The sequence below is a fragment of the Staphylococcus sp. NWU MK-U1 genome, from assembly GCF_033283505.1.
GTDB classification, from domain to species: Bacteria; Bacillota; Bacilli; order Staphylococcales; family Staphylococcaceae; genus Staphylococcus; species Staphylococcus haemolyticus.
This window is the reverse complement of record NZ_JAVSMG010000007.1, coordinates 57,672-106,632: the sequence shown is the minus strand read 5'-3', so window position 1 is coordinate 106,632 and position 48,961 is coordinate 57,672. Positions and strand designations below refer to the sequence as shown.

Below are 48,961 nucleotides of genomic sequence, written 5' to 3'. Positions count from 1 at the left end.
AACTCTCCATAAAAATTTATGATGTTTGATTAGCTCATAATACTAAATAGTGTTTGTAACATTTAAGTTACTGTTTTTTTGGAATTAACGTTGACATATTGTCATTCAGTTTTCAATGTTCATTTAAAGCAATTACATTTATTAATTATATCAATAATCTTTATATTATGTCAAGAACTTTTTTAAATTTTATTTTATTCAAAAATTCTTCTGTTCAAAACTTAATTGATTATTTCAACAAATAATATCTTATATTGTCTTGCAAAGTTTTTCAATAGTCAAAATTACACTTTCTTAACATTAATTTAATGAAATTAATTTCTGAAACAAGAAAGTTTACATTCGTTTTTGACGACTTTTATATAATAGCAAGTTTGCAAAGGAACGTCAATCATTTTCGCATCATAATAATGGCTAAATTTTCACCTCTAATGTATTGTTTTGAATTAAGAGTATAATTTACATAATTTTTATCATTATTTTGTCGATGGATTTATTATAAATACTAGTGTATATGATTTTCGCGCTTAATAAATCATTTAAGGTGTGTTTATTTATCGCTTATAGCTAGTTTTAATAAAAGAAGCAATGGTTTAGTACCATTGCTTCTTTTACTTCTATTCTACTATTCTTCTTTATCTTTGCATTCTTTACAAATACCATATATTTCCATACGGTGATGTGTTACGTCGAACTCTGTGATGTGCTGTGCAAGTTGTTCAACTTCATCAAGTTGAGGATAATGAAAGTCTACAATCTTGCCACATTTCTCACAGATAACGTGATAATGATTATGAGTATTAAAATCAAATCGACTTGATGCATCTCCATATGTTAACTCTTTAACTATGCCAATACTTTTAAACACTCTTAAATTATTATATATAGTCGCAACACTAATATTTGGAAAATCAGGTGAAAGTGCTTGATAAATTTCATCCGCAGTTGGATGTGAATGAGATGCAATGAGATAACGAATGATGGCTTGACGTTGTGGTGTGATTCTTACACCAGCTCTTCTTAGGGCTGCAATTGACTCTTCTAACTCATGATCAATAGACTCTAATTCTGCACTCATTTGATTCACCACTTTCTACTTAATAATAATTATTACTTGATATTAATATAACCGTTTCGAAAGTGTGATGTCAATAAGTACGAACGATTTCCATTAATAACCTTTATATAAATCGACTCTATTCTCAATTACATCATTTTTATTGAGAAAATCATCCAAATTCCTCTCAAATAGTTTTGTAGCATCACTTTTTATATTTTTGTCATTTCCTGTTATATGTGCTGTAATCGTCACATTATCTAATTTATATAATTCATTGTTTGCATCTAATGGTTCATTTTCAAATACATCTAAATATGCATGGCGAATTAAGTTATGACTTAATACTTTTATGAGTATTTTCTCCTCAACAATTGTTCCTCTACCTACATTAATAAATAAACATTTATCATTCATAATTTTGAAATGTCTCTCTGACAATAAATGATATGTTTCTTGAGTTTCAGGTAATGTATTAATAATAATATCAGCTTTATTTAAATGTGATTCTAAATCTTCTATTGTATAAATATTATCGAAACCATCTTTATGATGACCGGATTTACTTATACCGATTATTTCCAATTCAAACGGTTTGAGTAATTTGACGGTTTGTTGAGCTAACGATCCTGTTCCTAGTATTAATACTTTTTCATCGCTCAATCGTTTACCAGTTAGTTTAGAATCATAAACTTTATTTACTTGATTAACATATGATGTACGCATTTTCTTATAGTCATCAAGTATGAAGGATAAAACAAATTCTGAAACTTGTTTAGCCTGTATTCCCCTAGTATTAGTTAAAATAATATTTCTTTCTTTAATAACTTCTAATGGTAGATTATTAACACCTGTAGCATACCAGGAGATCCATTTTAAGTTTGGACAGGCATTAATAAAGTTCTTATCAACGCCACTATCATAGCCAATCAATATCTCTAATTCATCTTTAAGTTCTGTCGGTATATCTACTGCATTCTTGAAAAAGTAAAATTCTAAATCCGGGTAGTTGTTTATAAGTGAAGCTTCTATTTCTCCTAATCGCTTTAAACTAACTATTTTCATTGATTTCACCCCAAAATTTGATTTAGTTCTTCAATTTGTGTTTTTACTTTAACCTTTTCAATGACATCGATGATAACGCCATCCTCATCAATAATAAATGTTGTGCGAACAATACCCATAGATTCTTTACCAAATGATTTTTTCAATTGATAGACACCTATTGCTTTAGATAATTGAAAATCCTCATCAACTAATAAATCAAAATTAAGATTATGTTTTGCAATAAAATTTTGATGTTTTTTCTTAGTATCACCACTGACTCCATATATTTGAACATTCAAGCCATTAAATTGTTCTAAGTTGTCTCTAAAGTCACATGCTTCTGTTGTACAAGTTGGAGTGTTATCACGTGGATAAAAATAAATAATTGTTTTACTTCCTTTTATTGTCTCATTGGTAATCCATTCACCATTCTGATTTTCTAATTTAAAATTTGGAAATTTTTGACCTTTTTTGAGCATTATATCACCTATTTCTTAATTATATTAATTATATGATACGATAGTAAGGAATAATATTAAAATAAGAGAGGTTGAAATAAGATGAAATTCACTGAGAGTGAACGTCTACAACAATTGTCAAATGAATATATTTTGGGTGGCGTTAATTCACCATCACGCTCTTATAAAGCGGTTGGTGGAGGTGCTCCTGTTGTAATGCGCGAAGGACACGGCGCATACTTGTATGATGTTGATGGCAATAAATTTATTGATTATTTACAAGCATATGGTCCTATTATCACAGGTCATGCTCATCCTCATATAACTAAAGCTATTCAAGATCAAGCAGCTAAAGGTGTACTCTATGGCACGCCAACAGAATTAGAAATTGAATTTAGTAAAAAATTACGAGAAGCTATTCCGTCACTAGAAAAAATACGATTCGTAAACTCTGGAACTGAAGCAGTTATGACAACGATTCGTGTTGCGAGAGCTTATACAAAGAGAAATAAAATTATTAAATTTGCAGGTTCCTATCACGGTCATTCTGATTTAGTATTAGTAGCTGCTGGTAGTGGTCCATCACAATTAGGATCTCCTGACTCTGCAGGTGTTCCAGAAAGTGTCGCTAAAGAAGTAATTACAGTACCGTTTAATGATATTGAATCATATAAAGAAGCTATGGAGCATTGGGGAGACGAAGTAGCTGCTGTGCTAGTTGAGCCAATTGTTGGTAATTTTGGTATGGTTGAACCACAACCAGGTTTCTTAGAAAAAGTTAATGAAATTACTCACGATTATGGTGCGTTGGTGATTTATGATGAAGTTATTACTGCATTCCGCTTCCATTATGGTGCAGCCCAAGATCTATTAAATGTATATCCAGACTTAACTGCATTCGGAAAAATAATTGGGGGCGGCCTTCCAATTGGTGGCTATGGTGGCCGACAAGATATCATGGAACACGTTGCCCCATTAGGTCCGGCTTACCAAGCTGGAACGATGGCAGGTAATCCACTTTCTATGAGAGCAGGTATCGCATTACTAGAAGTACTAGAACAAAAAGGTGTCTATGAAAGATTAGATCAATTAGGAAAACGACTTGAAGATGGTCTATTAGAGCTAATTGATAAATATAATATTACAGCAACTATTAATAGAGTATATGGCTCTTTAACACTTTACTTCACAGATGAAAAAATCACACATTATGAGCAAGTTGAGAATTCAGATGGAGAGGCATTTGCTAAGTTCTTTAAATTAATGTTGAACCAAGGTATTAATTTAGCTCCATCAAAATTTGAAGCATGGTTCTTAACTACAGAGCATACTGAAGAAGACATTGATGAAACACTCAAAGCTGCTGATTATGCGTTTAGCCAAATGAAATAGCAAATTTATAACCTACAATAAAGGAACGTAAATTATAACGTTGCCCTTATTGTAGGTTTTTTTAATCAAAACAAAAACTTGTATCTATTCAGTCTTCAAGTGTATACTAGTTTAAAATATTATTATAAAAATATATTTAAAGGAGCGTTATAGTTGAGGCTAGGAGCTCGTATACTTAAGACTGGTATTGCAATTATTCTTGCTTTGTTTATAGCGTCTTTCTTACCTGATAATGTCGGTTTAAAATCTGTAGCAGGAATTAGTGCGATTGTTGCTATGCAACCTAATATCTACCGTTCTATTAAAACTATTTCAGAACAAGCTACAGGTAATGTCATTGGTGCTTTATTAGCAGTCATAATGGTAACAATATTTGGGAAAAATATCGTTATTATGGGTGTTACTGTCATTCTATTAATTGCTATCTTATATAAATTAAATTTAGCTCACGTTGCTACATTAGCTGGCGTAACAGCGCTTATTATAATGGGACAACATACTGGGTCATTCTATGTCACTGCAGCATTTAGGTTTATACTAGTGATGATTGGTGTTGTCAGCGCTTCTGTAGTTAACTTAATATTTTTACCACCCAAATTTGAAACTAAGATATATCACAACTCAGTGAATATTGCTTCTGATATTTTCATTTGGTTTAAACTCGTATTAAATGACGCATCCGATTATCATCAGATAAAAGAAGATGGAGAACAAATTGAATCACGTATATCAAAACTTGAACAGATTTTTAATTACTATAATGAAGAAAAAGCATTAACTAGAAAGGCTGCCTTCCAACAAAATAGAAAGAAAATTTTATTTAAAGAAGTTGTAGGCACTACAAGACAAGCTTATGAAGTACTAAATCGTATGGCTAGATATCAGAATGATCTTCACAATCTAAATTACAATTTAATTTTCCAGATTAAATTAGAATTAGATTCATTAACAGCCTACCACGAACAAATTTTAAAAAGCTTGTCGAAAAAAGCTCGTTACAATGTGGAACATTTTGATAATCAAATCATGAATCCTCAAAAGAAAGACCTAATGGATGCTTTTCAACAGCAGTTAATTCAAAACCCTTATCAAGTAGAATATTCATATTCAAATATCATGCAAATTATTGCTACAATAGAAGAATATCGTTATTATTTAGAACATCTAGATCGATTAAGATTAAGCTTCTTCACTTATCACCGCAATGACACTGATATAGATATTGCTGATGAGGATTTTGATTTATAACAAAAAATGGGGTTACGAAGCTTGTAAAATTTTCTTTATGAAATTCTCTTTGCTGACCCCCGACCACTCCGGCAAGGTTGACTAGAATTAAAAAGGATTGTTACAAGTGCATTTTTAGCCAGTCAACTACTGCCAATATATATTTGGAGCCTGAGGCATTGAATTATGCCACAGGCTCATTTTTTTACTATAAATTTTGTATGCTATATAAATGCTCATAAGCACCTTGTTTTTCAATCAACTCTTTATGCGTTCCTGTTTCTACTATTTCACCATTTTGCATTACAATTATTTTATCTGCATGTGTAATTGTTGATAGTCTATGTGCAACAATGAGTGTAGTTCTGTCTTTACTTAATACATCTAATGCTTCCTGTATAATTGCTTCACTTTCTAAATCTAATGCTGATGTGGCTTCATCTAAAATTAAAATTGGTGGATTATTTAAAAAGATTCTTGCAATTGAAAGACGTTGTTTTTGACCACCAGATAATTTAACGCCTCGCTCCCCTACTTCGGTATCATAGCCATCATGAAGATTCATTATAAATTCATGCGCGTTTGCCATTTTAGCCGCTTCAATAACTTCTTCCTCAGTAGCATCTGGGCGACCTAGTAAGATATTTTCTCTCACTGTATCTGAGAAAAGAATATTATCTTGTTGGACTAGACCAATTTGATTTCTTAAACTACCAGTAAGAAAGTCTCTAACATTATGATCATCAATTAATATTTCACCTTCAGACACATCATAGAAGCGAGGTATCAAGTTAATTAAGGTTGACTTACCACCACCACTCATACCAACAAAAGCTACAGTATCCCCTTTATTAATATTAAGATTTATATCTTTTAGTATAGTTGATTCATCTTCATTGTATTTAAAACTTACATTCTTCAACTCAATATGCCCTTGTTTAATTTCAATAGGTTGAGCGCCAATACCATTTTTTATATCGTAATCTTCATCCATCAATTGGAATACCCTATCCATAGATGCAAAACTTTGAGTTAGTGTTGTAAAGGAAGAAACCAATCTTCTCAGTGGTCCGAATAATTGTTCCAAGTATCCTACAAATGCAGCAAGTGTACCAACAGTGATTGAACCATTAATGGCTAAATAGGCACCGAAGCCAATTACGATTATTGGTCCTAAATCTGTCACAGTATTAATTGCTGCAAATGAGTAGGCATTCCATGACGTATGTTGAAATGCTCGATTTAAGAAATGTTGGTTTTTATGATCAAAGTTTTTAGCTTCATTATCTTCTATCGCAAAACTTTTAATTACAGACATACCTTGTACACGTTCATGTAAAAAGCCCTGTACTTCAGCTAAAGCTTGCGAACGTTTACGAGTTAATTTTCTTAAACGACCGAAGAAGAAATACACTGTCAAAATATAGAATGGAAAGATGAATATAGCTGCGAAAGTTAACTTAACATCTAGGAAAAACATGATAGATAGTGCAATGACAATTGTTATACAATCTAACCATATGTTCATTAAACCGGTTAAAATAAAATCTTTAGTTTGTTCTACATCATTTATCACTCTTGAAATAACTTGCCCTACCTGATTGTTCGCATAAAATCTAGCACTTAAAGCTTGCAAATGATTATATAATTGTTTTCGAATATCATATAAAATCTTGTTACTCGTCCATTGTGCAAGATATTGACGTAAGTATTCGATTGGTGGTCTCACAATTAAGAATATAAATAAAGCTATGCCGATAGCTACACTTAGATGTTGAAATTTTTCATTCGTAGAAAGTGCACTATTATTAATAACGCCATCAATTGCATATTTGATAAGTAAAGGAATTAACATAGGAATGCCGAATTTTATAATCCCGATAATTATCGTCGCTATTATACGATATTTGTAAGGTTTAACAAATTCTAAATAGCGTCGTATCATACTAGTCCCCCCTATAATTTTCAATTCAATTTTTTAGAAAATTAATAGAGGTTGAAACTTTCAATTGCAAACAATCTCCTTTTGCAACTTTAAGTAAATTCAACCTCTGCTTATTATTACTCAAGTACTATAAAACATATATGTAGCAATTACATCTTTTATGCTTAGTAATTTCGAATTTTTTTGTAACGCTCTTTCCAAACTTTTATAAAATCAGGGGCGAACGGACCTTTCTTTTGTTCTATCCACTGCTGTAAAATATCTACATTACGGCGTAAAATAACATCGATATCGTGTGGATAATTCATCTGATTCATATGTTGTTCATACTCATCTTCATCTAGCAAATGATATTTACCATTAGGATAAACTTTAATGTCTAAATCATAATCGATATATTTCAAAGCTTCTTCATCACAAACGAATGGTGATGAAAGATTACAATAGTAATAAATGCCATCTTCTCTAAACATACAAATAACGTTAAACCAGAATTCTGAGTGAAAATAAACGATTGCCGGTTCTCGAGTAATCCACGTGCGACCATCACTTTCAGTAACTAAAGTATGATCATTTCCACCGATAATAACATGATCTGTTCCTTTTAAAATCGTCGTTTCAGACCATACTCTATGAATATTACCATCGTGTTTGTAACTTTGAATTTTTATATTTTCGCCTTCTTTAGGTATGGATTCTTTTACCATACTCCACACCACCCTTTTAGTAATTTTCGCACTTTAGATTATATCATAATTTTAATTAAGTCTTTAAAGATGCGTTACTATTTTTAATATAGCCTTCAAAAATCACCTATAAATTTATGTTTTTAACCATTTATATATTTATATATTTTATCCATTGATACAGGTAATGTATATTCATCACGGCGATTTAAATTCATCCACTCAAGTTTATAGTCTTCCATCATTTTTTTAGAAAGAGATACTGTCTCAATTACACTATATACTCTAATATCCCAAGTCATATGAGTGAATTGATGTTTTAGCTTAAACACTATTTCCTCAGCTATCGATAGTGACATTCCTAATTTATTCTCTAATTGTTCCAATGCATTTGGTGCTTCAAACATAGGAAATTGCCACATACCATTTAACAATCGCTCTTGTCGTTGCTCAATTAAATACTCCCCTTTTGCATTTCTAACTAAAAACACATGTTGCTGAATCGTTTTCTTCTTTATGTTTTTAGTTTTTACTGGTAAATCTAGCACAGTCCCTTCTTTGAAAGCACTGCAGTTGTCTTGAACAGGACAGAATAAGCACAACGGATTCTTAGGTGTGCAAACTAATGCTCCTAATTCCATCATTGCTTGATTGAAAGTACCAGATTGATGATAAACATAGGGCTGTAATTCTTTTTCATATGCCTTTCGTGTTGATTGCAATTTAATATCTCGTTGATCATTATTTAATCTAGACCATACTCGAAAGACATTACCATCAACGGTTGCTAAAGGTTTATTAAACGCTATACTTAATACAGCTGCTTGTGTATATGGACCAACGCCTTTAAGTTTTCCAAATTGATCTGGTGTTGAAGGAACGACGCCATTGTATTCAGATGCCACTTCTTTTACAGCAGTATGAAAGTTACGTGCACGGCTATAATAACCTAAACCTTCCCAATATTTAAGCACTTCATCTTCATTTGCCTGACTCAAGTCTTCTATAGTCGGAAAACGGCTAATAAACTTATGATAGTAGTCAATAACGGTTTTAACTTGTGTTTGTTGAAGCATAACCTCACTTAACCAAATATAATATGGATTAGAAGTCTCACGCCAAGGCATTTCTCTTTGATTTTCATTAAACCACTGTATTAATCTTTTTTTAAATGTAGATTCATTTAACATACTTAAATCCTTTCCAATCTCATTATTTATTTCATCTAATCGGTTTATAGCAAACTAATAGTATTTTAATAAGTTTCTTAATTTCGTTATTTCAATTTTTAGATTATAATATATATTAAATTAACATGAAAAGAGTGAATGTTATGGATACAGCCACGCATATAGCAATAGGTGTTGGATTAACTGCTCTAGCTAGTCAAGATCCAGCTATGGCAAATACTATGGCAGCTACTGCTACAACCTTAATTGCCGGATCGTTAATTCCAGATGGTGACACCGTTTTAAAATTGAAAAATAACGCCACATATATTTCACACCATCGTGGTATCACTCATTCTATACCATTTACAATTTTGTGGCCTATACTGATCACATTTATTATTTATGTTTTATTCCCAGGAGTAGATACAACGCATATATGGTTATGGGCACAGTTAGCAGTGTTTTTACATGTGTTTGTTGATATATTTAATTCTTATGGTACTCAAGCTTTGCGTCCACTCACAAACAAGTGGATTCAATTAAGTGTTATTAATACATTCGATCCAATCATATTTATTATACTTTGTGTAGGGATTGTCGTTTGGTTATTCGGTGTACATCCATTCATAGTATTCTTTCCAATTATTGGTATACTCATCATTTATTATATTATTCGTTTCAAAATGCAGAGTATCATTAAAAAGCAAGCATTAAGCCAGATTAAAGCACAGCATAATCCTGTTAAAATATTTGTGGCACCTACGATGAAATTCATGGAATGGCGCGTTGCTATTCAAACTGAAGAACATGATTATGTTGGAAGAGCATTTGGTCGAAATGTTGTCTTTAGTGATAAAGTTAAACGACAGAAATTTTCTCCAGACACTTTACTCTGGCAGATTAAAAGTAATAAAGACATTAGAACATTTTTGAACTTCTCATCAATTTATCGATGGCAAACTCGTAAGCTGGATGACGACACTACAGAAGTTCGTCTAATAGATTTACGCTATTTAAATAAAGGGCATTATAGTTTTGCTGCAATAGCACATGTCGATAATGATAACAATATAGATCACTCATATATAGGATGGGTTTTCACTGAAGAAAAATTACAAAAAAAATTATATTCTAAATAATTTTTAAAAAGAGTGAACCAGAACCATAAACTACACTATGATTCTGATTCACTCTTTTATTTATTTTTTGTCGCAATTATATTAGAGGAATATTTATATTTTGAATGTGCTACATATCTCATAAGCATAAAATTAATTGCTCCAATCGTTACTATTATTAAAATGAAATAGATATGATATGAAATATTATACATATTCACTACGCCATAAATCGTAGAAGTCGCTAATCCATCAATTAAATAAAACAGAGGATTTAACTTTAACAATTGAATCATTAAATTCTCATTTGCAGAAGGAATAAAAATAATAGGTACTATAAAAAAGTTTATAACTACAGCTAACCAGAATATCATAGTCATATTTTTATATATAGTATCTAACAATCCTAAAGTAACAGATATGAATATTATAAATAGAATCATCATTATATAAAATACAATAAATGCAATGAAAGATGCATCGAAATTCACTGGTTTAAACAATAAAGAAATAATTGATAATATACAACAAATAGAACTTCCGATAAGTGCGTTCGCAACTGTAGTTATCAATGGTGTTGATTGGAACGACTTAGTTATTAAATAATCTTGACTATACTCTTTAAAAGATTTAAAAATTGTCGCAAACATTGTCACAAATGTAATCAAAGCAACAATTCTATATAACCATCTAGCTTTACTAATATCTTCAATCTCGATAAACGACAGCGTAATTAGTGCTATTAATACTAAGACAAGTTCAACAATGAAGAGAAATGCAAACCATTTCCAAGTATCTATTATACGTTGCTTAGTAAACTTTATTAGTGAAGGGAAAAGTTTTATATATAATAAAATGTTATCTATCATTTTTACACCTACAATTCAATGTATATCCACTTACTATTTTTCATATCTGCGATTAAATATCCATCACCTGACTTAACTATCCATAAATCTTGATTAATATGATATTTATCTTTAAGTTCATCTTTATTAATTATTGGAAAAACAAATCCTGTTAATTTATCTTGATCATTAAATAACATTTCTACTGGTTGTTGCGTTACTCCTACAACATATCTAGAATCCTTATCGGGAACAAGTGTTTTTTTAACTCGATCATGTTTTTTATGTAAATGGCTATTATAATAATCTACAAAATTACTATAATTTGATTTCATATATGGAGATAATTTTTTAAATGAATGCGACTCATATAAAGCTGCTGGGTTAAAATATTGTAATTTATGTTTTTCTACAACATAATCTTGATTATCGATATTAACACGATATTTTTTTGAATTTTCACCTGTTATTGTTAAAAATGCGTATTTAGGAACTTTTGTATTAGAATCACCATTTAACGTTATCGAGTCGTCTAATACGATTCCATATGCCAATTTTTCCTCAAATGGGTCTTTATTTTCAACTTTCTTTTGAGCTTCAATTATAGGAACATCAAAGCGCCCAATGTTGTTAATGACTAATGCTCCAACGATGGCCAAACAAATCAAGCTTGCAATCAAAATTGTCCAAAACCTCACGACAAAATCAGGAACTTTCGCATGTCTATATCTTTCTACTCTTTTAAAGTTATAACTCATTTCAGGGAGTCGACTACGACTTTCTTTCCAATCTAAATCAAAATTTTGCTGTTCTTCATCATTTCCTATACTCATTCGATCTTGCTCATGTTCTTTAAACACAGGTAAAACTTGATTTAGTGAACCTTCCATCCTTAATTGCCCATGTGAAATCCATGCTACATAATTACTTACTTTTTCAACTTTTTCAATATCATTATCGATGAATACTAACGAATTATTATCGTTAACATAGTCTTTCGATAATTGTTTTGCTTTTTCTAAAAAGTCTTCATCAAGATGTTCAATGATATGGTTCAAAATAATCAATTCTTTTCGACATACACGTGCAATGCTTAATATTAATTGTGCAAAATCAGAGTGACTAAGCATATTTATATTAAACGTAGACTTATCATCTAAATGTGCAAATTTGATAATTTGATCAACACTGTGTGATGTTGTTTCGTAAGAAAATAATCTTTGAATTTCTTTTACATATTGTCGCACTGTTATATGTATTAAATGTTTGTCTTTTATATCACCATAATAAGTAGAGACCGATTTATTAATTTTACCTCTATCAGGTTTAATATCACCAGCCATTATCCTACCTAATAAAGTTTTAGAAGCCCCCAGCTCGCCAATAATAGCTAAAGCCTCACCTTGATATATATGTAGTGAAATATTGTTTAATTCTATGTCTTCTGCGGCATAACCAAATGGTAAATACCACTTTCTATTTTTCTTACTTCTATAATAATGCGTGACATTGAGCATTTTTAAGACTATTGAACTTCCCATTCATGTTACATCCTTCTAAATTTTTAATAAAGCGAGTGGCAATCCTTCTTCAGGGGTCTTACTATTAATTCTATATCCCCATGCAAATACACCTTTTAATCGTTCGACTTTGAAGTATTGGTCGCTTCCATCATTAAGTTTATACATTCTACCAAGCACTACCTTAGTACGATCGACTAAGTAACTTTCAGCAATGATGACTTTACTTTGATATACATCGTACTCATTCATGATGCCATTCATTTCAGCTTTACGCATTTTTTCTTTATATGTTTGTATTTCATGTCTTAATTCTTGCTCAGACATTTCACTTAGCTTTTTATCATTCATCTGAAATACCACTTTCTTCTAATTTTGATTTAATTTTATCATATTTATATCCTTTTCTCATAAGTGACTCTATCGTCTTCATTACTAATTGTTGTCCGTCATACTTACGTCTTTGTTTTGTATATACTTTTTCAAGATCTTTTTGCAATAAATCATCTAATATATTTTCATCTTGTTCAAAATTTAATTCAGCTATTGCTTGTTGTGCAACATCCATAGAATATCCTTTTTGTATCAGACTTTGAAGTACCTTCTGACGTATTTTAATTTCAGGGCCTTTTTTAGTTTTCATAATTTTTTTGGCAACTTCGATTACCGCTTCAAATGATTGCTCTTCTTCGTAAATCGGAACATATGTATTTATAATATTAGGTTCAATTCCAACTTGATATAATTTCTGTCTATAAATTTCAGGACCTTTGTCAGTAGTGTTTATCATCGTATTCTTTAAGCTTTCAGCATAATCTTCATGGTTAATATACGATTCTTTGTAACAATAATCTATAACTTGTTGGATTGCTATGTCACTTATTTCATTTTGTTGCAAATGTTGTCGCACTTCTTTTTCAGTTCTTTTTTTATATGATAAGTATTGAATTGCCATATTAATACCTAAACGATAATGCTCATACTTTTGAATATTCTCCATATCTGATGGCTCAAGAATTTGACCTTTTTTTAAATTGAACTTTACAAGTGTATCGATATCTATTCCCATTTCAAATACTTCATCCAAGAATAGATTAAATCGTTCTTTGTTATTCTTTTGTACTTCTATTTTCGTAATTTTAGTCATACACCCACCACCTTCACTTATAAATATGTCCTCTATTAACTCATTCAGTTTAAAATATTCTAACAATCATTATTTTATATCACTTATCGCATTACACAAAATGTTTTACCTATATAAAAAGTCCTCATAAAGTTCATTTATATTATGACTACTTTATGAAGACTAAATTATAATTACGAAATTTGTATATACGCATGCAAAACAAATCAATAGTTATTTAGTTGACTTAATGCCTCTTGATATTGGCTATCAGATATATATTCTTGTTGTTTCATTTTTTCAAGGTTTGTTTTAATTCTATTTTTAAAGTTATCAGACATATTACTTATATCATAAACACTAGGTGCATTGACCTTACTAGCTAATATCGCACTTTGTAATACTGTAATTTGAGACATACTATCACTATTTTTATTTACTGTAGTACCAAAATAGTAATTGGCGGCACTTTCGATTGTATATTGATCGCTACCGTAATAAATGTTATTTAAATAAAAACTCAATATTTCATTTTTACTATATTGTTGTTCTACTTTATGTGCTACAAACAATTCTTTTAATTTTCTAGTGAAAGAACGTTCATTATCATAATAATAATTTTTCACAGTTTGTTGCGTAATTGTACTTCCACCTTGAACATCTCTATCCCCTATCGTTGAAAACAATGCTCGTGTTGTACGTTTTACATCAAAACCGTGGTGTTTATAAAAACGTTCATCTTCCATTGAAATAAATGCACCTTTTACATAATCAGGCATATTATCTGCAGATACATAACTGCTTTTATTTTCAATAGTTTTAAGGTCATCAACATTTGCTCTAGAAGATAAGTAATACATTAATCCGATAAACAATGCAAATATGATGATAAATATAATAAACAGACGTAAAAATATGCGTTTACTCTTTTTCTTTTTAGGTGGTTTACCTACAGGTTGATAATACGTATTGTAATGTGGTTCATTACGGTATTGTGAATGTCTCTCAGGCGAGTTGTTCATTCTTTGGCTTCTTTTCATGCGGTAGCTCCTTTACTTAAACTCACTCTATATTTGAGAGTTTAACAGTAGTTCTTATAATAAGCCATACTTAAAGCGAAAAATCGGTCCCGGGGTGTATGAGAATATATGACTATGAGACCAATATCTGAAGTTAAGTCATTAAATTACTATAACTAAATTTTTGAAAGCAAAAAAGAACCGAGAAAAGACATATTAAAGTCTCTCCTCAGTTCATTAAATATTGCGAATTTATAAAATTGACTTATAAGATTATATCGAATAATATTCAAGCTTTACATCAACAAGATTTATGCTTGAAGTTGTTTAACAATTTCTCTGTTAAAATCATCTAAGTCATCTGGTGTACGACTAGTTACGATATTTTTATCAACTACAACTGATTCGTCTACTACGTTTGCACCAGCATTTGATAAATCTTTACGTACATTAAGTACAGCTGTTAGCGTACGTCCATTTAAATCATCAGTATCAATTAAAATTTGAGGTCCGTGGCAAATTGCAAATGCTGGAACATCATTTTTAGTGAAGTATTTAGCAAACGTACCATATCGACCTTCTGCATCTCCGCGAAGATGGTCTGGTGAGAATCCACCTGGAATTAGAAGTCCATCATAATTTTCTGGTTTAGCATCAGCAATACTTACGTCTACAGTAACTTTTTCACCATGCTTACCTACTACTTCAGCATTTGCAGTATCACCAATGATTTCTGTTTCAAAACCAGCTTCTTCAATTGCTTCTTTAGGGCTAGTTAATTCAATATCTTCAAATTCATTTGATAAGATAATTGCTACTTTTTTAGTCATGTATTAATCACCTTTCTTGTTCGAATTATATTTATTATATAGACGAAATAGAAGGCTATTAAACATAGTTGAACTTAAACGGCTATTATTTAGTTAGACACTTGCTTTACTTTTTCTTCTAATTGATCTAGTAAGCCAATCCATTCATCAATGTCTTCAACACTTACTTCATCAGGATTAACATGATCAATATCTTCTAAGAATTTTGATAATCTCGTTTTAATTTGTTCCATTGTTTGTTGTTCATTCATAAATGTTTCTCCTTTTTTATATGAGTTTATTTAACAATACGTTAATTTTATCCTAACAGAATTTGACAAAAAGGGATATAATCTTAATAATGTTTACTGTACTTTTGCAACGAATAGAGGAATTTTTTTAGTTTAGGAGTAATAAATATGTGGATGACAAATCAGAAAAAACCCATTTCAATTTCAAATGATCCTTGGGAAGCTTATAACGATATTGAAGACTACGGACAGTTGACGTTGAGTAATATAGAATTTACAACCACAACGCTATGTAATATGAGATGTAGCCATTGTGCAGTAGGTTATACATTACAAACAAAAGATCCGGATGCATTACCTATGGATATTATTTATCGTCGTTTAGATGAAATACCTCAATTAAGAACAATGTCAATCACAGGCGGAGAACCAATGTTCTCAAAGAAATCAATTAAAAATATCGTTAAACCCCTATTAAAATACGCGAAAGATCGAGGTATTTATGTTCAAATGAATTCTAATTTAACATTGCCTCAAGATCGTTATTTAGATATCGCGGAATACATAGATGTTATGCACATTTCACATAATTGGGGAACTATACAAGAATTTACTGATGTTGGCTTTGGCGCCATGAAAAAACAACCACCTTTAAAAGCAAAATTAAAATTATATGAACAGATGTTAGATAATGCGAGCACCCTTTCAAGTCAAGGTATGTTTGTTTCAGCTGAAACGATGTTAAATCAGAGTACTTTACCTTACTTAGATAAAATTCATAAAGAAATCGTTAATGATATGAAATGCAATCGTCATGAAGTTCATCCTATGTACCCAGCGGATTTCGCAAGTCAATTAAATGTGCTTTCTCTAAAAGAAATGAAACAAGCAATTCATCATTTATTAGATATTCGAGATGAGAATGTATGGATGCTGTTTGGTACGTTACCTATCTATCCATGTATTAATGACGAAAATGATCAAGCACTATTACAACGCTTAAGAGATGCAAAAAATGTGACAACACGAAATGATCCAGATGGACGAAGTCGCTTAAATGTAAATGTGTTTAGCGGAGATGTCATTGTAACAGACTTTGGAGATGAAAATGGTACCATCTCAAATATAAAAACAGACAAATTGACTGATGTATTTAATAAATGGCTCACTTCAGATTTAGCAAAATCTTTAAATTGTCATTGTGAGGCATTTCATTGTTTAGGCCCTAATGTTTTAGTGAAAAACATGTATTATCCAAACACTGATTTCAAACAGAAAGAAATAGAAATGCACACAGAAAATATTTTTAGTTAAGCATCCATAATTCACATATATCTATAAACTAAGCACCACATAAAGTAAGTTTTAGAATAACATTATGTGGTGCTTAGTTCTGTTTTATGAGAATTATAATATATTAGTTCCAGCGTTTAACTTGTCCGTGATTTATAATTCTTCAATATGTTGTGCATTCGATAAAAATTCAATCGTATTTTTACTTTCTTCTCTTCTATCTTTTCTACGCTGTACACGCTTAGGCGCACTTTCATAGAACCATTTTTCAACTTTTGATTCTGGATAGACATCTGGTACTTGGACTGGCTTACCATTATCATCTAATGCAACAAAAGTTAAGAAACTTAAGGCTGCTAAATGTCTTTCTTTATTTAATACATCCTCAATAATTATTTGAACACAAACTTCCATTGAACTTGTACCTGCATAACTAACCATCGCTTCATAAGAAGTAATATCTCCTGTTTTGATTGGTCTCAAAAAATCTACAGAATCAGTTGATGCTGTAACTACTTGGGCATTAGCATGTTTCATTGCAGTAATGGCTGCAATTTCATCTATGTTAGCCATCAATGATCCACCAAACATTGTATGGTGATGATTGGTGTCTTGAGGAAATACTTGTTTAGCTTTATAACTTTTTGATTCAGACATTGATTTACGAATACCTTGAGAATTTGACATGCGTTATACCCCTTTTATTTTAATTTCTATTTTTATTGAGCCCAATTGCCGTTTTTAAACACTAATTCTTTAGTGTCATCCTGTTTAATTCCATAAATCGTTAAATCTGCACTTCCTATCATGAAGTCAACATGGACATTTGAATCATTAAGACCACTGGCAATTTTTTCTTCAGTCGTCATTTCAGTACCACCTTCAACATTAAAGCCATATGCCGAACCAATGGCTAAATGACATGATGCGTTTTCATCAAATAACGTGTTGTAGAAAATAGTATTACGATTTGAAATTGGAGAATCATCAGGTACTAAAGCGACTTCTCCTAGTCGCTTAGAACCCTCATCAGTATTGATCAAATCTCTAAGCACATCTTCGCCTTTGTCTGCTTTGAAATCTACGATTTGTCCATCTTTAAACGTTAATGTAAAGCCATCAATGATTGTACCATTATAGCTTAATGGCAATTTATTTGTTACATATCCATTAACGTTGTTACGATCAGGAGCTGTAAAAACTTCTTCAGTTGGTAAATTAGCTATAAAAGCTTGTTGATTGCCATTAACATAGCTCGTAGCATCTTCCCAAATATGTCCTTTTGGAAGTCCTACAACTAAGTCTGTTCCTTTGGATTGATAATGTAACGCTTTATAATTTTTTTCTTGCATCAATTTAGCATGTACACTTAAGTTTTCTATATGCTTTTTCCAATTTTCAATAGGATCGTTCCCGTCAATTCTTACGATATCAAACACTTCATCAATAAACTTTTCTAATGCAATTTCTTCATCTAAATCTGGATAAACACGTCTAGCCCAATCTTTAGAAGGAAAAGCAGCAACAACCCATGGAAACTGATTCTTCTGACTTCCTTCCATATATCCTTTGAATGCTTGACTATAACTCATTTGATTGGCTTTGAGTTTTTCAGGGTCTATACCATTTAGCAAGTTTGGATCACCACTAAGTAAAGCTAAATTTGCAGCGCCACGATTAGCATAATCCATTCGTTCATCTACTTCATACGATTTAACTGCCTGATTTTCAAAGTAATCTACTGATTCATACTCAAATTTAAGTCTATTTAATTTAGAATCTGAATAATTTACTTTTACGTCTGATGCTCCAGCTTTATATGATTCTTCAACTATTAAACGTGTTAAATCGATGGCATCAACTGAAGATCTAATAAAAACAGGTTGTTTAGGTTGTACATTCATACCTATTTTAACTAATAATTCTGCATACTGTTGTAATTTCTCGTTATAACTTAATGAAGTCATATCATCATCCTCCCTAATCTTGACGTAAGTTTCCCAACTCATCAGCAATTGCTGTAACTTCGCTTGGTGAAAAAGAATCTTTAGACATAACAAAATTATGAATTTCTTCTATATCTTGCTGATTGGCATTTTTAAATTTATCTGGATTTAACAAACCTTGATTAACAATATTTAATTTTTTTCTAATATCTGCAATCATTGTTTCATTTTTATTTTGACTCACGTTATCACCTCTTTAATACAATATTCTATCAAAGTATGATAATTTAACAAACTTTTATCGTATATAGTATTATTATGTCTTTATAAAATTTTAAAATAACTATAAAATGGTTTATATAAGATTAATTAGGGGGAATACAATATGGTAGATGTAGCATTTGTATGTCTAGGAAACATATGTCGCTCTCCTATGGCTGAAGCAATCATGCGTCAACGTTTGATAGATAGAAACATTTCAGACGTTAACGTTTACTCAAGAGGAACAGGTAAATGGAACCTTGGAGAACCTCCCCATGAAGGTACTCAAGATATTCTTAATCGCCATAATATACCTTTTGATGGTATGATTAGTGAGTTATTTGAATCAAGTGATGATTTTGATTATATTATTGCTATGGATCAGAGCAATGTTGATAATATCCAAAACATCAATCCTAATATAAAAGGAAAATTGTTCAAATTGCTCGAATTTAGTAACATGGAAGAGAGTGATGTGCCAGATCCTTATTACACTAATAATTTTGAAGGTGTATATGAAATGGTACAATCATCTTGTGACAATCTAATTGATTTCATCGTCAAAGATGCAAATTTGAAAGAGGGGTAAATAAAATGGAAAACAAATTAATTCCTGGTATTTTAATTGGCGCTATTGTTGGTGGTGCTGCTACTTTAGCTGACAAATCAACACGTAACGCTTTAGTTCAATCTGTAAAAGATGTTAAAGAAGGTAATCGTTCACGCAAACCTTCTAAATTCAATTCTATTAAAGACGAAGTTTTATATTGGAAAGATACAATTGAAGAAATTCGTCGCAATAACCCAGAATTAGAAAAATCAATTAAAGATGCTAAAGATACTTTCGTTGAACGTAAGAATAACCGCATTGGTCAATAATTGATTGTTTATTTTAGCTAAATCTCTTTTTTATAACTTTAGTTAAAATAAAAACTAACTGAAAGTGAAAAGTAAAATATTATTTTTGTTTTTCACTCATAGTAAGGTGGGACAATGAAATCTTTATTATATAACAGGTTTCTGTCCCGCTTATTTTACTATTTAAATTAATGTATGTGGTTAAAGCAAAGGAGATTGTTATGTCAAAAGAAAATAAATCAAACTCGAAGTATCTTAACTCTATTAAAGACGAGCAAGAGAAGAATCAAGATAAAATTAATGTTGATCGTACATATGTAGAGCCTCAAGAATTTCAATCTAAAGAACCAAAAAAAGACAATCAAGTCTTTTTCGTTTCAAGATTAAACAAACCAGCTAAGTATACAAAAAAATCTAATTTTCTTTCTTATTTAATTTATCGAATAGGCAAAGATGACGCTTCAGGCTTAGCAGCACAAATGACCTATCATTTTGTATTAGCTATGTTCCCAATGTTAATTTTCCTATTAACATTGTTACCATTATTTAACCTAGACCAAAGCCAAATCACTGGTTTATTAAGTAATGCACCTGCTGACACATCGAGTCTTATTAAAGGTGTAATTAGCGATGTCACTAAAAATTCTAGTGGCGGTTTACTTTCTATCGGGTTAATCTTAGCAATTTGGTCAGCTTCAAATGGTATGACTGCAATTATGAATTCATTCAATGTAGCTTATGATGTTGAAGATAATAGAAATGGTATTCTTTTAAAGATACTAAGTGTTATTTTCACGATTGTGTTAGGTGTCGTATTTTTAGTTGCGATGGCATTACCTACTATGGGGTCAGTTATTGCTCATTTCTTATTCGGTCCTCTTGGATTAGATAGTCAAGTTAAATGGATCTTTAGTTTAATAAGAGTTGTATTACCATTAATTATTATTTTGATTCTATTTACAATTCTATACTCTGTAGCTCCAAACGTTAAAACTAAACTAAAATCAGTATTACCAGGAGCTATATTTACATCAGTCATCTGGTTACTTGGGACTTTCGCATTTGGTTTCTACATTTCAAATTTTGGAAACTACTCTAAGACTTATGGCAGTATCGCAGGTATTATTATCTTATTAATTTGGTTATATTTAACAAGTTTTATCATTATTATTGGTGCTGAAATTAATGCAATCATCCATCAAAGACATGTTATTAAAGGACAAACTCCTGAAGAAGCAGCGCTCGACCATGATGATAATAACCAGAACCACTATAATGAAGATACTACTTATGAATATAAACATACAGCTACTGGCAAAGATGAAGACTATAAAGTCGATAAAGATCCAGAAGATAAACATGAAGAAGATGCTTCATTGACTGAGAAAATTAAAGATAAATTTACTAATAATGACGATGATAATAAAAAATAAGTGTTTAAATACTAATTAAATTAATAAAAGGTTGAGGCAACGGTTTATCGCCTCAACCTTTTTTATTGAATCAAATTATGTTGGAATGCATAAATTACGGCTTGTGTTCTATCTTGTACTTCTAATTTACTCAATATATTACTTACATGAGTTTTAACGGTTTTAATTGTAATATGAGAAGCACTCGCTATTTCTTGATTTGAATACCCTTTTGCAATTAATAATAAAATTTCCATTTCACGCTCAGTCAGCATTTCATATAATTCTGCACGTTTCTTCATTCTGTTACGCATCTTAACTAAAACTTCAGGTTCAAATACCGATTCACCATTATAAGTTTTGCGTACTGCGTCGGCTATATCACTAGCACTAGTCGTTTTTAAAATATAGCTATCTACACCAGCATCTAATGCTCTATATACTTCTTTATCTTCAATAAAACTAGTTAACATTACAACTTTAATATGCGGCAAATCTTTTTTGATTTGAGTAGTTGCTTCGACACCATCCATGTCATCCATTAATAAATCCATAAGAATTAAATCAGGTTTTAATTCATGAGCTTTTGCAATGGCGTCTTTACCAGATTCCCCTTCTCCAACTATCTCAATGTCAGATTGTGTTGATAGATAACTTGATATCCCAATTCTAACCATTTCATGGTCATCAACGAACAAAACTTTAATCGTCATTATTATCATCCTCCTTATTTAACGGTGCTTTAACTTCTATTCTCGTTCCAGAATCCGGTAACGAAACAATATGGAATGTCGCACCAATTTCTAATGCGCGTTCCCTCATATTTTTTAATCCATAACTTTGTTCTAATTTCTCGTCAACATTGAATCCTTTACCATTATCTTGAATTCGAAGTAATAGATAATCTTGTTGGTTAAATAATTCCACTGTAACTTTAGATCCATTAGAATGTCTTAACGTATTTGATATAGCCTCTTGTGTAATTCTAAATAAATGATCTTCTATACCTTTAGGCACCTTAAAATCTTGAATATCGTGTATGACTTTCATAGGCACTTTCTTTTGCAAATCAATAACTAAATCTTTGATACCTTCACCTAGAGATTTATCTTTCAGTCCTAAAGGTCTTAAATGAAGTAACAATGCGCGCATTTCAAGTTGAGATTCCTGTACCATTTTCTCTAATACTGGTATTTGTTGATCAAGCGGTGCCTCTAATTTTGTTTCTTTTATTGCAGATAACATCATGCTTGCTGCAAAAAGTTGTTGACTAACAGAGTCGTGTAACTCGCGAGCTAATCTCTGTCGTTCATCCTCAATGATTTTCTTAACTTTAACATCATTCATATTATAATTCTCATTAGTTAAGTTTTGCGTTTTCATTCGTAAACGGTGTAACTCTTGATTCAACGGAACTAATGTTTGATAAATATCTATGGTTTCGTTATAGAGCTCAATGTTTTGATCATTAATACCTACTGTTTCTCCTTCAATGGCATGCTCGATTTGCGACTTAATCCACTGATTTTGTTGATTAATTTTATATGCGAGAATTGAACCTACTATAATACAAAGTAAAATGATGACTAAATTTAAAAATAGAAAAACAGGTATCCCAAAAATTTGAGTATAAAACATACCTTGGAAATAGATAATATTAACAAATACTTTATCTATAAATAAGAACGCGGTTAACATGCTATAAACTAGTATAAGCATTGAACCGATAGCTCTTAAGTAGTGGTTCATCGATAAATCACCTCAACATCTCCTATGAATGTTGAAACATAAACATTGACATTATAATTCTCTTCTTTAGGCTTCTCTTCAACTTGGATATGATTATTTTCAACTTTATACGATTGGCCATTTAAATAAGCATTTCCATATAGAGCAGCCATGTGTAAATTAATATTATAATTCAATGGTACCACTAACTGAATTTTCCCTAAAATATGTCTTACTACTATCGTATTATTCTCTTTAATATTTGCGGCTTTTGTCATATCAATGTGTATATCACCAACACCATGTTGAATTTGTACATCTTCCCATTTATAAACATATACTGGTGTGCGTTGCTCTCCAAACCACTTTTGTTTAATAAATTGAGGTGATGTAACTTCATCTTCTGAAGCAATCACTTTTAAAGGTTTAAACTTAAAAATGAGATATCTAATGATTACGATAACTAGAAAGACAAATAATATTATGATGGTATATTTATTCGACAATAGAGTAAATGCTATAAGCAATGCACCTATCCAAAACGCTAAGAGACCCCTTACTTTATGAAAGTAAAGGTAGCCTACATAAACTAATATACATCCTAAAAGTAATACAAATAGGTAGCCTATTTTCTCAAAAAAGATGTAATAAAAATTGGCAATAATCATTAATGCCGTAAATATGATTAATAACTCTGTCGATATATATTTTCGAGTCAATGTGTCGCCTCCTATTCCTTTCAATTAAGCTACTACACTCATTTGTTCAATTATGTCACATTGGCCTTGTGTTGTGATCTTTTCTTTAGAGCAACGATGAATATCCGCTTCAATTCTTGCACAATAGGCTTCAAATAGATCAAGCTGTCTTTTAAGACCTTCAATTTCATAATTATTAATTTCTTGTGCATGTTTAATATTATACGTATTAGTAATATCAATATATTTATTTTCTAATGTTGCAGTTAAACTGTCAATCAACTTATTCATTTGCGTTTTCTTTTCTTTTAAATATTCAATGTAATTTTCAATGCTCTTTAATTTTTGATCTAAACTAATTTTGTAATCATTAATGTTTCGTTTAATAACTACTTTAAGAAAGTGTTGTAAATATAAGTCCATATAATTCATAGAACCACCTCGTCCTTGATTAAGCTCAATTATAGTTTAAAGTGACTTAAACTCATATAGGCTCTAGGACCATCTTACTCTCATACTTTAGTACGATGTTTATTATTTCTATAGAATTCATATAAAATTCATGTAAGTTATACCTCAAATTTTATTTTCAACTTAAACAGGTGTATGATTAATTATATTTATTTTTGAAAGAAGGTAACATCAATGATTAACACACATCGTCTTAATTGGCTTCCTTATGTACTTATTGTGACTTCACTTCACATTCTGGGTTTTGGCTTCCTCTATTTAGCAAATACTAATCATCTACTACTAGGTATGGGATTACTTGCTTATACATTAGGACTTCGACACGCTTTTGATGCAGACCATATAGCTGCTATTGATAATACAGTGCGTAAATTAATCCAACAACAACGTAATCCAGTGGGTGTAGGTTTCTACTTCTCAATTGGACATTCTACAGTAGTCTTTTTTATGGCTGTCTTTTTAGGCATTTCAATTAAATGGGCTAAAGATGCATTACCCCACTTTCAAGAAATTGGTGGAATTATTGGCACTCTCGTTTCAGGAACATTTTTAATTCTCATAGGTATATTAAATCTAATGATATTAATTTCTTTAATAACTTTATTTTTAAAGTTTCGCAAAGACAAAATTAATGATGAGAAGTTAAATGATTTATTAGATACACGTGGCTTTGTTTCTCGTATGGTCGGACCATACTTTAAATTTATTAGTCATAGTTGGCATGTCTTGCCACTAGGCTTTCTATTCGGTTTAGGATTTGATACTGCTAGTGAAATCTCATTGCTAGCTTTATCTTCAGGTGCGTCACAGCAAGCAATTTCATTCGTAGGTATATTATCTTTACCTATATTGTTTGCTGCCGGAATGAGTTTGCTAGATACATTAGACGGTATACTGATGACTTCTGCTTATAATTGGGCATTCTTCAATCCTATTCGGAAAATTTATTACAATATTACAATTACTGCTATATCTGTTATTGCTGCGCTATTAATTGGTACTGTTGAATTACTACAAATACTAGTTGATAAGCTTCAATTAAAAGGTTCTTTCTGGGAATTTATTGAAAACATACAATTTGATAATATAGGTTATATTTTAGTGATTTTATTTATTATCAGTTGGCTCATTTCCACTTTAATTTGGAAATTTGGCAAAGTTGAACAACGATGGTCTTCATAGATTCATTTCTTTGACATTATTCGTAGAATAGTTAATACTTTAGTGACTTTCACAAAGGAGATTATGATATGAATAAAACTATTGCTCTAGTTACTGGTGCTTCATCAGGACTAGGATTTGAAACATCGCTCATGCTGGCTGAAAAAGGATTTCAAGTATATGCCACGATGCGTAATTTAGAAAAACAAATGAATTTAAAAAATGAAGCGACTAAAAGAAATGTAGACCTAACCATTTTAGAATTGGATGTAACCAAATTAGATGGTATTAAATCTGCTGTTGAATTCATTATACAAGTAGAAGGTCGTATAGACATTTTGATTAACAATGCTGGCGCCGGCTTTAATAAAACTACAGAATAAGCAACCGATGAAGAAATAAATTGGCAACTTAATTTAAATTTAATGGGTGTTATTCGAATGACCAAAGCTGTATTACCAATCATGAGATCACAAAGAGAAGGTCGTGTTATCAATATTTCGTCAGTTGGAGGCCTAGTTGGGCAACCTTTCAACGAAATATATTGTGCCGCTAAGTTTGGTGTTGAAGGTTATACAGAATCTTTAGCAAGTTATATTCAACCTGAATTCAATATTAAATTTACTATTATTGAACCTGGTGGCATACAATCTGAATTTATGCCCAACATAATGAACCACCTAACTCAAACTGGTGGCATACAAGAAGATGAATATACGCACTTATACAATTCATATATCAGTGGTATTAAAGAAAATTATGGGCATGATGCTTCTCAAAGTTCACATGAAGTTGCGCAAGTCATTTTAAAAACTATTGAAATGAAAGAACCACCTATTAGAACGCGTACGTCTGATTGGTCTGAAACTTTCACAAAAATTAAAACCAAACTAGACCCAGATGGCAAACAACAGCAGCAACAAGTCTATAAATTATTAGGTAAATAACTTTATAAAACTAACTAATATAAACTTAAAAAACCAGTAAATGAGCGTTGTCATCTCATTTACTGGTTAATTTATATATATCGAATTTTTAATTAAAAGTAATTAAATATGAAATTAATCAATTTTTGTAGTTAATAATGGTCCATCTTTAGTAACGATAACCGTATGTTCGATTTGAGCGACAAAACTTTTATCTCTAGTTTCGAAGGCCCATTCGTTTTTACCTTCTGTTACAAAAGTTGCTTTAGAAGAAATAAATGGCTCTACTGCAATTACAACCCCTTCTTTAAGTAAAGTTTTATCTTTAGGGTCATAATAGTTCATAACATGGTTAGGCGCCTCATGTAGTGATTGACCTACACCATGCCCAGTTAGATTTTTAATGACAGTTAAATCATTTTGACGTGCTGTTGCATGTACTGCTTTACCGATATTACTTAATTTAGTTCCTGGTTTAACTTTTGCCATTGCATTTTCAAATGCCATTAGTGCAACATCACATACTTTTTGTTTAAGTGGGTCACTTGCTTCGCCCACAACAAAAGAAATACCTGTATCAGCGTAATAACCATTTTTTAAGGCTGATACATCAATATTAACTAAATCTCCTTCACGAATGATTCGTTTGCCAGGAATACCATGCGCTACTTCTTCATTAACACTTATACATGTTTGTCCAGGGAAATTCTCATCATGAATAGGTGCTGAAATAGCACCATGTTCTTCAAATAAATCTTTAGCTATATTGTCTAATTCTTTAGTTGTAATACCTGGTTTAGTAGCTTCTTGCATAGTATCTCTAACCTTAGCACAAATGTAACCTATCTCTTTTAAGGCTTGTAATTCTTCTTCTGTTTTTACAATCATAATATCCCGTTCCTTTTTAAATTGTGATTACATCTTATTATACCAAAAAAATTTTGATATACTAAATATACAAAAAATGAAGCGCAAAATAATTTCTGTTTAAAAGATAAAATTATAATTGTTATTTTCGTACAACGAGAGGATTTATCATATGGATAAATGGTACAAGAAAATTATAGGAGCGAGAACAATCAAAACTGGCTTAGCAACCTTTTTAACATCGCTATTTTGTTTGATGCTTGATCTCACTCCAATCTTCGCTATATTAACTGCTATTGTAACTATCGAACCTACTGCAAAGGCATCATTAAAAAAAGGTTATAGAAGATTGCCCGCAACGGTTATTGGTGCATTATTTGCTGTACTTTTTACTTTTATTTTTGGTGACCAATCGGCTTTAACGTATACGTTCAGTGCACTTTTTACTATCTTAGTTTGCACTAAATTAAACTTACAAGTTGGTACTACTGTTGCGGTGTTAACATCGGTTGCCATGATACCTGGCATACACGACGCCTATTTATTCAACTTTTTTTCAAGATTATTAACTGCATTAATCGGTTTGGTTACAGCAGGATTGGTCAATTTTATAGTTCTGCCTCCTAAATATTATCAGCAAATTGAAGATAATTTAACGCAATCCGAATATAAAATGTATGAGTTGTTCTCTTCAAGATGTAACGAATTATTATTAGGAAAATTTGATTCTGATCATAGTAATGATCTTTTAAATAAGTTGATGGGTGTAATAAACAAGACTGAAACTTTAACCGGCTATCAAAAAGACGAATTACGTTATCATAAAAACAAAGAAGATGAATGGAAACGATTAAAAAATATTTCGAACCGTTCCTATATCGATAGATTACTGGCTACTCACCTATCAAATATTATATATTTACCTAAGCACATACATTTAGTTTTTACGCCTGAGGAAAAAATAGCTATTATTAAAATTAGTAATAGCGTCAATAATATTATCAAAAGCAATCATTTTGAGCCTCACCGTTCATCTGCATCAACACTTAAATCTTCTGTCAAACGCTTAGAAGAATTTGATCAGAATCAAATCAAAAGTCATGTCATTTATGAAATACTTCTAATCTATAAATTATTAGATAGTAGATATAATGACAAATAAAAAATGACGTACTGGAAAATTTCTATAGATCCGGTACGTCATTTTTAATTGTTTATTATATTTGTTATTTTTTTGATCTTTCTATAATAACTCGTTTAGCCGCTTCTTCTTCAGTGTTATCTAATTGTTTAGGTTCAAAAGGTATACCTTTACGTTCGCAGGCTTTTTCTAATAAATAATCAGTCAGTTCATGATTCTTTGGAAGGATAGGTCCATGTAAATATGTTCCTAATAAATTTTTATAGTGAATACCTTCTTGTTTATCATCATCATTATTACCGTAACCAACCGTAACGTGTCCTAACGTACCAAAATTATGATGTGTTCGACCACCATGATTCTCGAAGCCAACTATCGTTCCAAATGTGTCACTCTCGATTACTATATCACCAGTTAATCGTTCAGTTCGTGACTCAGTATAGAAATCTAAGATACCTAAACCTTCAAGTTCAGTTCCATCAGGCGTAATATATTTTGTTCCTAAAAATTGATAACCACCACAAATCGTTAATCCTGGCATACCATCTTCAATAGCATTTTTAAGTGTAGTCTTTATCTTACTTAATTCCTTAGTAGCAATACTTTGTTCTCTATCACTGCCACCGCCGATAAAGAAGATATCACAATTATCAAGCGTCACACCTTCAGTTTGGTTAACTTCTACTACATTTAATTGAATACCACGTTTCTTTGCTCTTTGTTTGAGCGCAATAATATTTCCTATATCACTATATAAATTTAATTTATCTGACATAAAATGATAAACGGTTAATTCATTCATATTTATTGCCCTCCTTTAAATGTACGATTAAGTTGTTCTAACATTGGAGATAAAGATGTGTAGTTAGGAATAGCTACCGTGAAACCTTCATAATTCATTGTCATTGCAGTTGCTTTATAAATATCTTTTTCAAGTATAATTGGAACATTTACTTCGGCTAATTTCAGACGTAATTGTAATTCTTCAGCTCGAGTCCCTGTAACAATGATCGTTTCAATATTTTGTTCGCTTAATTTCTCGAAATCGGCATCATAAATCCAAGAAGTATCACGACCATCAGCAGCATTATCATTTAGACTAATGACATATACTTTTTTACCTTCTAACTGTTCTCCTACTGATAAACTAGCATTCATACCTGCAGGATTCTTAGCTAAATTAATCATAGCTTCTTTATGATCAAGTTTGAAATATTGCATACGACCATTATCTGAAGTATATGATTCGAAACCAATTCGAATAGACTCATCATTGAGCCCTAATTCTCTCAACACAGTATAGGCTGCTAGTGCATTATAAGCGTTGAAGTCTCCGGCAATTTTCATGTTAAATGTTGTTTCATTTATATTTAATGCTAAGAACGGTGATACTGTGAATGATGAAACTTCATATTTAGGTAATTCACGTTTGAATCCACATGAACAATGGTAATGACCGATTTGATTATAATGAATGTAATCGTATGCTAATAATTTGCCACAATTTGGGCAATACTTACTCTCATTCATAGTACTTTGCTCAAACTCATGCGCGTGTGCTTTCATACCATAATAAATGATAGAGTCACTAGCTATTTTAAGTCGACTTACAAAAGGATCATCTGCATTGAGTAACAATTTAATTCCTTTATTACTAATTGACTTAGCTATATTATTTACCATTATATCTATTTCGCCAAAGCGATCCATTTGATCACGGAAGAAATTAGTAAATATCATCATTGATGGAGTGACTTCTTTTAAAACTCGAGGAATAGATCCTTCATCGATTTCAATAACCGCTACTTTAGTATTTTTAGTGCTCTGCATGATAAAGGCAGATGTGATACCTGCTGCCATATTAGCACCTTCATTATTATGTATAATTTCAATATGATTTGCTTTTAATGTATGTCCTATAAGATTAGATGTAGTCGTTTTACCATTAGTCCCACTAATAAAAACGATGTCATCTACTTGTGCAGCTAATTTTCTTAATATATTTTGATCCACTTTGCGGGCAACTTGTCCAGGTAAATCTGTACCTTTCTTCCCAGCAGCGATACTAGCCTTACGAGCCAATTTCGCTAAGTGCGTTGCAGTCCATTGTCTCATGTGCTTCCTCCTCATATAAATCACTTGAATAATTATAACACGTAAAGGGTATAACAAAAAACATTCTCAATTAAAAATAACAAGTTACATTCTAGATTATAATAATTATTATTTACTAATGAGAATAGATTTGTTATACTCTTAATGAACAAAGACAAAATCAATTACAAAATCTTAAATAGAGGTGACTTAATTATGCTAAGTAAAGACTTGTTAGAACCACTTAATGATCAAATGAACCATGAATATTTCGCAGCTCATGCTTATATGGCAATGGCAGCTTATTGCGATGATGCTTCATATGAAGGTTTCGCTAACTTCTATATCCAACAAGCTAAAGAAGAACGTTTCCACGGTAAAAAAATCTATGATTATATCAACGATCGTGGTGAACATGCTGAATTTAAATCAATACCAGCGCCTAAAACTGAATTTAAATCTATCCTTGAAACATTTAAAGATGGATTAGCACAGGAACAAGATGTTACTCGTCGTTTTTACAATTTATCTGAAATAGCTCAAAAAGATAAAGACTATGCTACGATTTCTTTCTTAAACTGGTTCTTAGATGAGCAAGTTGAAGAAGAATCAACATTTGAAACACATATTGATTATTTAAACCGTATTGGCGATGACTGCAATACTTTATATTTATATGAAAAAGAATTAGCAGCTCGTTCATTTGATGAAGAATAACTTTTATCTCATGGTTTAATTATGATTGAGACAAATGATTTTTAGTACTTGCCTAGTACATGTAAGTAACTAACATGCACAAAAAGGTATAATGCTAGTTATTCATAAGACTCATAAATATTACTGGAGTGGATAATGAATTCGAAATGAATTCATTTCCACTCTTTTTTATTTTAAGAATGCAACATTCTGGAATTATATTTATATTTTTAGCTAAAATAAAAGAATCAATACTTGAAAGGACAGTGTTAGGAATGGAAAATGCCTTTATTGCATTAGACTTCGAAACTGCAAACGGTAAACGTACAAGTATTTGCTCTGTAGGTATGGTCAAAGTAGTTAACAATGAGATTGTGGAATCTTTTTATACTTTAGTTAACCCTTTTGATTATTTCTCTCAGACAAATATTGAGGTTCACGGTATTACACCTGAAGACGTAAATGATGCTCCTAGTTTTGAATATGTATTCCCCTATATGATGCAATTTATTGATAATTTACCTGTTGTTGCTCATAATGCTGCTTTTGATATGAATGTACTACATCAAAGTTTAAAACAGTTAAATATAGAAACACCCTCCATGATTTACTTCTGTTCATATCAACTTGCTAAACGTACAATTGATGCATATCGTTACGGACTAAAACATTTAATGAAACATTATAAATTAGACTTTCACGGTCATCATGATGCACTCAACGATGCTAAAGCATGTGCAATGATTACGTTTAGATTATTAAAACACTATGACAATTTACAAAGTATGCTCCAAATTTATGGCAAAAATTTAAAAGATAAAGGTTAACCCACATGAATTGCAATTACTGGTTTAGTTTAATTGCTAAAGTCATCATGAACCTTTATCTTTATATAAAATCATAAATCGTCATATTCTCATATGTTGACTGTTCTAAATTGCCAACCGTTACACCGATTAACCTTATTGGAACATCAGGATCCTTCAAATCATTATATAAATCATAAGCTACATTATATATATCAATATCTCTACTTACTGCCTCTCTCAAATTTCTTTGCTTAGAAAATGTTTCATATTGATAAGTTTTTAATTTAACTGTTACGGTACTACCTGATTTTTGTAACTTGGATAAACGTTCTGCTGTCTTGCCAGATAGTTCCCATATTTTTTGTAAAATTTCTTCATCATCATTCACATCAGTTGAAAATGTTCGTTCAGTACCCACGGATTTACGTACTCTCGTTGCTTTTACTTCACTATGATCAATTCCTCGCGCTTTAAGATATAAGCCACGACCTCTTTTTCCGAACCAACGTATTAATTCAAATTCAGTTTTATCATACAAATCTTTACCTGTATATATATCATGGTTATGCATGACTTTTTTCGATGCTTTACCCACACCTGGAAAGTCACCAATATCAAGATTCATTAAAATATCGTTTACATTATTATAATCGATAACCTTCATGCCATTAGGCTTATTCATACCACTTGCTAATTTTGCTAAAAATTTATTATAAGATACACCTGCCGAAGAAGTTAAACCAGTTTGTTCAAATATGTCGCGTCGAATAAACGTTGCGATTTTGGATGCAGACAAGTCAGGTCTAACAAGGTGAGTAATATCTAAATACGCTTCATCCAATGACATTGGTTCTACAATATCTGTATAACTTTTAAATATAGACATAATCACGGCAGAGGCTTCTCTATAAGCGTCAAATCTTGCTCTTACATAATATCCATTAGGACATAATTTATGCGCTTGAGACATTGGCATTGCAGAATGAACCCCATATTTTCTAGCCTCGTAAGAAGCAGTAGAAACCACACCACGAGTACTTGCCTTACCACCTACAATTACAGGTTTACCTTTTAATTTAGGGTTATCTCGCATTTCTACTTGTGCAAAAAAGTAATCCATATCTATATGAATTATCCTTCTTTCGGCCATCGTCTCACCTCTTTTAAAATAAACTAAATAAAATAAGCCTCAATATAATTATAATGTGACTAGCAACAAATCTCATGAAATGTGCACATAAATAATTATATTGAGACTCACTATTTATTCAAATTCGTTATTAGCTTGTATAGGTCGTTGATGATACATAATTAAACCTTCATCTGATGGATGTACATATTCAAATTTATTAGTAAATGTAATACCTACTAAATATAAATCAATTAAGCAATATCCAAAATGTATACTTAACATAATAATAATTGAGGAGTATGCGTAAATACTGAAAATAAACATTAATACTCCTGTTAATATAAACATTGGAGCTAGCATTATTGTGCAAAATTGCCATTTATTAAAATATTTTTTGGAAATATGTACTAATAAAAAACCCTTTTTATATTTAAAATGAGGCTGTTCTCCTTTTGAACAGATAAAAAATGAAATTCTATGAATCAGTTCATGTAGTCCTAAAATAACTATAAAACCTAAAATACCATATAATAAGTTAGCTAAAAATGTTTGTTCATGAATGGTTGTAAACATAAATGCCCATTTATAAGTAAACACTATCATAAATAAAATCACTACTAATTGAGTTGCCATAAATTTAGGTAAGTTGATTCTATTTGGAGAAAAATCAATTTTCTGCACAATAATGACCTCCAATCTCTGTTAATTTTCAACCATAGTATACACAGTCGATGTTGAGAAAAAAACCTTTTTTATAAGATTTAATGCTCTGTAACCATTTCTTAATATTTGTATTAAAATTTCACGTTTAAGATTTTCTTTCAAATAATGCAACTGTCTCTACATGTGTTGTTTGAGGAAACATATCGACTGGTGTAATTTCTTGCAATTCATATTGTGAATCTAATATCTGAGCATCTCTTTGTTGCGTAGATGGATTACAAGAAATGTAGACAATACGCTTAGGATTTAGTTTGAGCAACGTTTGTAAGAAAGTTTCATCGCACCCTTTTCTCGGGGGATCTACCATAACAACATCTGGTTTGATACCTTGTTGTTTCCATTTTATAATGACTTCTTCTGCTTTTCCACAGACAAAAGTTGTATTTTCAAATCCATTTAAAGTCGCATTTTGTTGTGCATCTTTAATCGCTGACGGCACGATCTCAACTCCATAAACATGTTTCGCTACTGGCGCCATATATAAACCTATCGTACCAATACCGCAATATGTATCAAGAACTGTTTCTTCACCTGTCAATTGCGCATACTCTATAGCTTTCTGATATAATTTTTCAGTCTGAGAAGAATTTATTTGATAGAATGATTGATCACTTATTTTAAATGTAGTGTCACTAAGTTGATCAGCAATCTTATCTTTGCCATATAGCGTTACAGACTGTTCCCCCATAATAACATTGGAATGACTATTATTAATATTTTGTTTAATGCTAGTTATGTTAGGAAAAGTTTCTTTCAGTTTTTCAACTAAAATTGAAGCTTGCTGGAAATTTTTACCATTTGTTACAAAAACGACCATCATATCATCAGAATAATAGCCTGTGCGAATAACTAAATGTCTTAAAAGTCCTTTTTTTGTACTCTCATTATAAACACTAATATCGTAATCAATAATATATTGTTTGACGTGGTTCATAATATCTTGATGTATATCATCTTGGATTAAGCAACTATCCATATCGATAATATCGTGACTTCTTTGTCGATAATATCCCATAATTGCTTTTCCTTCTCTATCTTTACCAATTGGCAACTGTGATTTATTTCTGTAATGCCAGGGATGATCCATACCGATAGTTTTGTTAATGATTGTATTGCTAAATTGTGCTTTTCTATGGAATAAGTTGGTAACTTGTGACTGCTTCATAGCCAATTGGGCATCATACGTCATGTGTTGCAATTGACAACCACCACACTTCCAATAGTATTTACATGGCGGTTCCACGCGTTGCTCACTTGATTTAATAACTTGAAGAAGTTTACCAATAGCAAAATTTTTCTTCACTTTTATAATTTTATATTTAATCATTTCACCAATTAACGCATTTGGCACAAATATCGGATAACGGTCGATTTTAATGACTCCATGCCCTTCATGTGTTAAATCAACAACGTTACCTTGTTTTATTTCATTTTTATTTATGGTTTCCATTATTTCACCCCACATAAAAAGAGGTTAGAGTAGTTTAATCTTGGTTTTGTTTTCATACCTAAGACATCAAAACTATTGCTCAACCTCTTCAACTGTATAATTTATTCTGATATTTCATTGTTTTTTATAATTTCTTTATTCGATGGCTTCTCTTCAATAATGCCATCTTCAACTTGTTGATCTTCAGTTAATTCCTCATTGTATATATCTTTTGGCGTACATACTTCGATATGTCTTTTTAAATTCAAGAAATTAGCTGGTAATTTACCACCATATTCACCATCTGCATTCAGTTGCATTTCAGTAAAGGATGAGATATTAATTGATTTAGCTTTCTCATAAATAACTTTTGGATGTTTAATGCGTTCTCCACGAGATGCTAAAGTCATGATGTGCCCTAGTTCAGCAAGGTTAGCCTTTTCTACAATAATTAATGTGAAATGCCCGTCGTCTAACTTAGCATCAGGAACTAATTTCTCAAATCCTGCCATTGAGTTTGTCAGTCCCAATAAGAATAATAATGCCTCTCCTTGAAAAACTTGATTATCATATTCTATACGCAAATCTACAGCTTTCATTTGAGGTAACATTTCAAATCCTTTAATGTAATACGCAAAGGGACCTACAATTGATTTTAATCGACTTGGCGTCTCATAAGAAACTTGAGTTAATTGACCACCAGCTGCTAGATTGATGAAATAACGATTATTCATTTTTCCTATATCCACTTTAGTCGTGTGATCATCAATAATAACATCAACAGCACCCATAATATCACTTGGTAAGTGTAAGGCTCTACCGAAATCATTCACTGTCCCCATAGGGATGATACCTAATTTAGGGCGATTGGGTTGTTCAGCTATGCCATTAACAACTTCATTAAGTGTGCCATCTCCACCAGCTGCTATAATGATATCATAATCTCTTTTTAGTGCACGTTCAGCTTCAAGCGTGGCATCGCCTTCACGTTCAGTTGCATAAGCACTAGTCTCATAACCGGCACGTTCTAATTTAATTAAAACATCTGGTAAAGTTCTTTTAAAAAGTTCCTTTCCAGAAGTTGGATTATAAATGATTCTTGCACGTTTTCTCATAAATTATCCCTCATCTTTTTATACATATTCTTATATTAAATGATTTATAGGAGAGTTGGAAGTATTTAAATCAATAATCTTTAAAATACATTTATTACACTATTTACAATTAAATAATCATAGCAGTTATAACATTAAAAATAATTGAACTAAAAACACCAAACACCAAAATTAAAAGGCTTGTTCCCTAACCATGATAGGAAACAAACCTTAAATGATGCTTTAATTCATTATGTTTAAATCTTTAATTAACGTTTATCTAATTCTTGTTTTAATATTTGGTTTACTTTTTGAGGATTAGCTTGGCCTTTAGATGCTTTCATAATTTGACCAACTAGGAAGCCCATTGCTTTCCCTTTACCATTTTTATAATCTTCAACAGATTGAGGATTATTATCTAAAGCTTCAGTGACGAATTTAGTTAAAGTAGCTTCATCAGAAATTTGAACTAAACCTTTATCTTTCATGATTTGTTTAGCATCGCCACCATTTTCAGCTAATTCTGGGAAAACTTTTTTAGCAATTTTACTACTCATCGTACCATCTTCAATAAGTTTAATCATACCAGCAAGGTTTTCTGGTGTTAATTTAGTATCTTGTAACTCAACTTGGTTTTTATTTAAATATTCATTAACGCCACCCATTAACCAGTTTGAAGTTAACTTAACGTCTGCACCTTTTTCAATAGCACCTTCAAAGAAATCAGACATTTCTTTAGTAAGTGTTAATACGTGCGCATCGTATTCAGGTAAACCTAAATCATTTACATATTTAGCTTTACGCTCATCTGGTAATTCAGGGATTGTTTGACGTACACGCTCTTTCCATTCTTCATCTACGTATAAAGGTACAATGTCAGGTTCAGGGAAGTAACGATAGTCATCTGAGCCTTCTTTAACACGCATAAGAATTGTTTTACCAGTTGATTCATCAAAGCGCCGTGTCTCTTGTCCAATTGTACCACCGTTTAATAATTCTTCTTCTTGGCGTTTTTCTTCGTACTCTAAACCTTTTCTAACATAGTTAAATGAATTTAGGTTTTTCAATTCAGTTTTTGTACCAAATTCTTCTTGTCCATAAGGACGTAATGAAATATTGGCATCACAACGTAATGAGCCTTCTTCCATTTTACAGTCTGATACACCTGTATATTGAATAATTGAACGTAATTTTTCTAAGTAAGCATAAGCTTCTTTAGGAGATCTAATATCTGGTTCAGATACAATTTCAATTAATGGTGTACCTTGACGGTTTAAGTCTACTAAAGAGTATCCATCTTTATGTGTTGATTTACCAGCATCTTCTTCCATGTGAAGACGTGTAATTCCGATACGTTTTGTTTCACCATCTACTTCAATATCAATATAACCATTTTCCCCAATTGGTTGATCAAATTGAGAAATTTGATAAGCTTTAGGATTATCTGGATAGAAATAGTTTTTACGGTCAAATTTAGAATTTGTAGCGATATCCATATTTAAAGCCATTGATGCACGCATAGCCCAGTCTACAGCACGTCTATTAACAACCGGTAATACACCAGGATATGCTAAATCAATAACATTTGTATTTGAGTTAGGTTCAGCTCCAAAATGTGCTGGTGATGGAGAGAACATTTTTGAGTCTGTTTTTAGCTCAACGTGAACTTCAAGTCCGATAACTGTTTCAAAATGCATTATTTCCACTCCTTATAATTTTTCATATGCGTCATGTAAATTGAATTGTGTTTCATATTGATATGCCACACGATATAACGTCTTTTCATCAAAAGGTTTACCGATAAATTGTAAGCCAATTGGTCTACCGTTTGATTGCCCACAAGGAACAGAAATACCTGGTAAACCAGCTAAGTTAACAGGTGTAGTTAATAAGTCATTAGCATACATAGTTAAAGGATCATCGATTTCATCACCTAAGTTAAACGCAGTAGTTGGTGCAGTTGGACCTACAACAACATCATAGTTTTCAAAAACTTTATCAAAGTCATTTTTGATTAATGTTCTAACTTTTTGTGATTTTTTATAGTAAGCATCATAATAACCAGAACTTAATGCAAATGTACCTAAGAAGATACGACGCTTAACTTCAGCACCAAATCCTTCTGATCTAGACATTTTATATAATTCTTCTAATGATTGCGCTTCTTTTGAATGGTAGCCATAGCGAATACCATCAAAGCGAGCTAAGTTCGCTGATGCTTCTGATGACGCGATAACATAATATGATGGAATACCATATTTCGTATTTGGAAGTGATACTTCATCAACTTCTGCACCTAAAGATTTAAGTGTTTCAACTGCATTCTTAACAGCTTCTTTAACATCTTCATTGATACCTTCACCTAAATATTCTTTTGGTAAAGCAACTTTTAAGCCTTTAATGTCTTTACCAATTTCTGAAGTAAAGTCAACATCTTCAACTGGTGCACTTGTAGAATCATTTCTATCAACGCCTGAAATTGTCTCTAGAACGATAGCGTTATCTTTAACATTTCTAGTGATTGGACCAATTTGGTCTAATGAAGATGCAAAAGCAACTAAACCGAAACGTGATACACGTCCGTAAGTTGGTTTCATACCCACTACACCACAATATGCTGCTGGTTGTCGAATTGAACCACCAGTATCTGAACCTAGACTGAATGGTACTAAACCTGCAGCAACTGCTGCTGCTGAACCACCTGACGAACCACCTGGTACAGCTGTATGATCGAATGGGTTAACAGTTTGTTTGAAATATGATGTTTCAGTAGAACCACCCATAGCAAATTCATCCATGTTGAGTTTACCGATTAGTATCGCATTTTCATCATGTAATTTGTTCATTACAGTAGATTCATAGATTGGAACAAAACCTTCTAACATCTTACTAGCACATGTTGTTTCCACATCTTTAGTAATGATGTTGTCCTTAATTCCCATAGGAATACCAAACAATTTACCTTCCATTTGGCCTTTTGCTTGTAATTCATCTAATTCTTTTGCTTTTTTAATAGCATTATCTTTATCTAGTGCTAAAAATGATTTAATAGTAGGATCCGTTTCTTCAATTGCATCATAGATGTCTTTGACAACTTCTGAAGGCTTAATCTCATTGTTTTTAATCATTTCTGATAATTTTTCAACTGATTCATAACGAATACTCATCTTAAGCTTCCTCCTCATTCATGATAGCTGGTACTTTAAATTGACCATTTTCTGTCTCTTTAGCATTTTTTAATGCAAGTTCTTGAGGAATGCCCTCGATTGCTTCATCATCACGTAACACATTTTGTAAATCTAATACATGATAAGTTGGTTCAATACCTTCTGTATCTGCTGTGTCATTTTGTTTAGCAAAATCTAAGATACTTTCAAGTGTATTAGCCATTTCTTCAGTTTCTTCTTCAGAAATTTGAAGTCTTGCTAAATGTGCTATATGTTCAACCTCTTCACGTGTAACTTTAGTCATTTATTAAAAGCCTCCTTATTACTCATTCATCATAAAATTGTATCAAATTTTCACTTAAAAATCTAAATATTTATTGAGACAACATAACTTCATGTCATTATTGATGATTAATTCATAGGTAAGTAATTAATAAATGTTTTTTAAATAATGTAACTCAATTATTAATTTAACGAAAATACTGACCTAAATTATATATCAAAAATATTTATAATCTTTAATATGCATATTACGTATAATAAAATCAATAAAAAATTATTACATTTTGAAAACGCTTACCATTGTGCTTTGAAAGTGTTTTTCTTTTCAAAAATTAAAATTTATACTTCTCTAAACCATTCACTACATTGTATAATATTACATGTAACTAAATTATTTAAAAAAGTTACATACTCATGTAATTGAAATTTACAAATGTTTATAAGTCATCTAAGTCTTTACATCATATAAAAAAAGGGGGTATTTCTTTATGCTTATTTTAGGAGCAAGCTTGCCTAGTCAAGTTAATACCAGTTGGCAAACATACATAATGATTGCGATTTATTTTATTATTTTACTTATCATTGGATATTATGGCTACAAACAAGCTACAGGTAATTTAAGTGAATATATGCTTGGTGGACGTAGTATCGGACCATATATCACAGCTTTATCTGCAGGTGCATCAGATATGAGTGGCTGGATGATAATGGGGCTACCAGGTTCAGTCTATAGTACTGGTTTATCAGCAATATGGATAACAATTGGTCTCACATTAGGTGCATATGTTAACTATCTAGTCGTTGCACCAAGGTTGAGAGTTTATACTGAAGTGGCAGGTGATGCAATCACCCTTCCTGATTTCTTCAAAAATCGACTTAATGATAAAGAAAATATTATTAAAATCATTTCTGGTTTAATAATAGTTATATTCTTTACTCTATATACGCACTCTGGGTTTGTATCAGGTGGTAAACTATTTGAAAGTGCCTTTGGACTAAATTATCATTTTGGATTAATTTTAGTTGCAGTTATCGTTATCGCTTATACTTTCTTCGGAGGATATTTAGCTGTATCTATAACTGATTTCTTCCAAGGTGTAATCATGTTAATTGCAATGGTTATGGTCCCTATTGTTGCAATGTTACAACTTAATGGATGGGATACGTTTTCTCGAGTTGCTGAAATGAAGCCAACAAATATGGATTTATTTAGAGGGACAACTTTCCTGGGCATTGTTTCATTATTTGCATGGGGTCTAGGTTATTTTGGACAACCTCATATCATCGTTAGATTTATGTCTATAAAATCACATAAAATGCTACCTAAAGCTCACCGTTTAGGTATAAGTTGGATGACTGTAGGTTTACTTGGTGCTGTTGGCGTAGGATTAACGGGTATCGCATTCATTCCAGATAATCATATTAAGATGGATGATCCTGAGACACTATTCATCATTATGAGTCAAATTCTATTTCATCCTTTAGTAGGTGGGTTCTTATTGGCTGCCATTCTTGCAGCTATCATGAGCACAATCTCTTCACAACTATTAGTAACATCAAGTTCTTTAACTGAAGACTTTTATAAATTAATACGTGGTGAAGAGCGTGCGAAAACACATCAAAAAGAATTCGTGTTAGTTGGTAGATTGTCGGTATTAGTTGTGGCAATTGTAGCAATTGCGATTGCTTGGTCTCCTAATGATACAATTCTTAACTTAGTTGGTAACGCATGGGCCGGCTTTGGAGCTTCTTTCAGTCCATTAGTATTATTCTCACTTTATTGGAAGAAGCTAACACGAACTGGTGCTATCAGCGGTATGGTAGCAGGTGCCCTTGTGGTAATTATATGGATTGCTTGGATTAAACCTTTAGCGAGTATAAATGAAATTTTCGGAATGTATGAAATTATTCCAGGATTCATCGTTAGTGTCATCGTTACATATGTAGTGAGTTTATTGACTCAACATCCAGGTGACTTTGTTGAAAGAGATATTGAAAAAGTTAAATCTATTGTTCGTGAAAAATAATAATATTAAACAAAAACTACGGATAACCCAACTTGTAGGCGTTATCCGTAGTTTTTATGTTAATTATTATAAATATGAACTTGAGGCTCTTTATCTTCTTTAGATTTACTAATTAAAGCTCTTGGTGTATTTCCGTCTTTAATTCGAATTTCATAGCTATCGATATTGTCAAAATATTTTCTAGCTTGTTCTGTAACATATTGGGTAATACCAATCGTTTCAGCTTGACTATAATAATCAATAGGTAAATCTATAGTTAATTGTGTTGGTTTTTTACCGTCAAATTTAACTTTACCTACTGCTTGAGTGAAGTTAGTAAAGTAAGATTGTAGGTTGTCGTTGAATTGTTTAAAATTATTATTCAAATTTTCATTGTATTTTTTTGCTGTTGAAGATGGTAATAATGCTGAAACTTGATCAATTTTTTTCCATTTATTAATTTTAGTTTGATCATCATCAACTGTAGTATTAGCAATAAATTCTCCTGGTGTAATTGAATTTTGATCGGATTGTTTATAAATCGCAAAATGAATAGGAATATCTTTTAAATCATCATTGGCTCTTAATCTTGTTAAGATTTCTGAAGCCATTTGTTTACCTTGTTTTTCAATTTCCTTATCATCAAGTTCTTTGCTAAAAGTCTCTCCATCTTTCTCTTTTTGATAATAATATACACTATTCATGGCTAAGCCAATTGTCATATCTTTAATATTTTTTCCTTTTGTATCCCCACTATCGTAAAAATCTTGTTCAAGAATATTAGATAAATAAGCTGGAGATTGTTCTGCGATTTTTTCTGGATCATCCTCACCTTTGTGTGATGGATTTAATCCTAAATTTTCACTCGCTTTATTGGATTCTTTCTCTTTTTCACTCATTTTATCTATTTCTTTTTTAGTGTATTTGGGATTTAAATAACTATTAAGAGTATCTTTATCTAGATATTGGCCGTCTTGATAAAGGTAATCATCAGTTGGAAATACATCTTTACTTAGCGTCAATAAACCACTTTCGAAATCGTCACCATTGTAACTATTTGCCATATTATCTTGTAATACACCACGGGCCTTACTTTCTTTGAATGGCAAAATCGTGCGGTAATTATCACCTTGTACGTTTTTATCTGTTGCTATTGTTTTCACACTATTTGAGTCAGTTTTAGTTTCTTGTTTATTCACAGATTGGTTATTTTTATTATCATTGTTATTGCCACATGCTGTTAACAACACAATCGACGTTATAATTAAGAATAGGGTCCGCTTCATTGCCGTTCTCCTCTAACTTGATATTTCATTTTGTTTAGCCACGAAATGCTCTTCTGTCCAAATTTCAGTACCAAACTTTTCTGCCTTAGTTAATTTAGAACCTGCATCTTCACCAGCAATTACTAAATCTGTTTTTTTAGTTACACTACTTGTAACTTTTGCGCCTTGTAATTCTAACCAGGCAGTTGCTTCTTTTCGTGTCAGTTGTTGTAATTTACCTGTTAAAACAATTGTTTTATCTTTAAAATCAGGGTGCCCTTCTATATCAGAAGTTTTAATTCCATTATAAACCATATTGACATTTTTATATTTTAATTTTTCAATTAATGCTTTAATATCTTCATTTTCTAGATATGTCACAACAGATTGAGCTAACTTATCTCCAATATCATGAATACTAATAAGTTCTTCTTCTGTTACTTCAAGTAGTCTATCCATTGTTTCGTATTTTTCAGCTAGAACTTGACTTGCTTTAACTCCTAGATGACGTATTCCTAAACCAAATAATAGATGCTCTAGAGAATTGGCTTTAGCATCTTCAATCGCTTTTAGTAGATTTTCAACTTTCTTGGAACCCATACGCTCTAAAGGTAATAAATCGTCTTCAGTTAGGTAGAAGATGTCTGCCACATCTTTAATCACATTGTGATGATAGAGTTGTTGTATAATTTTAGTTCCTAAGCCATCAATATTCATGGCTTGACGTGATACAAAGTGAATCAGTCCCTCTACAAGTTGAGCCTGACACTTTGGATTTATACAACGCAATGCAACCTCCCCTTCAATTCTTACCAACTCATGGTCACAACTCGGACAATGTGTTGGCATTGAATATGGTAATGTACCTTCAGGTCGGCGTTCCGTTATACTTTTCACTACTTCTGGTATTATATCGCCAGCTTTTTTAACTACTACACTATCCCCAATTCTGATATCTCTCTCATGTATTAAATCTTCATTATGTAAAGATGCTCTAGATACAGTTGTCCCAGCAACTCTTACAGGATCAAGAATCGCAGTTGGTGTTACAACACCTGTTCTACCAATACTTAACTCAATATCTTGTAATGTTGTTACCACTTCTTCGGCAGGAAACTTATATGCAATCGCCCATCTTGGAGATTTCTGAGTGTATCCCATTTCATCTTGTTGTTCAATGTCATTCACTTTTATAACGATGCCATCAATATCATAGGATAATTGTTCACGCTGTTTTGTCCATTTCTCAATATATTCTAATACACCTTCAATATCACCCACGCGCATACGTTCATGATTTGTCTTAAATCCTAAACGATCTAATTCATCCAACGCACCACTCTGAGTAGTTGCATCAAAATCTGTGAAATCATTAACACTATATAAGAATACACTTAATTTACGTTTAGCTGCCAATTTGGGATCAAGTTGCCTTAACGATCCCGCTGCTGCGTTTCGTGGATTAGCGAATGGTTGTTCTTCATTCTTTTCTTTTTCTTCATTTAGTCTTATAAAAGAACTACGAGGCATGTAAGCTTCGCCACGCACTTCAAAACTCAATGGTTCATTAATCTTTAATGGAATAGCATGAATGGTGCGTAAATTTTCAGTGATATCTTCACCTGTAGTACCATCCCCTCGAGTTAAACCTTGAACGAAGCGACCTTCTACATATTTAAGGGACACAGCTAATCCATCAATTTTCAATTCACACATATATTCAACACTACCGACTTGTTCACGAATACGTTGATCAAAACGACGTAATTCTTGTTCATTGAAAGCATTACCTAAACTTAACATTGGTGTATCATGATTGACTTTTTCGAAAGAAGATTGCACCTCTCCTCCTACACGTACAGTAGGAGAATCAGGTGACTTAAATTCAGGATGTGCCTCTTCTATATCTATTAATTCTCTTAATAATTTATCGTATTCACTATCTGGCACTGAAGGATTATCTTGCACATAATATTCATAACCATATTGATTTAATAAATCATGTAATTCATTCACACGACTTTGGATATTGTCCATAAATTAATCCTCCTTTTTCTCGATTGGGGCAAATTGAGCTAACAGGCGCTTTGGTCCTTCTGATTTAAATATAATATCTAATTCAACTGAGCCATTTTTCTCATTAACGTTACTTACCATGCCTTCACCCCATGATTTATGCGTAACTTTATCTCCTATTTTCCAATCAGAAGCAGAGACTTGTTTTTTAGAAGTCGTTGTACGTTTGCTAAATCCACGCTTAGGTTGTTTGGATGATGCTTTTGGGGTAATCGTTTGACGCTGTTGCTTAGATGGTGTCTCTAATAGATCTTCCGGGATTTCACGTAAAAATCTTGAAGGCATATTAGATTGTGAGCGTCCATATAACATTCTAGACGTCGCGTGCGTAATATATAGAACTTCTTCAGCTCTTGTTATTGCTACATAACAAATCCGACGTTCTTCTTCCATTTCGTGGTCATCATCACTCTTAATTGCACGAATATGTGGAAATAGCGATTCTTCCATTCCCATGAGAAACACAATTGGAAATTCTAAACCTTTCGCCGAGTGCATTGTCATAAGGGTTACGCCACTTTCAATTTGAGCTTCATCAATGTCTGCTACTAGTGATAAATCCGTTAAAAAGTTAATCAAGGATTGTTCCTCTAATGGTGTATTCTCTTCATAATCTTTAGGCACAGACATAAATTCATCTATATTTTCAAGTCTACTACGTGATTCCAGTGTTTGTTCACGTTCAAGCATATCTCTATACCCAGATTTATCTAATATTTCAACAACAATTTCACTTACCTCTAAAAATTCCTGTTCTTTAATTAAGTTTTGAATTAGTTCATAAAATTTAATGCACTCTTGAGTTACTTTTTTTGAAAGACCAATAAAATCTACTTCTGCTAATGCATCAAACATACTTATATTGTTATCATTCGCATAGCGTTGAATTTTCTCAACTGATGAAGGTCCTATACCTCGTTTTGGAACATTGATAATGCGTTGTAAACTAATTTCATCATTACTATTAGCTACTATTCTCAAATAACTTAATAAGTCTTTAATTTCTTTTCTGTCATAGAATTTTTGGCCTCCAACCATCGTATAAGGAAGATTGGATTTCATAAATGTTTCTTCTAAAACACGTGACTGTGCATTGGTTCTATAAAGTATTGCCATATCACTATAATCTTTTCCAGCTTTACGGTGTTTCATTATTTCTCTAACCACATACTCAGCTTCATCACGCTCAGTCATTGCTTCATAATATTTAATTTTTTCGCCACCTGTATTTGCAGTCCACAGGCCTTTAGGCTTTCTTTCTGAGTTATGTTTAATGACTTCATTTGCAGCAGTTAGGATGGTCTTTGTAGAACGATAATTTTGTTCTAAAAATATCGTTTTAGCATCAGGGTAATCTTCTTCAAAAGATAGGATATTTTGAATATCTGCACCCCTCCAACCATAAATTGACTGATCTGAGTCACCAACTACACAAAGATTTTTAAATTTACTAGCTAACAACTTTACTAATGTATATTGTGCTTTATTTGTATCTTGATATTCGTCTACGTGAATATATTGGAATTTGTTTTGATAATATTCAAGTGCATCTGGAATGCGTTCGAACAACTGAATTGTTTTCATAATTAAATCGTCAAAATCAAGTGCTTCATTTCGAGTCAATTGACGTTGGTATCCACTATAAACAGTAGCTACCATTTGCGAATGGAAGTCATTAGCCTCATCAATTGCATCTTCTGGTGTTTTAAGTTCATTTTTTAAGTTACTAATCGCCCCAATAAACATTCTTGGTTCAAAGCGTTTACTGTCAATATTTTCATTTTTTAGAACGTCTTTTATGACGGATTTTTGGTCAGTAGGATCAATAATAGTAAAATTACGTTCAATGCCTATTCTATCTGCATCACGTCTTAATATTCTTACGCACATAGAGTGGAATGTAGACATCCAAATCACTTGTGCTTCTTCCCCTACTAATTGTTCAACACGTTCTTTCATTTCTTTAGCTGCTTTATTTGTAAAAGTAATTGCTAATATATTGTAAGGAGAAACGTCTTTTTCATCTAATAAATAGGCGATACGATGTGTTAATACTCTCGTTTTACCTGAACCAGCGCCGGCCATAATTAGTAATGGACCTTCTGTAGTTCTTACCGCTTCACTTTGCTCTTTATTCATATTATTAACTAATGAATTCATTTATTAGACTCCTTTTTTATTTTTACTGTTTTAATAGCCTTTTTAATATCGTCATAAATAATATTACCTACTACAATAGTGTCAGCATATTGTGCCATCTCTCTGGCTTGTTCTATAGATGTAATGCCACCGCCATAAAACAATTGTGTATTCGTTAATAATCTGGATGCAGCTTCCACTTTTTCAACATCGCCATACTGACCACTATATTCTAAGTACATCAACGGTAGTTTGTACATCTCATTAACCATTTGCGCATATGCCTCTACATCTTCAATATCTATATTAGTATTTGATTGCGTTAATTTTGCTACTTTACTATTAGGATTTAAAACTAAATACCCTTCTAATACGACTTCATCAAAATTAACCATGAATCCGAATTGCTTTAGAGCTTTATGCATCATTCCATTATGATATGTAGTATCCTGACTATTTAGAACTGTTGGTACAAAATAAAAATCGAAACCGGGAATAATACTCTCAATATTAGATATTTCGAGGACTAATGGTAATGGATATCTTCTTACTCTACTCATCAAATGAATGACATTATCTTCGGTAACATTATCTGTGCCACCAATCATGATAGCATCAGTATCTGACATACATAGTGCATCTAAATCATTATCACTTATTTCTTTGGTGGGATCTAATTTAAACACATGTTGCCACGCTTTAATGTCATACATAATCCTTTAACTCCTTTTTTTAACATACACTAAATTATATCATTTTTGGTGTACCAATTCTAAACAGAATCATTAGAATCTATACTGTCTATTAAAGAACGAAAGACCTAATATCTTATAAGTTTATTTGTTAAAAATTAAGTAAATTAAAAGTTGTTTACTTACTATTAGCCTGTATAAATTCAATATAAAACAGAACGCTCCCATCAAAATATCCAAATTATTGTCAATTTTGAAGGGAGCATTTCAATTTATAAATATATGTTAAACGTAATATTATTTTTTTGTTTCTATATTTAATCGTTCTAATATCATTGTATATGCGTCATTACCCCATTGTAATGATCGTTTTACTCTAGATATTGTTGCTGTAGAAGCACCAGATTCTTTTTCGATTGTTGCGTAAGTATACCCTTGTTTAATCATCTTAGCAACTTGTAATCTTTGAGATAATGATTGTAATTCATTGACAGTGCATAAATCATCAAAGAATTGATAACATTCTTCTCTATTTTCAAGTGTAAGAATCGCATCAAAAAGTTCATCTAACGCTTGTCCTCGTAATTTCTCTATTTGCATCTCAAACAACCCCTATAATCCGTTTTCAATATAATCTCATTTTAACGCATTAAATAGTTAAAGTGTAGTATTTTTATTGAAAACCGTTAACTTATTACTCTAAACCTGCACGTTTAAAGATTGTATCAACTTGATTTAAATGATGTTCAGGGTTGAAACATTCATCTAATTCTTCTTTAGAAAGCACATTAGTGATAGACTCATCCTTTTCTATTAATTGACGGAATGGTGTTTTAGTTTCCCAAGATTCCATTGCTTTAGGCTGCACTCTATCATATGCTTCTTCACGAACCATGCCTTTATTAATTAACGCTAGTAAT

At 31.6% G+C, this 48,961-nt stretch carries 48 protein-coding genes and 1 pseudogene (1 of these 49 running past the window's edge); 13 read left to right on the top strand and 36 right to left on the bottom strand.

The window, feature by feature from the left end:
* Positions 1-625: 625 nt before the first annotated feature.
* From perR to bcp, 3 genes are all read right to left on the bottom strand, one after another.
* Complete coding sequence (gene perR / locus SBL16_RS10080; RefSeq protein ID WP_011275403.1) at positions 626-1,078, bottom strand: peroxide-responsive transcriptional repressor PerR; 453 nt, start codon at positions 1,076-1,078, stop codon at positions 626-628.
* 93 nt (positions 1,079-1,171) lie between these two features.
* On the bottom strand, positions 1,172-2,122 hold the full coding sequence (locus SBL16_RS10075) for an NAD(P)-dependent oxidoreductase (RefSeq protein WP_107612150.1): 951 nt from the start codon (positions 2,120-2,122) through the stop codon (positions 1,172-1,174).
* Between the two features lie 5 nt (positions 2,123-2,127).
* Positions 2,128-2,583, bottom strand: a complete 456-nt coding sequence (bcp, locus tag SBL16_RS10070) for a thioredoxin-dependent thiol peroxidase (RefSeq protein WP_037537928.1) — start codon at positions 2,581-2,583, stop codon at positions 2,128-2,130.
* An 81-nt stretch (positions 2,584-2,664) separates the two neighbouring features.
* On the opposite strand from bcp, the gene SBL16_RS10065 reads away from it, so the two are divergent.
* Together SBL16_RS10065 and SBL16_RS10060 are read left to right on the top strand one after the other, a co-directional pair.
* Entirely contained in the window at positions 2,665-3,954 is a 1,290-nt protein-coding gene (locus tag SBL16_RS10065; RefSeq protein ID WP_107612151.1) for a glutamate-1-semialdehyde 2,1-aminomutase, read from the top strand.
* A 153-nt stretch (positions 3,955-4,107) separates the two neighbouring features.
* Entirely contained in the window at positions 4,108-5,202 is a 1,095-nt protein-coding gene (locus tag SBL16_RS10060) for an FUSC family protein (protein ID WP_011275398.1), read from the top strand.
* Positions 5,203-5,389: 187 nt separating this feature from the next.
* Here the strand turns inward: SBL16_RS10060 and SBL16_RS10055 are convergent, their stop codons facing one another.
* From SBL16_RS10055 to mutY, 3 genes are all read right to left on the bottom strand, one after another.
* Positions 5,390-7,126, bottom strand: a complete 1,737-nt coding sequence (locus SBL16_RS10055; RefSeq protein WP_107612153.1) for an ABC transporter ATP-binding protein — start codon at positions 7,124-7,126, stop codon at positions 5,390-5,392.
* Positions 7,127-7,290: 164 nt separating this feature from the next.
* Positions 7,291-7,833, bottom strand: coding sequence for a DUF402 domain-containing protein (locus tag SBL16_RS10050; RefSeq protein WP_011275396.1), 543 nt, complete (start codon positions 7,831-7,833; stop codon positions 7,291-7,293).
* A 122-nt stretch (positions 7,834-7,955) separates the two neighbouring features.
* Entirely contained in the window at positions 7,956-9,002 is a 1,047-nt protein-coding gene (gene mutY / locus SBL16_RS10045; RefSeq protein ID WP_107612154.1) for an A/G-specific adenine glycosylase, read from the bottom strand.
* A gap of 143 nt (positions 9,003-9,145) precedes the next feature.
* Between mutY and SBL16_RS10040 the strand changes: the two genes are divergently transcribed.
* Positions 9,146-10,123: a metal-dependent hydrolase gene (locus tag SBL16_RS10040; protein WP_016931354.1), complete on the top strand. Its 978-nt coding sequence runs from the start codon at positions 9,146-9,148 to the stop codon at positions 10,121-10,123.
* A gap of 56 nt (positions 10,124-10,179) precedes the next feature.
* Here SBL16_RS10040 and SBL16_RS10035 read toward each other — a convergent pair whose 3' ends face one another.
* From SBL16_RS10035 to SBL16_RS10005, 7 genes are all read right to left on the bottom strand, one after another.
* On the bottom strand, positions 10,180-10,971 hold the full coding sequence (locus SBL16_RS10035) for a teichoic acid transporter (protein ID WP_107612155.1): 792 nt from the start codon (positions 10,969-10,971) through the stop codon (positions 10,180-10,182).
* Between the two features lie 8 nt (positions 10,972-10,979).
* Positions 10,980-12,491, bottom strand: coding sequence for an ATP-binding cassette domain-containing protein (locus SBL16_RS10030; RefSeq protein WP_107612156.1), 1,512 nt, complete (start codon positions 12,489-12,491; stop codon positions 10,980-10,982).
* Positions 12,492-12,506: 15 nt separating this feature from the next.
* The gene (locus tag SBL16_RS10025) at positions 12,507-12,821 is read right to left on the bottom strand and encodes a YfhH family protein (protein WP_053017412.1); all 315 of its coding nucleotides are present in this window, start codon (positions 12,819-12,821) and stop codon (positions 12,507-12,509) included.
* Positions 12,814-13,617, bottom strand: a complete 804-nt coding sequence (gene recX, locus SBL16_RS10020) for a recombination regulator RecX (RefSeq protein ID WP_037537945.1) — start codon at positions 13,615-13,617, stop codon at positions 12,814-12,816. Before recX ends, SBL16_RS10025 begins: the two co-directional genes overlap by 8 nt.
* Before the next feature lie 206 nt (positions 13,618-13,823).
* Entirely contained in the window at positions 13,824-14,636 is an 813-nt protein-coding gene (gene sgtB / locus SBL16_RS10015) for a monofunctional peptidoglycan glycosyltransferase SgtB (protein ID WP_107612157.1), read from the bottom strand.
* 290 nt (positions 14,637-14,926) lie between these two features.
* Positions 14,927-15,445, bottom strand: coding sequence for a type 1 glutamine amidotransferase domain-containing protein (locus SBL16_RS10010; protein WP_053041859.1), 519 nt, complete (start codon positions 15,443-15,445; stop codon positions 14,927-14,929).
* Positions 15,446-15,534: 89 nt separating this feature from the next.
* Positions 15,535-15,696: an SE1561 family protein gene (locus SBL16_RS10005; protein WP_011275386.1), complete on the bottom strand. Its 162-nt coding sequence runs from the start codon at positions 15,694-15,696 to the stop codon at positions 15,535-15,537.
* A 153-nt stretch (positions 15,697-15,849) separates the two neighbouring features.
* On the opposite strand from SBL16_RS10005, the gene yfkAB reads away from it, so the two are divergent.
* A complete protein-coding gene (gene yfkAB / locus SBL16_RS10000; protein ID WP_182703535.1) occupies positions 15,850-16,989 on the top strand; it encodes a radical SAM/CxCxxxxC motif protein YfkAB in 1,140 nt (379 codons plus the stop codon).
* 132 nt (positions 16,990-17,121) lie between these two features.
* Here yfkAB and SBL16_RS09995 read toward each other — a convergent pair whose 3' ends face one another.
* From SBL16_RS09995 to SBL16_RS09985, 3 genes are read right to left on the bottom strand one after another with little or no spacing between them, the layout of a single operon-like run.
* Positions 17,122-17,655 (bottom strand): acyl-CoA thioesterase, encoded by a 534-nt coding sequence (locus SBL16_RS09995; RefSeq protein ID WP_011275382.1) that lies wholly within the window; start codon positions 17,653-17,655, stop codon positions 17,122-17,124.
* A 32-nt stretch (positions 17,656-17,687) separates the two neighbouring features.
* A complete protein-coding gene (locus tag SBL16_RS09990) occupies positions 17,688-18,935 on the bottom strand; it encodes an aminopeptidase (protein ID WP_107612159.1) in 1,248 nt (415 codons plus the stop codon).
* A gap of 13 nt (positions 18,936-18,948) precedes the next feature.
* Positions 18,949-19,158, bottom strand: coding sequence for a DUF1128 domain-containing protein (locus SBL16_RS09985; protein ID WP_080290985.1), 210 nt, complete (start codon positions 19,156-19,158; stop codon positions 18,949-18,951).
* A gap of 141 nt (positions 19,159-19,299) precedes the next feature.
* Here SBL16_RS09985 and SBL16_RS09980 point away from each other — a divergent pair, with 141 nt between their 5' ends.
* From SBL16_RS09980 to SBL16_RS09970, 3 genes are all read left to right on the top strand, one after another.
* On the top strand, positions 19,300-19,764 hold the full coding sequence (locus SBL16_RS09980) for a low molecular weight protein-tyrosine-phosphatase (protein ID WP_037537954.1): 465 nt from the start codon (positions 19,300-19,302) through the stop codon (positions 19,762-19,764).
* Between the two features lie 5 nt (positions 19,765-19,769).
* On the top strand, positions 19,770-20,054 hold the full coding sequence (locus tag SBL16_RS09975) for a YtxH domain-containing protein (RefSeq protein ID WP_011275378.1): 285 nt from the start codon (positions 19,770-19,772) through the stop codon (positions 20,052-20,054).
* A 200-nt stretch (positions 20,055-20,254) separates the two neighbouring features.
* Positions 20,255-21,466: a YihY/virulence factor BrkB family protein gene (locus SBL16_RS09970; protein ID WP_107612160.1), complete on the top strand. Its 1,212-nt coding sequence runs from the start codon at positions 20,255-20,257 to the stop codon at positions 21,464-21,466.
* A 62-nt stretch (positions 21,467-21,528) separates the two neighbouring features.
* On the opposite strand, the gene vraR is transcribed toward SBL16_RS09970, so the two are convergent.
* From vraR to SBL16_RS09950, 4 genes are read right to left on the bottom strand one after another with little or no spacing between them, the layout of a single operon-like run.
* Positions 21,529-22,158, bottom strand: coding sequence for a two-component system response regulator VraR (vraR, locus tag SBL16_RS09965; RefSeq protein ID WP_037551137.1), 630 nt, complete (start codon positions 22,156-22,158; stop codon positions 21,529-21,531).
* Positions 22,148-23,194 (bottom strand): sensor histidine kinase, encoded by a 1,047-nt coding sequence (locus SBL16_RS09960; protein ID WP_037537960.1) that lies wholly within the window; start codon positions 23,192-23,194, stop codon positions 22,148-22,150. Before SBL16_RS09960 ends, vraR begins: the two co-directional genes overlap by 11 nt.
* Entirely contained in the window at positions 23,191-23,892 is a 702-nt protein-coding gene (gene liaF / locus SBL16_RS09955; protein ID WP_011275374.1) for a cell wall-active antibiotics response protein LiaF, read from the bottom strand. Before liaF ends, SBL16_RS09960 begins: the two co-directional genes overlap by 4 nt.
* Before the next feature lie 24 nt (positions 23,893-23,916).
* Positions 23,917-24,303, bottom strand: a complete 387-nt coding sequence (locus SBL16_RS09950) for a hypothetical protein (RefSeq protein ID WP_037537962.1) — start codon at positions 24,301-24,303, stop codon at positions 23,917-23,919.
* A gap of 213 nt (positions 24,304-24,516) precedes the next feature.
* On the opposite strand from SBL16_RS09950, the gene SBL16_RS09945 reads away from it, so the two are divergent.
* Positions 24,517-25,524, top strand: a complete 1,008-nt coding sequence (locus SBL16_RS09945) for a HoxN/HupN/NixA family nickel/cobalt transporter (protein WP_107612161.1) — start codon at positions 24,517-24,519, stop codon at positions 25,522-25,524.
* A 68-nt stretch (positions 25,525-25,592) separates the two neighbouring features.
* Positions 25,593-26,450: pseudogene (locus tag SBL16_RS09940) on the top strand (SDR family oxidoreductase).
* Between the two features lie 114 nt (positions 26,451-26,564).
* Here the strand turns inward: SBL16_RS09940 and map are convergent.
* On the bottom strand, positions 26,565-27,317 hold the full coding sequence (gene map, locus SBL16_RS09935; protein ID WP_011275369.1) for a type I methionyl aminopeptidase: 753 nt from the start codon (positions 27,315-27,317) through the stop codon (positions 26,565-26,567).
* Between the two features lie 151 nt (positions 27,318-27,468).
* Here map and SBL16_RS09930 point away from each other — a divergent pair, with 151 nt between their 5' ends.
* Positions 27,469-28,458 (top strand): FUSC family protein, encoded by a 990-nt coding sequence (locus SBL16_RS09930; protein WP_053017429.1) that lies wholly within the window; start codon positions 27,469-27,471, stop codon positions 28,456-28,458.
* A 64-nt stretch (positions 28,459-28,522) separates the two neighbouring features.
* On the opposite strand, the gene SBL16_RS09925 is transcribed toward SBL16_RS09930, so the two are convergent.
* Positions 28,523-29,239 (bottom strand): type 1 glutamine amidotransferase, encoded by a 717-nt coding sequence (locus SBL16_RS09925; RefSeq protein ID WP_107612162.1) that lies wholly within the window; start codon positions 29,237-29,239, stop codon positions 28,523-28,525.
* Between the two features lie 2 nt (positions 29,240-29,241).
* Complete coding sequence (locus SBL16_RS09920) at positions 29,242-30,552, bottom strand: Mur ligase family protein (protein WP_107612163.1); 1,311 nt, start codon at positions 30,550-30,552, stop codon at positions 29,242-29,244.
* A gap of 195 nt (positions 30,553-30,747) precedes the next feature.
* Here SBL16_RS09920 and ftnA point away from each other — a divergent pair, with 195 nt between their 5' ends.
* Both ftnA and SBL16_RS09910 read left to right on the top strand, forming a co-directional pair.
* On the top strand, positions 30,748-31,248 hold the full coding sequence (ftnA, locus tag SBL16_RS09915; protein ID WP_107612164.1) for an H-type ferritin FtnA: 501 nt from the start codon (positions 30,748-30,750) through the stop codon (positions 31,246-31,248).
* 254 nt (positions 31,249-31,502) lie between these two features.
* On the top strand, positions 31,503-32,054 hold the full coding sequence (locus SBL16_RS09910) for a 3'-5' exonuclease (protein WP_037537979.1): 552 nt from the start codon (positions 31,503-31,505) through the stop codon (positions 32,052-32,054).
* Positions 32,055-32,115: 61 nt separating this feature from the next.
* On the opposite strand, the gene dinB is transcribed toward SBL16_RS09910, so the two are convergent.
* From dinB to gatC, 7 genes are all read right to left on the bottom strand, one after another.
* Positions 32,116-33,186 (bottom strand): DNA polymerase IV, encoded by a 1,071-nt coding sequence (dinB, locus tag SBL16_RS09905; RefSeq protein WP_317953919.1) that lies wholly within the window; start codon positions 33,184-33,186, stop codon positions 32,116-32,118.
* Positions 33,187-33,300: 114 nt separating this feature from the next.
* Positions 33,301-33,849, bottom strand: a complete 549-nt coding sequence (locus SBL16_RS09900) for a DUF3267 domain-containing protein (RefSeq protein ID WP_037537985.1) — start codon at positions 33,847-33,849, stop codon at positions 33,301-33,303.
* Positions 33,850-33,976: 127 nt separating this feature from the next.
* Complete coding sequence (gene rlmD, locus SBL16_RS09895) at positions 33,977-35,341, bottom strand: 23S rRNA (uracil(1939)-C(5))-methyltransferase RlmD (protein WP_053018856.1); 1,365 nt, start codon at positions 35,339-35,341, stop codon at positions 33,977-33,979.
* Positions 35,342-35,442: 101 nt separating this feature from the next.
* Entirely contained in the window at positions 35,443-36,435 is a 993-nt protein-coding gene (locus SBL16_RS09890) for a diacylglycerol kinase (RefSeq protein WP_317953917.1), read from the bottom strand.
* Between the two features lie 248 nt (positions 36,436-36,683).
* Positions 36,684-38,111 (bottom strand): Asp-tRNA(Asn)/Glu-tRNA(Gln) amidotransferase subunit GatB, encoded by a 1,428-nt coding sequence (gene gatB / locus SBL16_RS09885; protein ID WP_107612167.1) that lies wholly within the window; start codon positions 38,109-38,111, stop codon positions 36,684-36,686.
* 12 nt (positions 38,112-38,123) lie between these two features.
* Positions 38,124-39,581 (bottom strand): Asp-tRNA(Asn)/Glu-tRNA(Gln) amidotransferase subunit GatA, encoded by a 1,458-nt coding sequence (gatA, locus tag SBL16_RS09880; protein WP_011275357.1) that lies wholly within the window; start codon positions 39,579-39,581, stop codon positions 38,124-38,126.
* Position 39,582: 1 nt separating this feature from the next.
* Positions 39,583-39,885 carry an Asp-tRNA(Asn)/Glu-tRNA(Gln) amidotransferase subunit GatC gene (gene gatC, locus SBL16_RS09875; RefSeq protein ID WP_011275356.1) on the bottom strand — a complete coding sequence of 101 codons (303 nt, stop codon included), beginning with the start codon at positions 39,883-39,885 and terminating at the stop codon, positions 39,583-39,585.
* Between the two features lie 466 nt (positions 39,886-40,351).
* Between gatC and putP the strand changes: the two genes are divergently transcribed.
* Positions 40,352-41,890 carry a sodium/proline symporter PutP gene (gene putP, locus SBL16_RS09870; protein WP_107611671.1) on the top strand — a complete coding sequence of 513 codons (1,539 nt, stop codon included), beginning with the start codon at positions 40,352-40,354 and terminating at the stop codon, positions 41,888-41,890.
* A 59-nt stretch (positions 41,891-41,949) separates the two neighbouring features.
* Here putP and SBL16_RS09865 read toward each other — a convergent pair whose 3' ends face one another.
* From SBL16_RS09865 to purB, 6 genes are all read right to left on the bottom strand, one after another.
* Complete coding sequence (locus SBL16_RS09865; protein ID WP_107611672.1) at positions 41,950-43,155, bottom strand: CamS family sex pheromone protein; 1,206 nt, start codon at positions 43,153-43,155, stop codon at positions 41,950-41,952.
* Positions 43,156-43,167: 12 nt separating this feature from the next.
* Positions 43,168-45,171, bottom strand: a complete 2,004-nt coding sequence (gene ligA / locus SBL16_RS09860; RefSeq protein WP_107634581.1) for an NAD-dependent DNA ligase LigA — start codon at positions 45,169-45,171, stop codon at positions 43,168-43,170.
* Between the two features lie 3 nt (positions 45,172-45,174).
* A complete protein-coding gene (gene pcrA / locus SBL16_RS09855; protein WP_107611674.1) occupies positions 45,175-47,370 on the bottom strand; it encodes a DNA helicase PcrA in 2,196 nt (731 codons plus the stop codon).
* Positions 47,367-48,062, bottom strand: a complete 696-nt coding sequence (locus SBL16_RS09850) for a heptaprenylglyceryl phosphate synthase (RefSeq protein WP_107613490.1) — start codon at positions 48,060-48,062, stop codon at positions 47,367-47,369. The genes pcrA and SBL16_RS09850 overlap by 4 nt, the downstream gene beginning before the upstream one ends.
* A 276-nt stretch (positions 48,063-48,338) precedes the next feature.
* On the bottom strand, positions 48,339-48,641 hold the full coding sequence (locus SBL16_RS09845) for a YerC/YecD family TrpR-related protein (RefSeq protein WP_011275350.1): 303 nt from the start codon (positions 48,639-48,641) through the stop codon (positions 48,339-48,341).
* Positions 48,642-48,735: 94 nt separating this feature from the next.
* Positions 48,736-48,961, bottom strand: the 3' end of a protein-coding gene (gene purB / locus SBL16_RS09840; protein WP_107611676.1) for an adenylosuccinate lyase. Its footprint extends 1,070 nt past the window's final position; only the last 226 of its 1,296 coding nucleotides appear in the window; the start codon falls outside the window, past its right edge; the stop codon is at positions 48,736-48,738.

What these genes read in the sequence shown, in the direction of transcription:
- perR (WP_011275403.1), bottom strand. Translation starts at nt 1,078, where the DNA reads ATGAGTGCAGAATTAGAGTCTATTGATCATGAGTTAGAAGAGTCAATT.
- SBL16_RS10075 (WP_107612150.1), bottom strand. Translation starts at nt 2,122, where the DNA reads ATGAAAATAGTTAGTTTAAAGCGATTAGGAGAAATAGAAGCTTCACTT.
- bcp (WP_037537928.1), bottom strand. Translation starts at nt 2,583, where the DNA reads ATGCTCAAAAAAGGTCAAAAATTTCCAAATTTTAAATTAGAAAATCAG.
- SBL16_RS10065 (WP_107612151.1), top strand. Translation starts at nt 2,665, where the DNA reads ATGAAATTCACTGAGAGTGAACGTCTACAACAATTGTCAAATGAATAT.
- SBL16_RS10055 (WP_107612153.1), bottom strand. Translation starts at nt 7,126, where the DNA reads ATGATACGACGCTATTTAGAATTTGTTAAACCTTACAAATATCGTATA.
- SBL16_RS10050 (WP_011275396.1), bottom strand. Translation starts at nt 7,833, where the DNA reads ATGGTAAAAGAATCCATACCTAAAGAAGGCGAAAATATAAAAATTCAA.
- mutY (WP_107612154.1), bottom strand. Translation starts at nt 9,002, where the DNA reads ATGTTAAATGAATCTACATTTAAAAAAAGATTAATACAGTGGTTTAAT.
- SBL16_RS10040 (WP_016931354.1), top strand. Translation starts at nt 9,146, where the DNA reads ATGGATACAGCCACGCATATAGCAATAGGTGTTGGATTAACTGCTCTA.
- SBL16_RS10035 (WP_107612155.1), bottom strand. Translation starts at nt 10,971, where the DNA reads ATGATAGATAACATTTTATTATATATAAAACTTTTCCCTTCACTAATA.
- SBL16_RS10030 (WP_107612156.1), bottom strand. Translation starts at nt 12,491, where the DNA reads ATGGGAAGTTCAATAGTCTTAAAAATGCTCAATGTCACGCATTATTAT.
- SBL16_RS10025 (WP_053017412.1), bottom strand. Translation starts at nt 12,821, where the DNA reads ATGAATGATAAAAAGCTAAGTGAAATGTCTGAGCAAGAATTAAGACAT.
- recX (WP_037537945.1), bottom strand. Translation starts at nt 13,617, where the DNA reads ATGACTAAAATTACGAAAATAGAAGTACAAAAGAATAACAAAGAACGA.
- sgtB (WP_107612157.1), bottom strand. Translation starts at nt 14,636, where the DNA reads ATGAAAAGAAGCCAAAGAATGAACAACTCGCCTGAGAGACATTCACAA.
- SBL16_RS10010 (WP_053041859.1), bottom strand. Translation starts at nt 15,445, where the DNA reads ATGACTAAAAAAGTAGCAATTATCTTATCAAATGAATTTGAAGATATT.
- SBL16_RS10005 (WP_011275386.1), bottom strand. Translation starts at nt 15,696, where the DNA reads ATGAATGAACAACAAACAATGGAACAAATTAAAACGAGATTATCAAAA.
- yfkAB (WP_182703535.1), top strand. Translation starts at nt 15,850, where the DNA reads ATGACAAATCAGAAAAAACCCATTTCAATTTCAAATGATCCTTGGGAA.
- SBL16_RS09995 (WP_011275382.1), bottom strand. Translation starts at nt 17,655, where the DNA reads ATGTCAAATTCTCAAGGTATTCGTAAATCAATGTCTGAATCAAAAAGT.
- SBL16_RS09990 (WP_107612159.1), bottom strand. Translation starts at nt 18,935, where the DNA reads ATGACTTCATTAAGTTATAACGAGAAATTACAACAGTATGCAGAATTA.
- SBL16_RS09980 (WP_037537954.1), top strand. Translation starts at nt 19,300, where the DNA reads ATGGTAGATGTAGCATTTGTATGTCTAGGAAACATATGTCGCTCTCCT.
- SBL16_RS09975 (WP_011275378.1), top strand. Translation starts at nt 19,770, where the DNA reads ATGGAAAACAAATTAATTCCTGGTATTTTAATTGGCGCTATTGTTGGT.
- SBL16_RS09970 (WP_107612160.1), top strand. Translation starts at nt 20,255, where the DNA reads ATGTCAAAAGAAAATAAATCAAACTCGAAGTATCTTAACTCTATTAAA.
- vraR (WP_037551137.1), bottom strand. Translation starts at nt 22,158, where the DNA reads ATGACGATTAAAGTTTTGTTCGTTGATGACCATGAAATGGTTAGAATT.
- SBL16_RS09960 (WP_037537960.1), bottom strand. Translation starts at nt 23,194, where the DNA reads ATGAACCACTACTTAAGAGCTATCGGTTCAATGCTTATACTAGTTTAT.
- SBL16_RS09950 (WP_037537962.1), bottom strand. Translation starts at nt 24,303, where the DNA reads ATGAATTATATGGACTTATATTTACAACACTTTCTTAAAGTAGTTATT.
- SBL16_RS09945 (WP_107612161.1), top strand. Translation starts at nt 24,517, where the DNA reads ATGATTAACACACATCGTCTTAATTGGCTTCCTTATGTACTTATTGTG.
- map (WP_011275369.1), bottom strand. Translation starts at nt 27,317, where the DNA reads ATGATTGTAAAAACAGAAGAAGAATTACAAGCCTTAAAAGAGATAGGT.
- SBL16_RS09930 (WP_053017429.1), top strand. Translation starts at nt 27,469, where the DNA reads ATGGATAAATGGTACAAGAAAATTATAGGAGCGAGAACAATCAAAACT.
- SBL16_RS09925 (WP_107612162.1), bottom strand. Translation starts at nt 29,239, where the DNA reads ATGAATGAATTAACCGTTTATCATTTTATGTCAGATAAATTAAATTTA.
- SBL16_RS09920 (WP_107612163.1), bottom strand. Translation starts at nt 30,552, where the DNA reads ATGAGACAATGGACTGCAACGCACTTAGCGAAATTGGCTCGTAAGGCT.
- ftnA (WP_107612164.1), top strand. Translation starts at nt 30,748, where the DNA reads ATGCTAAGTAAAGACTTGTTAGAACCACTTAATGATCAAATGAACCAT.
- SBL16_RS09910 (WP_037537979.1), top strand. Translation starts at nt 31,503, where the DNA reads ATGGAAAATGCCTTTATTGCATTAGACTTCGAAACTGCAAACGGTAAA.
- dinB (WP_317953919.1), bottom strand. Translation starts at nt 33,186, where the DNA reads ATGGCCGAAAGAAGGATAATTCATATAGATATGGATTACTTTTTTGCA.
- rlmD (WP_053018856.1), bottom strand. Translation starts at nt 35,341, where the DNA reads ATGGAAACCATAAATAAAAATGAAATAAAACAAGGTAACGTTGTTGAT.
- SBL16_RS09890 (WP_317953917.1), bottom strand. Translation starts at nt 36,435, where the DNA reads ATGAGAAAACGTGCAAGAATCATTTATAATCCAACTTCTGGAAAGGAA.
- gatB (WP_107612167.1), bottom strand. Translation starts at nt 38,111, where the DNA reads ATGCATTTTGAAACAGTTATCGGACTTGAAGTTCACGTTGAGCTAAAA.
- gatA (WP_011275357.1), bottom strand. Translation starts at nt 39,581, where the DNA reads ATGAGTATTCGTTATGAATCAGTTGAAAAATTATCAGAAATGATTAAA.
- gatC (WP_011275356.1), bottom strand. Translation starts at nt 39,885, where the DNA reads ATGACTAAAGTTACACGTGAAGAGGTTGAACATATAGCACATTTAGCA.
- putP (WP_107611671.1), top strand. Translation starts at nt 40,352, where the DNA reads ATGCTTATTTTAGGAGCAAGCTTGCCTAGTCAAGTTAATACCAGTTGG.
- SBL16_RS09865 (WP_107611672.1), bottom strand. Translation starts at nt 43,155, where the DNA reads ATGAAGCGGACCCTATTCTTAATTATAACGTCGATTGTGTTGTTAACA.
- ligA (WP_107634581.1), bottom strand. Translation starts at nt 45,171, where the DNA reads ATGGACAATATCCAAAGTCGTGTGAATGAATTACATGATTTATTAAAT.
- pcrA (WP_107611674.1), bottom strand. Translation starts at nt 47,370, where the DNA reads ATGAATTCATTAGTTAATAATATGAATAAAGAGCAAAGTGAAGCGGTA.
- SBL16_RS09850 (WP_107613490.1), bottom strand. Translation starts at nt 48,062, where the DNA reads ATGTATGACATTAAAGCGTGGCAACATGTGTTTAAATTAGATCCCACC.
- SBL16_RS09845 (WP_011275350.1), bottom strand. Translation starts at nt 48,641, where the DNA reads ATGCAAATAGAGAAATTACGAGGACAAGCGTTAGATGAACTTTTTGAT.